Annotated in this window: 46 protein-coding genes and 1 pseudogene (1 of these 47 running past the window's edge); 26 read left to right on the top strand and 21 right to left on the bottom strand. The window is 62.7% G+C overall.

Annotated features, from left to right (window positions below; all coding sequences use genetic code 11):
* From G3N97_RS06030 to G3N97_RS06010, 5 genes are all read right to left on the bottom strand, one after another.
* Nucleotides 1–305: the start of an NAD(P)-dependent oxidoreductase gene (locus G3N97_RS06030; RefSeq protein WP_205992386.1), read on the bottom strand. 358 nt of this gene lie to the left of the window's left edge; 305 of the gene's 663 nt are visible here — the first part of the coding sequence; its start codon is at nt 303–305; the stop codon falls past the left edge of the window.
* Nucleotides 306–366: 61 nt separating this feature from the next.
* The gene (locus G3N97_RS06025; RefSeq protein WP_205992385.1) at nt 367–1,140 is read right to left on the bottom strand and encodes an enoyl-CoA hydratase-related protein; all 774 of its coding nucleotides are present in this window, start codon (nt 1,138–1,140) and stop codon (nt 367–369) included.
* A 38-nt stretch (nt 1,141–1,178) separates the two neighbouring features.
* Nucleotides 1,179–2,291, bottom strand: coding sequence for an alkene reductase (locus tag G3N97_RS06020; protein ID WP_205992384.1), 1,113 nt, complete (start codon nt 2,289–2,291; stop codon nt 1,179–1,181).
* 67 nt (nt 2,292–2,358) lie between these two features.
* Nucleotides 2,359–2,937 (bottom strand): TetR family transcriptional regulator C-terminal domain-containing protein, encoded by a 579-nt coding sequence (locus tag G3N97_RS06015; protein WP_205992383.1) that lies wholly within the window; start codon nt 2,935–2,937, stop codon nt 2,359–2,361.
* Nucleotides 2,938–3,061: 124 nt separating this feature from the next.
* Entirely contained in the window at nt 3,062–3,640 is a 579-nt protein-coding gene (locus tag G3N97_RS06010) for a cytochrome b (RefSeq protein WP_205992382.1), read from the bottom strand.
* 187 nt (nt 3,641–3,827) lie between these two features.
* Between G3N97_RS06010 and G3N97_RS06005 the strand changes: the two genes are divergently transcribed.
* Entirely contained in the window at nt 3,828–4,583 is a 756-nt protein-coding gene (locus G3N97_RS06005) for an SGNH/GDSL hydrolase family protein (RefSeq protein WP_241030414.1), read from the top strand.
* Nucleotides 4,584–4,633: 50 nt separating this feature from the next.
* On the opposite strand, the gene G3N97_RS06000 is transcribed toward G3N97_RS06005, so the two are convergent.
* The 5 genes and pseudogenes from G3N97_RS06000 to G3N97_RS05980 all read right to left on the bottom strand — a co-directional run bounded on the left by G3N97_RS06000 (nt 4,634) and on the right by G3N97_RS05980 (nt 8,311).
* Nucleotides 4,634–5,320, bottom strand: coding sequence for a chorismate mutase (locus tag G3N97_RS06000; RefSeq protein ID WP_205992381.1), 687 nt, complete (start codon nt 5,318–5,320; stop codon nt 4,634–4,636).
* 18 nt (nt 5,321–5,338) lie between these two features.
* Entirely contained in the window at nt 5,339–5,953 is a 615-nt protein-coding gene (locus G3N97_RS05995) for a hypothetical protein (protein WP_205992380.1), read from the bottom strand.
* 49 nt (nt 5,954–6,002) lie between these two features.
* Nucleotides 6,003–6,775 (bottom strand): annotated as a pseudogene (locus G3N97_RS05990) (molybdopterin-dependent oxidoreductase).
* A 2-nt stretch (nt 6,776–6,777) separates the two neighbouring features.
* Entirely contained in the window at nt 6,778–7,368 is a 591-nt protein-coding gene (locus G3N97_RS05985; RefSeq protein WP_205992379.1) for a cytochrome b/b6 domain-containing protein, read from the bottom strand.
* 166 nt (nt 7,369–7,534) lie between these two features.
* The gene (locus tag G3N97_RS05980; protein WP_205992378.1) at nt 7,535–8,311 is read right to left on the bottom strand and encodes an N-acyl homoserine lactonase family protein; all 777 of its coding nucleotides are present in this window, start codon (nt 8,309–8,311) and stop codon (nt 7,535–7,537) included.
* Nucleotides 8,312–8,508: 197 nt separating this feature from the next.
* On the opposite strand from G3N97_RS05980, the gene G3N97_RS05975 reads away from it, so the two are divergent.
* Nucleotides 8,509–10,002 carry an HD domain-containing phosphohydrolase gene (locus G3N97_RS05975; protein ID WP_205992377.1) on the top strand — a complete coding sequence of 498 codons (1,494 nt, stop codon included), beginning with the start codon at nt 8,509–8,511 and terminating at the stop codon, nt 10,000–10,002.
* A 30-nt stretch (nt 10,003–10,032) separates the two neighbouring features.
* On the opposite strand, the gene G3N97_RS05970 is transcribed toward G3N97_RS05975, so the two are convergent.
* Together G3N97_RS05970 and G3N97_RS05965 are read right to left on the bottom strand one after the other, a co-directional pair.
* Nucleotides 10,033–11,817, bottom strand: coding sequence for an FAD-dependent oxidoreductase (locus tag G3N97_RS05970; RefSeq protein WP_205992376.1), 1,785 nt, complete (start codon nt 11,815–11,817; stop codon nt 10,033–10,035).
* A gap of 132 nt (nt 11,818–11,949) precedes the next feature.
* Nucleotides 11,950–12,810, bottom strand: a complete 861-nt coding sequence (locus tag G3N97_RS05965) for a ThiF family adenylyltransferase (protein WP_205992375.1) — start codon at nt 12,808–12,810, stop codon at nt 11,950–11,952.
* Nucleotides 12,811–13,033: 223 nt separating this feature from the next.
* Here G3N97_RS05965 and G3N97_RS05960 point away from each other — a divergent pair, with 223 nt between their 5' ends.
* Nucleotides 13,034–14,086 (top strand): Gfo/Idh/MocA family oxidoreductase, encoded by a 1,053-nt coding sequence (locus G3N97_RS05960; protein WP_205992374.1) that lies wholly within the window; start codon nt 13,034–13,036, stop codon nt 14,084–14,086.
* 5 nt (nt 14,087–14,091) lie between these two features.
* On the opposite strand, the gene G3N97_RS05955 is transcribed toward G3N97_RS05960, so the two are convergent.
* Complete coding sequence (locus tag G3N97_RS05955; protein WP_205992373.1) at nt 14,092–15,006, bottom strand: NAD(P)-dependent oxidoreductase; 915 nt, start codon at nt 15,004–15,006, stop codon at nt 14,092–14,094.
* Between the two features lie 155 nt (nt 15,007–15,161).
* On the opposite strand from G3N97_RS05955, the gene G3N97_RS05950 reads away from it, so the two are divergent.
* From G3N97_RS05950 to G3N97_RS05930, 5 genes are all read left to right on the top strand, one after another.
* Complete coding sequence (locus G3N97_RS05950) at nt 15,162–16,934, top strand: FAD-dependent oxidoreductase (RefSeq protein WP_205992372.1); 1,773 nt, start codon at nt 15,162–15,164, stop codon at nt 16,932–16,934.
* Nucleotides 16,921–17,532, top strand: a complete 612-nt coding sequence (locus G3N97_RS05945) for an NIPSNAP family protein (RefSeq protein WP_205992371.1) — start codon at nt 16,921–16,923, stop codon at nt 17,530–17,532. Before G3N97_RS05950 ends, G3N97_RS05945 begins: the two co-directional genes overlap by 14 nt.
* A gap of 58 nt (nt 17,533–17,590) precedes the next feature.
* Nucleotides 17,591–18,424, top strand: coding sequence for a TIM barrel protein (locus G3N97_RS05940; protein ID WP_205992370.1), 834 nt, complete (start codon nt 17,591–17,593; stop codon nt 18,422–18,424).
* A gap of 105 nt (nt 18,425–18,529) precedes the next feature.
* Entirely contained in the window at nt 18,530–19,954 is a 1,425-nt protein-coding gene (locus G3N97_RS05935; protein WP_205992369.1) for an MFS transporter, read from the top strand.
* An 88-nt stretch (nt 19,955–20,042) separates the two neighbouring features.
* Nucleotides 20,043–20,897, top strand: a complete 855-nt coding sequence (locus tag G3N97_RS05930; protein WP_205992368.1) for an IclR family transcriptional regulator — start codon at nt 20,043–20,045, stop codon at nt 20,895–20,897.
* Between the two features lie 115 nt (nt 20,898–21,012).
* Here the strand turns inward: G3N97_RS05930 and G3N97_RS05925 are convergent, their stop codons facing one another.
* Nucleotides 21,013–22,395, bottom strand: coding sequence for a Do family serine endopeptidase (locus G3N97_RS05925; RefSeq protein WP_205992367.1), 1,383 nt, complete (start codon nt 22,393–22,395; stop codon nt 21,013–21,015).
* 383 nt (nt 22,396–22,778) lie between these two features.
* Nucleotides 22,779–23,687 carry a LysR family transcriptional regulator gene (locus G3N97_RS05920; protein WP_205992394.1) on the bottom strand — a complete coding sequence of 303 codons (909 nt, stop codon included), beginning with the start codon at nt 23,685–23,687 and terminating at the stop codon, nt 22,779–22,781.
* Nucleotides 23,688–24,589: 902 nt separating this feature from the next.
* On the opposite strand from G3N97_RS05920, the gene G3N97_RS05915 reads away from it, so the two are divergent.
* The 3 genes from G3N97_RS05915 (at nt 24,590) to G3N97_RS05905 (ending at nt 27,327) form a co-directional block, all read left to right on the top strand.
* Nucleotides 24,590–25,573: a DUF1852 domain-containing protein gene (locus tag G3N97_RS05915; RefSeq protein WP_205992366.1), complete on the top strand. Its 984-nt coding sequence runs from the start codon at nt 24,590–24,592 to the stop codon at nt 25,571–25,573.
* A gap of 26 nt (nt 25,574–25,599) precedes the next feature.
* Nucleotides 25,600–26,628 (top strand): methionine synthase, encoded by a 1,029-nt coding sequence (locus G3N97_RS05910; protein ID WP_205992365.1) that lies wholly within the window; start codon nt 25,600–25,602, stop codon nt 26,626–26,628.
* Nucleotides 26,629–26,817: 189 nt separating this feature from the next.
* Nucleotides 26,818–27,327 (top strand): flavin reductase family protein, encoded by a 510-nt coding sequence (locus G3N97_RS05905; RefSeq protein ID WP_205992364.1) that lies wholly within the window; start codon nt 26,818–26,820, stop codon nt 27,325–27,327.
* An 81-nt stretch (nt 27,328–27,408) separates the two neighbouring features.
* Here G3N97_RS05905 and G3N97_RS05900 read toward each other — a convergent pair whose 3' ends face one another.
* Nucleotides 27,409–27,834 carry a BBE domain-containing protein gene (locus G3N97_RS05900; RefSeq protein WP_205992363.1) on the bottom strand — a complete coding sequence of 142 codons (426 nt, stop codon included), beginning with the start codon at nt 27,832–27,834 and terminating at the stop codon, nt 27,409–27,411.
* An 83-nt stretch (nt 27,835–27,917) separates the two neighbouring features.
* On the opposite strand from G3N97_RS05900, the gene katG reads away from it, so the two are divergent.
* Nucleotides 27,918–30,104: a catalase/peroxidase HPI gene (gene katG / locus G3N97_RS05895; RefSeq protein ID WP_205992362.1), complete on the top strand. Its 2,187-nt coding sequence runs from the start codon at nt 27,918–27,920 to the stop codon at nt 30,102–30,104.
* 85 nt (nt 30,105–30,189) lie between these two features.
* On the opposite strand, the gene G3N97_RS05890 is transcribed toward katG, so the two are convergent.
* Nucleotides 30,190–33,093 carry a winged helix-turn-helix domain-containing protein gene (locus G3N97_RS05890; protein WP_205992361.1) on the bottom strand — a complete coding sequence of 968 codons (2,904 nt, stop codon included), beginning with the start codon at nt 33,091–33,093 and terminating at the stop codon, nt 30,190–30,192.
* A gap of 4 nt (nt 33,094–33,097) precedes the next feature.
* Nucleotides 33,098–34,633 carry a winged helix-turn-helix domain-containing protein gene (locus tag G3N97_RS05885; RefSeq protein WP_205992360.1) on the bottom strand — a complete coding sequence of 512 codons (1,536 nt, stop codon included), beginning with the start codon at nt 34,631–34,633 and terminating at the stop codon, nt 33,098–33,100.
* A gap of 449 nt (nt 34,634–35,082) precedes the next feature.
* Here G3N97_RS05885 and G3N97_RS05880 point away from each other — a divergent pair, with 449 nt between their 5' ends.
* The 4 genes from G3N97_RS05880 to G3N97_RS05865 are packed head-to-tail and all read left to right on the top strand — an operon-like array spanning nt 35,083 to nt 44,189.
* The gene (locus G3N97_RS05880; RefSeq protein WP_205992359.1) at nt 35,083–35,766 is read left to right on the top strand and encodes a response regulator transcription factor; all 684 of its coding nucleotides are present in this window, start codon (nt 35,083–35,085) and stop codon (nt 35,764–35,766) included.
* Nucleotides 35,763–40,754, top strand: a complete 4,992-nt coding sequence (locus G3N97_RS05875) for an AAA family ATPase (RefSeq protein WP_205992358.1) — start codon at nt 35,763–35,765, stop codon at nt 40,752–40,754. Before G3N97_RS05880 ends, G3N97_RS05875 begins: the two co-directional genes overlap by 4 nt.
* Nucleotides 40,738–43,008 carry a PAS domain S-box protein gene (locus G3N97_RS05870; protein ID WP_241030412.1) on the top strand — a complete coding sequence of 757 codons (2,271 nt, stop codon included), beginning with the start codon at nt 40,738–40,740 and terminating at the stop codon, nt 43,006–43,008. The genes G3N97_RS05875 and G3N97_RS05870 overlap by 17 nt, the downstream gene beginning before the upstream one ends.
* A gap of 5 nt (nt 43,009–43,013) precedes the next feature.
* Nucleotides 43,014–44,189, top strand: a complete 1,176-nt coding sequence (locus tag G3N97_RS05865) for a hybrid sensor histidine kinase/response regulator (protein ID WP_205992356.1) — start codon at nt 43,014–43,016, stop codon at nt 44,187–44,189.
* Nucleotides 44,190–44,236: 47 nt separating this feature from the next.
* On the opposite strand, the gene G3N97_RS05860 is transcribed toward G3N97_RS05865, so the two are convergent.
* A complete protein-coding gene (locus G3N97_RS05860) occupies nt 44,237–45,775 on the bottom strand; it encodes a UbiD family decarboxylase (RefSeq protein ID WP_205992355.1) in 1,539 nt (512 codons plus the stop codon).
* Between the two features lie 156 nt (nt 45,776–45,931).
* On the opposite strand from G3N97_RS05860, the gene G3N97_RS05855 reads away from it, so the two are divergent.
* The 6 genes from G3N97_RS05855 to G3N97_RS05830 all read left to right on the top strand — a co-directional run bounded on the left by G3N97_RS05855 (nt 45,932) and on the right by G3N97_RS05830 (nt 53,531).
* A complete protein-coding gene (locus G3N97_RS05855) occupies nt 45,932–46,819 on the top strand; it encodes a LysR substrate-binding domain-containing protein (protein WP_205992354.1) in 888 nt (295 codons plus the stop codon).
* Between the two features lie 96 nt (nt 46,820–46,915).
* On the top strand, nt 46,916–47,824 hold the full coding sequence (locus G3N97_RS05850; protein ID WP_205992353.1) for a LysR family transcriptional regulator: 909 nt from the start codon (nt 46,916–46,918) through the stop codon (nt 47,822–47,824).
* Nucleotides 47,825–48,031: 207 nt separating this feature from the next.
* On the top strand, nt 48,032–49,756 hold the full coding sequence (locus G3N97_RS05845) for an MFS transporter (RefSeq protein WP_346778020.1): 1,725 nt from the start codon (nt 48,032–48,034) through the stop codon (nt 49,754–49,756).
* Nucleotides 49,749–50,831 carry an HlyD family secretion protein gene (locus tag G3N97_RS05840; RefSeq protein WP_241030411.1) on the top strand — a complete coding sequence of 361 codons (1,083 nt, stop codon included), beginning with the start codon at nt 49,749–49,751 and terminating at the stop codon, nt 50,829–50,831. The genes G3N97_RS05845 and G3N97_RS05840 overlap by 8 nt, the downstream gene beginning before the upstream one ends.
* On the top strand, nt 50,828–52,315 hold the full coding sequence (locus G3N97_RS05835; RefSeq protein ID WP_241030410.1) for an efflux transporter outer membrane subunit: 1,488 nt from the start codon (nt 50,828–50,830) through the stop codon (nt 52,313–52,315). Before G3N97_RS05840 ends, G3N97_RS05835 begins: the two co-directional genes overlap by 4 nt.
* A gap of 277 nt (nt 52,316–52,592) precedes the next feature.
* A complete protein-coding gene (locus G3N97_RS05830; RefSeq protein ID WP_205992352.1) occupies nt 52,593–53,531 on the top strand; it encodes a hypothetical protein in 939 nt (312 codons plus the stop codon).
* A 52-nt stretch (nt 53,532–53,583) separates the two neighbouring features.
* On the opposite strand, the gene G3N97_RS05825 is transcribed toward G3N97_RS05830, so the two are convergent.
* A complete protein-coding gene (locus tag G3N97_RS05825) occupies nt 53,584–53,961 on the bottom strand; it encodes a heavy metal-responsive transcriptional regulator (RefSeq protein WP_205992351.1) in 378 nt (125 codons plus the stop codon).
* Between the two features lie 99 nt (nt 53,962–54,060).
* Here G3N97_RS05825 and G3N97_RS05820 point away from each other — a divergent pair, with 99 nt between their 5' ends.
* From G3N97_RS05820 to G3N97_RS05810, 3 genes are all read left to right on the top strand, one after another.
* Nucleotides 54,061–54,903, top strand: a complete 843-nt coding sequence (locus G3N97_RS05820) for an SDR family oxidoreductase (protein ID WP_205992350.1) — start codon at nt 54,061–54,063, stop codon at nt 54,901–54,903.
* 287 nt (nt 54,904–55,190) lie between these two features.
* A complete protein-coding gene (locus G3N97_RS05815) occupies nt 55,191–55,997 on the top strand; it encodes a hypothetical protein (RefSeq protein ID WP_205992349.1) in 807 nt (268 codons plus the stop codon).
* A 644-nt stretch (nt 55,998–56,641) separates the two neighbouring features.
* Entirely contained in the window at nt 56,642–57,031 is a 390-nt protein-coding gene (locus G3N97_RS05810) for a hypothetical protein (RefSeq protein WP_205992348.1), read from the top strand.
* Nucleotides 57,032–57,161: 130 nt separating this feature from the next.
* Here the strand turns inward: G3N97_RS05810 and G3N97_RS05805 are convergent, their stop codons facing one another.
* Complete coding sequence (locus tag G3N97_RS05805) at nt 57,162–57,449, bottom strand: hypothetical protein (RefSeq protein WP_205992347.1); 288 nt, start codon at nt 57,447–57,449, stop codon at nt 57,162–57,164.
* 33 nt (nt 57,450–57,482) lie between these two features.
* Here G3N97_RS05805 and G3N97_RS05800 point away from each other — a divergent pair.
* A partial coding sequence (locus G3N97_RS05800; protein WP_205992346.1) for a hypothetical protein occupies nt 57,483–57,671 on the top strand: 189 nt, incomplete at its 3' end.

Genomic DNA, 57,671 nt, shown 5'->3' with positions numbered 1-57,671 from the left:
ACGGCCGCAATGACCCGTTCGGTGACTTCAACCAGCTGATCGGTGTAGCTCGTGTCGGTCGTGAAGCGCGGATCGCTGGTCGCGGGACCAAACGCGCTGACGACGGCATCGACGCCCGTAATGATTTGCGCGAGACGCTCGGCATTGCCCAGATCATCGCGGACGATCTGCACGGTTTCCGGAAGCGGCTCAGGAAGCTTCGACGGATTGCGCGCGACGGCCACGACGCGATGGCCGCGCGCGACCAGCTCGGCCAGAATGGTGAGACCGGCTCGGCCGGTCGCGGCGAGAAGTACGATTTTCATGTTCGTTTCCAGATGGATCGGTTGAATGCGGGCGGCAATTGGGCCGCATGATCGTTACGCGTCAGCCCGAGATTTTCGTGAAGTCGGGCTTGCGCTTCTCGGCGAATGCCGCGAAGGCTTCTTTGGCTTCGGCGCTCTTGAGGCGCTTCCTGAAGATGAATCGCTCGCTATTGACTTGATCGGTGATCCGGGCGGCGTCGCGCATCAGGCGTTTCATCGCGGTGAGCGAACCGACCGGCTTCGAAGCGAATCGCTCCGCAACGTGTTGCGCTTGCGCGCGCAAGGTCGCGGCGGGCACCACGCGGTTCGCGATGCCCCATGACACCGCGGTGGCGGCGTCCACCGGATCGCCCAGCGCGAACATCTCGAACGCCTTGACGTGGCCGATCGTGAGCGGCAGAAGATAGCTCGACGCCGCTTCGGGAACGAGCGCGAGATTGACGAACGGCGTGATGAGCTGCGCATCGTCGGCGAGCAGCACGTGATCGCAATGGAGCAGCATCGTCGTGCCGATGCCGACCGCCTTGCCGTTCACCGCCGCGACGATCGTGACCGTCGAGTTGGCGAGCGCGCGCACGAAGCGAACGACCTGCAATTCTTCGGGCCCGTTTCCGGCGGATTGCTCGGCAAATTCCGCGAGGTCGTTGCCCGCCGTGAACATGTCGCCGTCCGCCTGAATGAGCACGACGCGAATGGCGTCGTCTTTTTCGGCTTGCGTCAGGGCGTCGGCGAGCGCGCCGTACATGTCGTTGGACAAGGCGTTCTTCTTGTCCGCGCGCGCGATGGTGAGCGTGAGAATGCCCTGCGAAAGTGCCTGCGTTACGTGTTCGACCAATTGCTGTCTCCGATTGCGATGGGCTTATGGAAGTGCGCTTAAAGCGCGGTTTCGGCGAATTCCGGATAGTCGGTGTAGCCGTGTTCGGCGCCGCCGTAGAACGTCTTTTGATCCGCTTCGTTCAGGATCGCGCCACGTTTCAGACGGTCCGGCAGATCGGGGTTCGCGATGAACGGCCGGCCAAACGCAATCAGATCCGCGTGGCCTTCCACGAGCGTGCGCTCCGCGCTTTCGCGCGTGAATCCGCCCGATGCGATCAACGGGCCCTTGAAATACGGGCGGAAAAGTGCGGCGATCGACTTCGGCGTTTCGCGCTGCGCGGTGCTCACGGATGCGGATGCCCAGCTTGTCTGCGACTCGATCAGGTGCAGATAGGTGATGCCGCGGGCGGACAGCTCGCCAATGACGTAGCGATAAAGCGTTTGCGGATCGCTGTCCGCAATGTCACCGACGTTGCAGTACGGGGACAGGCGAACCCCGATCCGATCGAGCGGCCACACTTCGGCAACGGCATCGATGACCTCGAACAGCAGACGCGCGCGATTCTCGATCGATCCGCCGTAGCGGTCCGTGCGGTGGTTGGTCTTGTCTTCGAGAAACTGTTGAAGGAGATAGCCGTTCGCGCCGTGAATCTCCACGCCGTCGAAACCCGCCGCTTTGGCGTTCTCCGCGGCCTTGCGGAAGTCCGCGACGATCGCCGCGATTTCGCTCACGTCGAGCGCATGGGGCGTTTCGTACGGCACGCGCGCAAACGTGCTCGTGAATGCGTTGCCCGCGGGCGGGATGGCGGACGGCGCGACGGGCGGCGCGCCATTGCGCTGGAACGACGAATGGGAAATGCGGCCGACGTGCCAAAGCTGGAGAAACATCACCGCGCCGCGTGCCTTCACGGCCTGCGTGACGCGCTGCCAGGCGACGACCTGATCGTCGGTGGCGATGCCGGGCGTCTGCGGATAGCCCTGGCCTTGCTGTGAAATCTGCGTGGCCTCGGCGATAACCAGACCGCCTTCGCTGGCCCGTTGGCCGTAGTAGGTCGCGGCCAACGGCGACGGGACGCCATTGGCGTCGGCCCGCATACGCGTGAGCGGCGGCATCACGACGCGATGCTTCAGAGGAAACGGACCCAACGCGAAGGGCGCAAACAGTTTCATGTCGAACTCCAATATGACCGGTCGTTTTAGATGGTCTGCAAAAAAAAGCCCGAAGGCTTTTTGCGAGTTATTTGAACAGGGTGGTGAAGATAACGCTGGCGAACACGTCGAGCGGACCGCGATCCTGCTGCACTTTGGCGCGGAGGACCGCGCCTTCCCACGAATTCAGCAGGAACGACGCGATTTCACGCGCGGAAAGTGCAGGCGGCGTGCGCTTGGCATCGATGGCGTCCTGCACGCAGGCTTCGATCGCACGGGTCCACGTTTCGTAGAGCGACGTGAGGCGGTTCCGTACCGCTTCATGGTGCGCGGCCAGCTCCGTGCTGAAATTGCCGATCAGGCAGCCGTAGCGAAAATCCTTGTCCGCGATGAAGTCGGCGAGGGCGGCGAAATAGTGGCGTAGACGCTCGACGGGGTCGATGCTGGCATCGGCGAGCACGGCGATCCGGTCCGCGCCGCGCTCCCAGTAGGCGTCCAGCGCGACGAGGGCCAGTGCGTCCTTGCTCTCGAAGTGGTTGTAGAACGAGCCTTTCGGCACGCCCGCCGCGCCCGTGATGTCGCCGACCGCCGATCCGTTGAATCCGTATAAATGAAGGGTCTGAAGACCGGCTTCAATGATTTCCTGCTTCATGCTCGGACGCGCCATCGATCGTTACTCCTGTGTTGCCTCCATAATATGACCGGTCGTCTTGAATTGTCAACAGGGAGAGAATCGGGCTGTCATGGCAGAGGAGTTGCCCGGTTGTCGGCGACGAAATTCGCGGCGCTTTTCAAGTGTGGTCACTCGTCCTGCCGGTCATGCGGCCCAGAACATTGACGTGCTGAATGAGCTGGTGATAGATCACGGCCAGCACATGGCCGGCTATCAGCAGATAGGACAGGTAGGCCAGCCAGTAGTGGATCGTCGCGCCGAGATGCACCAGCAGTTTGTCCTGCGGAATAAAGGAAGGCAGCGTGAAGAGCCAGAACCAGTTGACCAGATGACCGCCGCCGTACGACGTGAGATAGCCGCTGATTGGCATCGCAAAGAGGATCAGATACAGCAGGCCGTGGCCAATGCTCGCGAGCCGTTGCTCGAATGCGGGGATACGATCGGGCAGCGGCGGCGCGGACCGCGATAAACGCGTGACGACGCGAATCAGCGTGAGCAGCAGGATAGTCAGGCCGATCGATTTGTGCAGATTGACCCAGCCTCCGTGAGAGGGCGCGTGACGATCCATCGTCGTCATATACCAGGCAATCGGAATCACCACGAACATGCAGAGTGCCGTCAGCCAATGAAGGACGCGCAATGCCGCGCTGTAGACGAGGACGGTCGCGGGCGGCGTCGAGAGCGATGTTCGGGACATGGCGGGGATGTTTTAATGAGCGTGGCGCAAGCCTGCCATAAAACGTTGTGCCCGGACGTGTCGCGTTAAACGGTGTTTTATTATCCCGCGTTACAGTACGGCTGATAGCCGATCGTCAGATTGGCAAATAGTGATTGCAAGCGATCGGCAATCTGCGTATTCCGTGTCACCACTTCCTTAAACCACGATGATGAACGTCTGGATCGAGCGCATGGTCCTGATCGTATTGGCGCCCCTGCTTGTGATGCAAGGTCGCCACACGCGAAAGGTGACGCCGAAGTTGCCTGAGCCGTCCGGCGCGCGCGAGGGCAGCGAAGGGCGAAACGCGAATGGCGCCGTGCTCAAACTGTTGATCGCGGGAGATTCCGCAGCGGCAGGCGTGGGCGTGGCGCATCAGCAGGATGCGTTGGCCGGGCAACTCGTGGCGGCGTTATCTGCGTTGACGCCGGAATTCGACTGGCGCTGGAAACTGGTTGCGCAAACGGGCTATACAACGCACGATTTGCTGAAACGACTCGAGCATGAACCCGAGGAGATGTTCGACGTCGTGGTGCTTTCGCTCGGCGTGAATGACGTAACCGGTGCGGTCCGCACTGGCACGTGGCTCGCGCAGCAGCGAGCGTTGCTGTTGCTGCTGCAACGACGCTTCGGCGCGAAGCATGTGATCGTGAACTGCGTTCCGCCGATGGAGCGATTCACCGCGCTCGCGCAACCGTTGCGCGCGATTTTGGGAATGCGCGCGCGGCGCTTCAATACGCGCCTCGCCAGCGTGATCGATCAATGGTCCGGTTGCGAACTGGTGCGCCCCACGCTGCCGACCGGCAGTGAAGCGCTCGCCGACGACGGGTTTCATCCCGGACGATTGGCGTATCGCGACTGGGCGATCCACCTAGCGGAGAGGATCGCCAATTGGGCGCACGTCACCAGGAAACCATCGACGTAAAGACGGACGCGTCGATGAATGATCGCGCGCGCGAAGTCGAATTCCACTCGTCAACCTTGCGCACAGACGCGCGCGAGCGCGCGATCCAGCGCGACGGCATATAAGGGATCTTGATCGTGCGACTGGATATACGCTTGCGTCGCTTGCGCCAACTGGGCGCTGCAATCGGCACGCGCACGCCATGCTTTCATGTCGACCAGCGCGTTGATAAAGCCGCTCTGTATGCCGTCCAACATCGGGCGAATATCTTTTTTCAGGTCGAGGCGTTTGTCGTCGGGCGCTTGCGCCGCGCAATGCCATTGCGCCATCAAACCGTATTGCACGAGCTTGTTGGCTTCAATCTGATCCGCAAAAAACTGCCTGGCGAAATGCTCCGGCAGGCCAGCTGCCCGCGCTTCTTCACCGGCTGCCGCGATCACGTCCGCTTCGCGCGGCAGATCTTCCACCGGCTGATGTGAATCCCACTTCGAAAGCGCAACCTGGCGTGCGATATTCAGACGTGCAACCGTCATGTCGATCAGTGCAATCAACGGCGGGTTGTTTGCCTGTGCCGCTTCGGACGGAAAGGCCGAGAACTGAAGCGCAGCGGCAAGCGGTGTAATGAGAAAACGTGATCTATAAAAACAAAACTTCAGCATGGTTTGAAACCTGATGCAGAGTGATAAACGGTGAACATCGCGAATTGATCCACGGGTCTCAGCGCGGCCGTGATCGGCCGCCAGAATCACGGCGATCACAGCATATTGCGTGGCGTATTACATCGGCGGGGCGACGCCGTCCTTTTCGACCACGACATATTTGCCGTCAAAGGCGCCGGACGTCTTCGGAATCGCCACGACAAAGACCTTCTTACCCGCGAGCAATTCCGAGCGTGTCGCCGGGATCAGCGTAACGACCGGCACGTTGGCCGGCACGTTGATCGTGTTCGAACCGCCTTTGTATGAGAGCGTGAGATCGCGGCCGCTGGTGCTTTGCACGACGGTATCCACGTTGGCATTCGTCATGGTGCTGTTCGCACCGAGGTCCCACGCGTAGTGACCTTCGCCCGTACCGCGCGCGGCTTCGGGGAAGACCAGCACTTCCTTGGCCGTCAATTTGCCATCGGGTCCAGGCATCGCAGCCGCGCCGACATACGAACCAGGTTTGATATCGGCGAGCTGGATCGCCTTCACGGCGTTGACACCGGCCGACTCCGGTACATCGATGGTTACGGTGTCGCCGCTGCGCCGATGCACTTTGAGCGAGTTGCCGGAGAACGACACGATCTCGCCGCGAATGCGTTGGGGTTTATCGGCGGGCGATCCTGCGAATGCCGCACCGGCGAGCGTGAATGTGACCAAGGAAATGGCAAGTTTGAAATGAGTGGACATCATGGCTCCGAGAGCGGGTTGGGTTGAGAAGAAATCTGCGAATGGCGGTTCAGGATCCATCGAACCAGTTGTAGCCCTGGTTTTCCCAATAGCCACCGGGAAATTCGTTGCCGACGCTAATGGCGACGATGTGCTTCGGGTTTTTGTAGCCGAGCTTCGTGGGAATGCGAAGCTTCATGGGAAAGCCATACTTCGCGGGCAGCGTGTCGCCGTCGTAAGTCAGCGTGAGCAGCGTTTGAGAATGCAGCGCCGTCGGCATATCGATGCTGGTCCAATAGTTATCCGCACAATGCAGCGCGACATATTTCGCGGTCGTATCCGCGCCGGCGCGCAAGAGAAAATCGGAAAACCGCACGCCGCCCCATTTGCCTATCGCGCTCCAGCCTTCAAGCAGATATGCCGCGTAATCTGGCTCTGCTGCGGCATCGCATGCAATTCGTCGAGCGACCAGATGCGTTTGCCTTTCACGAGGCCGCTGAGTTCCAGCCGATAAGTCCGTCTGTCGACTTCCGGAACTTCGTCGATGTCATAGAAAGCATTGAACGGAAATGGCCGCGTAATCATCGATTCCGGATAAGTCGGGGCCAGTGTGTTCGGATCGAACAGGAGCGCCTGCGCGCGATCGTTGAATGAAGACATTCTGCGTAACATCGTATTGACCGATTCATCGGTCTTCAGATCGCAACCCGACAACAAGGCGAGTCCGCCCAAAGTCAGAATTCGTCTGCCAAACAGGCGTCGTGAAGACGATTGAAGTTCTTTTCTTGCGTCCTTGATGATCGATTCGCCATCGAGTCGCTGTATGGGTTTTGGCGAAGTCATGGTTAGCGTCCCCGGATCATGGTGAGCAGGGAACGCGGAACCAGCGCTACCATGGCGACATGGATCGCAAAGAAGCCGACCAGGATACTCATTGCGAGGAAATGGACGACGCGCGCACGATCGAAACCGCCCATCGTCGCGCACAGGAGCGGCAACTGCACCGGCTTCCAGACAGCCAGACCAGACAGCACCGCCAGCACGATGTCGGCAATCACGACGACATAAGCCAGCTTCTGCACGGCGTTGTATTGGCCAGGATCGCCATGACTGAGCTTGCCGCGGAGTGCCGCAACGAGGTCGGTGGCCACAGCACGAAGATTGAGCGGAAAGAATTTTTCACGCAGGCGGCCTGTGCCAAGACTCACGACGAGGTAAGCGCCGAAGTTCGTGACCAATATCCACATAAACGCGAAATGCCAAAGCAATGCGCCGCCCAGCCATCCACCCAGCGTGATGGCACTGGGAAATCGAATCGCGCTGAAAATGGGCGACGCCTCATACACTTGCCAGCCACTCAAACACATGACGATGATGGCGACAGCGTTGACCCAGTGGAAAATGCGGACCCACGCGGGATGTATTGGTGTATGCATCGAGACAACCTCGCTGTCGACGATAAGGAAAGTGGAACGTGCGCCTCGCGTTGGATCGACGGGATTCGGGCGTCCTGGTGCTGGCAAATATCGCATCGGGAGACGTAGAGCGTTATCGGTCAAATGACCGATAACGCAGCAAAGCGGCTGTACGGTGAGGGCGCTTTCAATAAAGCCACGCAGGTGCGTGCGGTAACGTTCCGCTTTGCATGGTGTCGTGATTGATCCAGATTGTGGCGCCTTCTTGACGGGCCAATTCCTCGATCTTGCGCATCGATTCGATCGCGGCGTCACGATCGTTGCTGAATGACGGGACTCGGCGATATTGGAGATCGCGGCAATTGTGCGCGACATCTCCACCAAGAATGATCGGACCCGTACGCGGCAGTCGAACGAATAGAGAGCAATGGCCTGGAGTCATGCCGGGCGTGTGGATCAGGCGCACGGCTCCGTCGTCGAAGAGATCGCAATCGCCTTGCAGGAGTTCGACCTCGTTATCGCGCATGGTCGAATAGAACTCCGGGAAATAGCCGAAGCTATGCGCTTGTGCGCCGAACATCGCCTCGTATTCGTGCTGCTGAACGAACCATTTGGCGTTTCTGAACAGCCTCGAATTGCCGACATGATCGTAGTGCGCATGCGAAAACATAATGATGTCGACGTCGTCAGGGGAGAGGCCGATCATGTCGAATTGTGCCGCGATCGTACGGACCACCATGGCGCGCACACCGTGCGTCATGATTTTTCCGCCAGGCTCGGCGTAGAACGCGTCGGGCGTGCCGCTGTCCCAGAGCAGCCATTTGTCTTTGTGACGAATCAGATAGGCGTTGCAACTCAGCGTTGTCGGCACACCGACGTTCACGCCTGGCGAATAGATCGATCCGTCCTCGACCCGAGTCAGCCCGCCGTCCAGGATGCAGATTTTTTCCACGCTTTCCTGCATGTTGATCGTTCCTTATCCCTCGATGCGAGCCCGCATCTGACATTGCTTCGACGCCAGCACAGTCGCGGAGGGCGTGACGGTGGGAAATCATCACGGCGAAGACGCGGCGACGGTATCGGTCGAATGACCGATACGCACAGCCAGATCTGTTGCGTATATAGTTATCAACATGCATTTATCAGCGTTTATTTTTCCCAATGACGATCGATGACCAGGAAAGCCAGGCGCCTATACGCGTATTCGATTCGGTAAAGGCGCTCGCTTTCATTGGCGATCTGAGCATGGGGCAGCCAACCGACCATTCGTCGCGTACCGGCTGGATTGCCGCGCGTCTCGCAGAGGCGGCCGGTCTGGAAGCGCGCGAAAGCGCAACGGTTCGCGAAGCTTCGCTGCTGCGATGGTCTGGTTGCACGGGTAACGCGGCGGGATTCGCCGAGGTGTTCGGCGACGACATCGCGATCCGCGCGAAGATGGTCGAAAACCAGCCGGGCTGGATCGAACCGCTCGTCGCGCTTGGCGGTCCCGCCGCTGTGCTCATGCCGCTCGCGCAAATTCATTGCGAGGTGTCGGGCGAAGTCGCGCGTTTGCTCGGGCTCGCCGGCCCGACCGAAGACACGCTGCGCCACATCTTCGAAGCGTGGGACGGCAGTGGCACGCCCGGTGCGCTCGCGCGTGATGCGGTGCCGACGCCGGTCTACGTGGTTGCGCTCGCCGGTGATGTGGAGGCGTTTGGCCGTGTGTACGGTGTCGAGCGCGCCATTGCACTGATCAAGCTGCGCGCCGACGTGCGTTATCCGGCTCGTCTTGTCGATATCGCCGTATCACATGCGCCTGCCTGGCTGCAGGAAATCGAGAGCTTGCGCGATGTCGATTTCGATCGCGCGTTGTCAACGCCTGCCATGTTGCAGGCGTCGTCGGCGGAATTGATTGCCGATGTCGTCGATCTGAAACTTCCGTGGATGACCGGCTTCTCGCGCCGTGTTGCGGCAACCGCGGCGGCGTGTTGCGCGCGGCTGACCGAGGACGACGCGGCGCAGGCGCGCGTCTATCGTGCTGGTTTGCTGCACGGCATCGGACGCGCCGCGGTGCCGAACAGCATCTGGAATCAGGACACGTCTTTGCCCGCGAGCGCGTGGGAAAAAGTGCGGCTGGTGCCGTACTGGACCGCGCGGGCTGGCAAGCAAACAGGCGCGCTCGCCCAGGCCGCCGAGCTTGCTTCATACGCGTATGAGCGGCTGGATGGTTCGGGCTATTTTCGTGGTCTGAGCGGCGCCGCGTTGACGCTCGAGGCGCGCGTGCTGGCGGCCTCGGTGGCGTGGGTCGCGTTGCGCTCGCGGCGTCCGTGGCGTGCCGAGTTCGCCGCCGATGAAGCCGCCCAACAATTGCGTGACGAGGCGGCCAACGGTCGGTTGTGCAGCGAAGCCGTCAATGCGTTGCTCGCCGAAGGCCAGGCCTTCGCAAGATTTTCGGCCAGCCCGGTGAAAGCCACGCAGCACAATGCGCATTTAACCGTGCGCGAAATCGAGGTTCTGCGCGCGATCTCTCTCGGTGCAAGCAATAAGGAAGCCGCGCGCGAGTTGACGTTGAGTCCGAGTACGGTGCGGACTCATGTGGAAAACATCTTCCGCAAACTCGAATGTTCGACGCGCGCGGCGGCCACGCTAAAAGCATCGGCGATGGGCCTGCTCTAATCGGAATGCGCATACTTCGCGAGTCGCGCTTCAGGCACACACCTGTACTGCGGCGGTTTCCCGAGCGTTGTCCAACGCAGCCTCGCGTGCAACGTATCGGGCAATGCGCCAGCCGAAAACAATCGCCGGACCAAGCGTTGTCCCCGGCCCCGGATACGTGCCGCGAAAAATCGACGCGAGATCGTTGCCACAGGCAAACAGGCCCGCAATAACGTGGCCCGCTTCGTCGAGCACTTCGCCATTCGCGTTGCCGCTTAAGCCCGCACTGCACGCAAGATCGGCGGGCTGCACCGTCACGGCGTAATACGGTCCGCGGCCCATCGGCCGGATGCAGGGATTCGGCTGTTGCTGTGCGTCGCCGTTAAAGCGGTTCATCGGACTCGTACCGCGGCCGAATGCCGGATCCTCGCCATTGGCGGCGTCACGGTTGAAACTGTCGACCGTGCGCGCGAGGCCCGCTGCATCGACGCCGAGTTTCGCCGCGAGTTCGGCCAGCGTGTTGCCCTTCACCAGATAACCTGCGCGCTCGAACGCGGCGATGCGGCTGGCGCTGCGGCCCGGCATCAGCAATCCAAGGCCGTATTCATGAATGAAGTCTGCGTCGACGATCAGATGCGCACGCGCCGTCGCGCTACCGCGTTGCTTTGCATCGCGCAGCATGCCCATCACGAAGTCGTGATAGGAATCCGCTTCGTTGACGAAGCGCTCACCATGATCGTTGACGGCAATGAGCCCCGGCTTCGCGCGGTCGAGGATGATGTGCGGCCATATGCGGTCGTCCTCGGGATTGCCGTTGCGTGCGCGCTGGATCGAGCAGGGCATCCACAGGCCGGGACTGTCGCCACCGTCTTCCACGCGCGCGCCGACGCGCTGGGCGCGGTCCACGCCATCGCCCGTATGCGTGAGCGGCGCGAGCGAGAGTCCGCGAGCAGCGGCTGGAAAGAGCTGCTTGCGCAGTGTCGGATGCCGCGTGATGCCGCCCGTCGCGAGCACCACGCCGCGCCGCGCGCCGATGCGTTTGCGGCTGCCGTCCGGTGTCGTTACGATTGCGCCGGTTACGCGGCCATTTTCACGGACGAGTTCGACTAGCGGCGTATCGAAGCGCACTTCGACGCCGCGTTTGCACAGGCTGTAGTAAAGCCGCGCGGCGAGTGCATTGCCCATGACGAGCTGCGTGCCGCGCGGATAACGCAGGCGGTCGAGCGCATAGCGGCCGACGACGGCCATCGTCCGCTTGAAGTTTGGCAGCGACGCAAATGGCGCGAGCAGGGCGCTCAGATCGCTGCGCGCGACCATCATGCCGCCGAGCCCCATGAATTCCTTGCGCGGCGGGCGCACGCGCGCGAAGGCGCGGCCGAGCACGCGCGCGTCGAACGGTGCGGGCACGAGCGCCCGTCCGCCAAACGCTGCGCCTGGACCGCTCACGTAGTCGGGATGAGCGGTGGCGGCGACGAACTGCACTTCGCTGATGCGGGCCAGTTCGTCGATGGCTTGCGGACCGCTCTGCAAAAAGGCTTCGCGCGCGGCATCGCCGCCGCGTGCGCCGACGACCGAAGCCAGGAAGCGCCGTGCATCGTCGACGCTATCGGGCACGCCGGCCTGAGCGCTCAGCGCGGTGCCGGGCACCCAGGTGGTGCCGCCCGACGTGGACGTGATGCCGCCCACCATGCCGGTTTTTTCGCAGAGCAGCACCTTCAGTTTTTCGTGGTCGGCGACGATCGCTGCCGTCATGCCTGCCGCGCCTGCGCCGAATATCAGCAGATCGACTTCCTCGTCCCAATCCTCATTCGAAGCCGCTTGTCTGGCCGCGCCCATGTTCGTGTCTCCTTCATTGTGTTTCGCCGCACCCGGCTGGTGACTGGCGCGGCGAGCGATGCTTTTAGTGCTTGTGCAATGGTGTTTCGTGAATCGATCCCGGCGTGCGCAGTGACGTCACGCCGCGTCACGTCACGCCGCGTCGTCGAGCAGGAACTCGACCATGCGATCGCACACGCGCGCGAACATCTGCGTACCCGTGACGGTTTTGCAGCCGCGCGCGCGCGCCGCTTCGATAAAGGGCGTGAGCGGAGGCGCGGTGACCACATCGCCGACGAAGGTCGTCGCGGGCAGACGCGAAACGTCGATCGGCAGCGGATCTTCGGGGCGCATGCCCATCGGCGAGGCGTTCACGACCACGTCGAACGCTTCCGCCTTCACGTCGCCGCTGGCGGCGCGAACGGTGCCTCGCCCAAGCGCCGCGAGCCGTCCGACGAGCGCGTCGACGCGCGCGCTGTCGTTGTCGCGGAGATCGAGCGAGGCGACGCCTGCATTCACGAGCGCCTGAGCGATGGCCGATCCCGCGCCGCCTGCACCCACCAGCAAGGCGCGCTTGCCGTTCAGATTGCAGCCTGCGTCGGCGAGCGCGGCGACGAAACCGGTGCCGTCGAACATGCCGCCGTGCCAGCCGCCGTCGGCGCTACGGCGCAGCGTGTTGGCCGCGCCGAGAAACGCAGCTTCTTCGGCCAGGCTCGCGCAGAATCCGGCGGCGCTGAACTTGTGCGGCACGGTGATGATCACGCCATCGACGTTACGCATCGGCGTGATGCCCGCGAAGAACGCCGCGAGATCGTCGGGTGCCACGTGCGCCGGCACGACCAGCGCGTCGCGACCCGCTGCGCGCAGTGCCGCCGTCACGCCTTTGGGCGAGCGCACCTGAGCGATCGGATCGCCGACGATGAAATAGATGCGCGTCGCGCCGCTCAGTCCCTCATCGAGCGAAACCGGTGTGTCCGCAACGATCTGCGCGGGCGTGATGGTGGTGGAAGTCATGCTGTCTTCATCTCCTGGTGTGTGCCGGCATCGTCGTGCAGGATGCCGGGCTGTTTTGTCTGCGCGAAGCCACTTGAACCGCCGCGCTGGAAAGTTTTAGTGAACTATAGTTCGAATTGGAATAGTATTCCACAATTAAAGAAAATTTCGACGTATCGGGGTAGTCACCCCCGGCCGTTCCGGAAGCGCGATTTTTCAACCGAAGCAAAGGAGGAGGCAGACGATGGCACGGAGACAACTGGCGGTGATCGGCGCAGGGGCGATCGGCAGAATGCATGTGGAGCGCGCGCGGTTGCATCCGCAGGTGCAGATCGCGGCGATTGCCGATCCGTCGCCCGCCGCGCAGCAATTCGCTCAGGCCGAAGGCCTGCGCTGGTTCGCCGGTTATGAGGCGATGCTCGACGAAATACGCCCCGAAGGTGTGATCGTCGCGACGCCCAATGCGACTCACGTCGAGGTCGGGCTGGCCTGCGTGGCGCGGGGCATCGCGGCCTTGATCGAAAAGCCGGTTGCCGACGATGTCGACGCGGCGCTGCAACTCGATCGCGCCGCACGCGCGGCAGACGTGCCGCTGCTGGTCGGCCATCACCGCCGACATAATCCGATCCTGCGCCGCGCGCGCGAGATCGTGCGCGCCGGTCGGCTGGGCAAGCCGGTGGCGGCCAATGCGCTCGCCATTTTCTACAAACCCGATGCGTATTTCGACGTGCAGTGGCGGCGCGAAGCGGGCGGCGGTCCTGTGCTCATCAACCTGATTCACGACATCGACATCATGCGGTTCCTGCTGGGCGAAGTCGTCGAGGTTCAGGCGCAGACGTCGAACAGCGTGCGCGGCTTCGCGGTGGAGGACACGGCGGCAGTGCTGTTGCGCTTCGAGAGCGGCGCGCTGGGCACACTGGTGGTTTCCGATACGGCAGCCGCGCCATGGAACTGGGATCTCGCGGCGGGCGAGGCGGTGCATTATCCGCGTCAGCAGGAGAACACGCATTTCCTGATCGGCACCGAGGCGTCGTTGACGCTGCCGCAGCTGGACATGTGGGAATACCGCAGCGGCAAGGGCTGGCACGAGCCGCTGACCGTGGAGCGCAGCACGCCGCACGCGGGCGATCCGTATCACGAGCAATTGCGCCACTTCGCAGCGGTCATTGCGCGCGAAGAAGCACCTGTTTGCTCCGCCGATGATGCCGCGCGTACGCTCGCCGCGACGCTGGCGGTGCATCGCGCGGCGTCGCTGCGTGGGCCGGTCGCGCCTTCGCTTCAGGCGCACGACCAGTAACATAATCAGGATGACTGAAGACTGTGGCGTGTCTGTCGATAGAACGCCACAGTCTCGCGCAAACCGTGTTCCAGCGAAGTGTGGGGCAGACCAGGCAGCAGACGCGCAAGCGCGGGATCGTGGGGGAACGCGGTCGCAATCGGCAGCGGCGGCCCGTTTGCATCGATCTGCGCGCCGGGCACAATCGCCGCGATCTGGTCGATCAGCGTGCCGACCGGCGTGATGTCGCCGGCCAGCGTGAAGGCGTGCGCGCCGTCGAATTCGCGGACGAGCGCGGCTTCGTAGGCTGCGGCGACATCGTCGGCGTAGACGAGGCCGGTCGCGCCGCTGAACGGAATCGTGTAGCGCTCGCCGCGCGCGGCCGAGCGGCACGCCAGGCTCGGGCCGGCGCTGGAACCCGATTCGCGGCCCGCGCCGTAGACCACGAGCGGCCGAAAGCCCACACTCGCGATTCCGTGATCGTGCCAATACGCGCGCGCCGAGCCTTCGCAGGCCAGCTTGAACGCGCCGTAATGCGTCTGCGGCAGCGGCGTCGCGCCGTCGTCGGGGCCGAACACGCCCGCGCTGCTCGCGTACAGCACGCGGCGCACGCCTGCCGCACGCGCCGCTTCGAATACGTTGAGCGTGCCGATCAGATTGATCTGCGCACCGCGTACCGGATTGGCGGCGCAGTCCGGCGTGAGGACGCCCGCGAGGTGAATGACGGCGTCGCAGCCGTCGAGCGCGCTGGCAGTGTCCGCCGCGCTGGCGATGTCGCCAGTGCGCCACTGCACGCGCGCCGCGTGAACGGCGCTAAGCGCTTCGATCAGGCGCGCGTTGGCGCGCAGGTCAAACGCCACGCATTCCATGCCGCGTGCGAGCAGCCGCTTCATGATCCACGCCCCCAGAAAACCGCTGCCGCCTGTGATCAGTACCCGCATCGTTTCGTCTCCATGTCGTTTTTGCCTGTCGTCCGTCAGGTCACAAAGTCTTTGCCAAACCTGATTTTGTGGAATAGTATTCCACAACGAAAAATAATTCCACAGAAGCGGCGCGAGGCGGTTTCTGGAGACACAGGAAGAAGGGCATAGCGAACATGAAGCGAGAACCGAAACTCGATTGCGACGTGCTGGTGCTGGGTTCCGGCGCGGGCGGGCTCTCGGCGGCGGTGACGGCGGCGGCGCAGGGCTTGCGGGTGATCGTCGCGGAAAAGGAGGCGGTGTTCGGCGGCACGACCGCGTGGTCGGGCGGCTGGTTGTGGATTCCGCGCAATCCGCTGGCGACGCGCGCCGGCATCCGCGAAGACATCGAGGCGCCGCGCACCTATCTGAAGAGCGAACTGGGCGGTCAGTACGATGCCGCCAAGGCCGACGCGCTGCTCGAACACGGCCCCGCGATGATCGACTTTTTCGAGCGCCATACGGCTGTGCGTTTTATCGACGGCAACCGCATTCCCGATTTTCATACCACGCCGGGCGCGGGCACCGGTGGCCGTTCGGTCTGTGCCGCGCCGTTCGACGGGCGCGAACTCGGCGCGCTGATCGACCGGCTGCGCAAGCCGCTTTCTGTCACGACGATCAAGGGCATGGCGCTGGGTTCGGGCCAGGATCTCGCGCACTTCTATCGCGCGACGCGCTCGTTGCGTTCGGCGTTTTATGCAGGCCGTCGTTTCGCGGCATTCGGCTGGCACATGCTGCGTTATGGGCGTTCGATGCATCTGGTGAACGGCAACGCGCTCGCGGCGCGGCTGCTGAAATCGGCGGCCGATCTCGACGTGGATTTGCGCACTCGCGCGAAAGCAATCGGTCTGCTGCGCGACGCGTCGCGTGTGATCGGCGCGCGCGTCGAGATCGACGGCGTCGTGCATGACGTGCGCGCGGCGCGCGGCGTCGTGCTCGCGTGCGGCGGTTATCCGCACGATATCGAACGTCGCGCGCAAACCTTCGCTTATACGCCGTCGGGCCGCGATCACTGGTCGGCTGCGCCGGGCTGCAATACCGGCGACGGCATTCGCCTCGGCGAATCGGTCGGCGCGCATTTCGATGGCGATCTCGAAGCGCCCGCAGCATGGGCGCCCGTATCGATCGTGCCCGAACACGAAGGCGTGAAAGACGTCGCGTTTCCGCATCTGATCGAGCGCGCGAAGCCAGGCGTGATCGCCGTCACGCGCTCGGGCCGTCGATTCGTGAACGAAGCGTCGTCGTATCACGATTTCATTGGCGCGTTGATCGATACGACGCCGCCCGGCGAGGCGGTATGCGCGTGGCTGATCTGCGATCACCGCTTTCAGCGCCGCTACGGGCTGGGTTTTTCGAAGCCGTTTCCGTTTCCGACCGGCCCTTATCGGCGCAGTGGCTATCTGCAATGCGCCGCGACGCTCGAACAACTGGCCGCGCAATGCGGCATCGATCCCGCGGCGCTGGCCGACACGGTCTCGACCTGCAACCAGTATGCAAAGGGCGGCTTCGATCCGCAGTTTCATAAAGGATCGACGCCCTATAACCGCGTGCAGGGCGATGCCGGACATCAACCGAACCCATGTCTCGCGCCCATCGAAAACGGCCCGTTTTACGCGGTGAAACTGCTGCCTGGCAGTCTCGGCACGTTCGCCGGTCTGGCGACAGATGCACAGGCGCGCGCGCTCGACCGCACGGGCCGCGTCATCGACGGCCTCTATGCGGTGGGCAACGACAGCGCCAGCATGATGGGCGGCTGTTATCCGAGCGGCGGCATCACGCTCGGGCCGGCCATGACCTTTGGCTATCTCGCGGGACGCGCTCTCGGCGCGACGCAAACAGGCGTCGCGCGCGCATCGGCGCCCGCATTCAACACTCTTCATCCTCAAGGACACTGCAATGACACTGTATGACCTCGTCACGCTCACCGTGAAAATCGGCACCAATGCGCAGGTTTTCGAAGGCATCAAGGCCAGCGGCGATCCGCAGGGCGGCAAGCTGCTCGGCTGCTGGTATTCGGATATCGGCACGCTCGGTCAGGTGCTGGTGCTGCGCGGATACGAATCGGAGGCCGCACTCGTGGCCGAGCGCAAGCGCCTGCTGCTCGAAGGCAATCCCTTCGGCGTGGGCGAATTCGTCAATGACGTGAAGACCGAAAGCTATGCGCTGTTCCCGTTCCTGCCGCCGATCGAGCCCGCCGCGCACGGCGGCATCTACGAGATGCGCGTGTACGGCACGAAGCTCGGCAGCCTGCAGCACACCATCGACGCATGGGAGCGCGCCGTGCCTGAGCGCGCGCAACGTTCGCCGCTGGTCGGCGCGATGTATTCGCTCGACGGCAATGTACCGCGTTTTCTGAACATCTGGCCGTATGCGAGTGTCGATGAACGCTCGCGCATTCGTGCCGAAGCGGTGAAAGACGGCATCTGGCCGCCGAAGGGCGGACCGGCGCATCTCACGACGATGGAATCGACCATCTGCGTTCCCGCGCCGTTCTCGCCGCTGCGCTGAATCAGACGCGAATGCGCGCACAGCATAACGTTGTGCGCGCAACAAAAAAGGAGACATCATGATTGAGCCACAACCGCGCGAGTTGTCGCTTTCTGCGCTGACCGTGCTCGAACTGAATCCGCCGCAGATGGTGCAGTGCGCCGCCGATGCGGGCTACGACTACGTTGGCCTGCGATTGTTGCCTGCGACGGATCACGAGGTGCGCCACGAGATCGTCGGCGATACGGCGCTCAAACGCGAAACGCTGGCCGTGCTCAAGGATACGGGCGTGCGCGTGCTCGACGTCGAGATTCTGCGTCTGAAGCCCGACACCGATGCGAACCGGTACAAGCCGATGCTCGAAACGGCGGCGGAACTTGGCGCGCGCTACGTGCTGGTGGCGGGCAACGATCCCGACGAAGCGCGCACCGTCGACCGCCTCGCGCAGCTTTGCGATCTCGCCGCGCCGCTCGGTCTTTCGCCTTCGCTGGAGCCGATGCCGTGGACCGACGTGAAGGACATTGGAGCGGGCGCGCGCATCGTGAAGGCGAGCAGGCGGCGCAACACCGGCCTCATCATCGACCCGATTCACTTCGATCGCGCGGCGTCGTCGCTCCACGACCTGCGTGCGCTCCCGCGCGAATATTTCGGCTATGTGCAGTTCTGCGATGCACCGGCGGCACGGCCGGCCGATCTCGACACCTTGCTGTTCCAGGCACGCTGCGAACGGATGATTCCCGGCGAGGGCGGCCTCGACCTCGTGGGACTGCTGCGTGCGTTGCCGGACGGTTTGCCCGTGAGCGTCGAAGTGCCGACGGAACAGTGGGCGAAGACAACGCGCGCCTTGGATCGCGCGCGGCGTTTGCGCGAGGCGACGCTTGCGGTGCTGAAGGAGGCGCGCGAGACAGTTTGAAGTGCAACAGGCGGCCCGGACAGGCATAAAGAATTGCGAAAAGCACACACCGTCCGGGCTCGCCATTCAATCGACACAAAAAGAAGAAATGACACGGAGACAACGATGCAATCTTCTCAAACGGCCGCGTCCACCGATGCAGCGGATTCAGCCGATGCAGCCTCGCGGCGTGCGGCGTTAGCGAACGCTCAGGTTCTCGACGTCCAGCAGTTTCTCGACGAGCAGCCAGTCGGGCGCTTCCAGTGGCTCGTCCTGCTGTTGTGCATGATGATCGTGATGCTCGATGGGCTCGATACGGTGATGATCGGATTTATCGCGCCGTCGCTGTCCAGTGCCTGGGCGATTCCGCGCGACGCCCTCGGTCCGGTGATGAGCGGCGGCCTGCTCGGGCTGGCATGTGGCGCGCTGGGTGCGGGGCCGCTTTCGGATCGATTCGGCCGCAAGACGGTGATGACCGTCGCCGTGCTGTTTTTCGGCGTGTGGAGCCTGGCGTCGGCGTTCGCGTTCAATGTGCCTTCGCTCGCCATCCTGCGCTTTCTCACGGGCATCGGCCTGGGCGCATCCATGCCCAATGCCGCGACGCTCATGGCCGAGTACGCGCCGCCGCGCCGTCGCGCGCTGATGGTGACAGCGGTGTTCTGCGGCTTCACGTTCGGCGCGGCGGGCGGCGGCTTCGTGAGCGCGTGGCTCATCACGCAATGGGGTTGGCCGTCGGTGTTGATGCTGGGCGGTGTGCTGCCCGTGCTGTTCGTGCCGGTGCTCATCAAATGGCTGCCCGAATCGGCGCGTTATCTGGCGCTCAAAACAAGCCGCCGCGCGCGCCTCGTGAGCGTGCTCAATCGTCTGAAGCCCGGTTCGGCGAATGCGGATACGCGCTTCGTCTCGCACGAGCCGGTGCAGACGCCGCGCAGCCCCGTGCGTGCGATCCTGTCGCGCGAATACGCCTTCGGCACCGTGATGCTGTGGATCTGCTATTTCGCGGGTCTGCTGACGGTGTATCTGCTCGGCAACTGGCTGCCGACGCTGATTCGCGGGCTGGGATTCTCGCTCGGCGAAGCGGCGGTGGTGGGCGCGCTGTTCCAGGCGGGCGGCACGGTGGGATCGGTCCTGATCGGCTGGCAGATGGATCGCTTCAATCCGCATCGGGCGCTCGGCGCGACCGTGCTCGCGGGCGGCATACTGGCCTGCTATATGGGCACGTCGGCGCATTCTTTGAGCATTATCTGCGTGCTCGCGTTCGGCATGGGTTACTGCATGAACGGCTCGAACACCGGCTTCTGCGCGCTCGCCGCCGGCTCGTACCCGACGGAAATGCGCGCGACGGGCACCAGCTGGATGCTCGGCGTGGGGCGCTTCGGCGGGATCGCCGGCGCGATGGTCGGCGCGGCCATGCTGCATGCGAACTGGAGCTTCGGCGCGGTTTTCACCGCGCTGGCGGTGCCCGCGACGGTGGGCGGGCTGGCCGTGTTGCTCAAGGGCGCGCGCCAGCGCGGCGCTTTCACGCCCGTAAGCGTGGGCGCGGGCCATTGACCGAGGGCACGCTCGCGTGAATCAGCTTGAATTCCAGTATGGAATTGTGTTCTCATTTCAAAATCGCGAATACAAATGAGAAATCGACATGGCTGGGAATCTTGAGCGTGCGCTCGGCGTACTCGAACTGTTGGCCCGGAACGGCGGCCGCATGACGCTGGCGACTATCGCGGATACGCTGGACATTCCCCGCAGCGGCACGCACCGCCTTCTGGCCATGCTGATCGAAGAGGGCTTCGTGCGCCAGGACGAGGAGCATGGCGAGTACATACTGGCCATGAAGCTGGTCTCGCTGGCGTTGATCTACCTGTCGACGAGCGGCGTGTTCGATATCTCGCAGCCGGTGCTCGACCGGCTCGCGGAAGCGTCGGGCGAACTGGCGCGTCTCGGGGTGGTCGAGGGCGATAACATCACGTTCGTCGGCAAAGCCCAGGGGGCGAAGTCGGGCCTGCGCTACGACCCGGACATGGGCAGCAACCCGCCGCTGCACTGCACCGCGAGCGGCCAGGCCTGGCTTGCCACGCTGACCGACGAACGTGCGATCGAACTGGTGTCGAAGCAGGGTGGCCTCGGGCCGAAAGCGCAGAACGCGCCGCGCGCGCCGAAAACCATCCAGCAGTTTTTGAAGGACCTCAACGGTGCGCGTCAGCGAGGTTATGGCGTTGCGATCGAAACCTACGAGACCGGTATGACGTCGATTGCGGCGGCGGTGCGTAATCCGGTGACGAATGAAGTGGTCGGGATCGTCAGTCTGGCTGGTCCGAGCAGTCGTATGCCGGAGGCGCGGCTCAAGGAACTCGCGCCTTTCTTGCTGGAGGCGGCTTCGGATATGGGCGCGGCGACGCTGAGCTCGCAGTATTTCAAGCCTAAGGCTGTGGCGGCTGTTGAAGTCGAGCCGGCGCGGGGTGGTGGAAAAGGGCGTGGGCGAGTGGCTGCGAAGTGAGTGGACGGGAGTGGCGGCGATAGATAATCGCTGCACGATTGCCCAACAGATCATCCGCTCGCTGCGGTCCAATCGAAGCCGCACACTACGCTGGCGAGCCGCTGCCTCCTGTTAATCAGCCCAGCGGCACCTCGACCGACGCCTGTTCGCCGTCGCGCACCACCGTAACAGAAACGCTGCCGTCGGCCTGAGCGATCATGTCGCGCAGTTGCTCGACGCTACGGACCAGTTCGCCGTCCACCGCGACGATGATGTCGCCGGCTCGAATGCCGGCTTCAGCGGCCGGCCCGCTCGCCTGCTGCACCATCACTCCGCCCGGCAACTCCGCTTGCTGCCGCTCGTCGTCGCTCAGCGGTCTGACGGCAACGCCCAGACGAGGGTGGTTCTGCTGCTGGGACTGCTCGCTCGGCGCAGTCTCCGCGCGCTCCGTCGGTTGCTGAGCGCCGATAGTCACCGGCAACGCGCGCTCGGCACCGCTGCGCCAGACGCCGATCGTCGCGTTGCTGCCCGGCGAAAGCTGCGCGATCTGGCTGATCAATTCCGTCGGGCTGCCAATGTGCTTGCCGTTGACGCTGACGATCACGTCGCCTGTACGCAGGCCGGCTGCCTGGGCAGGCCCGTTGGGATCGACCGAGCCCACCAGCGCGCCGCCATTCGAATCGAGCCCAAGAGCCTTCGCCTTATCCGCGCCGAGCGGTTGCACGCCCACGCCGATACGGCCGCGCGTGACGTGGCCGGTGCTGACGAGTTGGTCTTTCACATGCATGGCGGCGTCGATCGGAATCGCGAACGACAGGCCCTGGAAGCCGCCCGTGCGCGAGTAGATCATCGAGTTGATGCCGATGACTTCGCCGTTCAGATTGAACAGCGGGCCGCCCGAGTTGCCGGGATTCACTGGCACGTCGGTTTGGATAAATGGAATTGGGCTGTCGTCGGAGAACGAGCGTGATTTCGCGCTGATGATGCCCGAGGTCACCGTGCTGTCGAAGCCATACGGCGAGCCGATCGCCACGACCCATTCGCCGACCTTGCTGTTGTCCGGGTTTCCGATCTTCACCGTCGGCAGATTCGTCGCGTCGATTTTGACAACGGCAACGTCCGTGGTTTTGTCCTTGCCGATTACGCGCGCGGGGAATTCGCGGCCGTCGGTCAGCTTGACGCTGACGCTGCTCGCACCGTCGACCACGTGGTTGTTGGTGAGTATGTAGCCATCCTGACTAATGATGAAGCCGGATCCGAGCGCTTCGCCACCGCTTTTGCTCTGGCCGTTCTCGTCGATCGACGCGGCTTCCTTGACGCCGATATGCACCACCGCCGGGCCGTAGCGCGAAACGATGGAAGAAAAATCAGGCGCCGCCGAGCTGGAAGCGCTGACTTTCGAGGCGTGCACGTCACTGACGACTGCGTCGGCATTGTGATGAAAAATGGCGTACGCGCCGCCGAGCGCGAGGACGACACAGATCGCAACGCTGTTGCGCTGTTGTTTACTGAGAATCATGGGCAGGGAGTGTTGCTGAGGATGACTGGATCGACGCGTAATGTAGTGGCGTCTACTTAAAGGCAGCTTAAAGATCGCGTGAGATTGCGCGAATTCGAGCAGTGGGGGATTGTGTATGCAACTGCGCGTTGGTGGTGCTGATAGTTCGAAGCTTTTTGCGCGAGGGAATTGAGTGAATCAGCTCACGCTAGCGATTCAAAATGAAGCGATGTTTGTGCGTCGATATCGGTTGTGTTTGCAACCTATTTAATATCGGGCAGCCGATGTCAACCGGCGGCGTAGCTATCGCGGAACTTCCCCAATGCTGTCATTGGGGAAAGTAAATTAGGGACGTACGCTCTTTTGATGGCAAACGAATGGCGTGTCTTTATCCGGACGGACATTCATCGCCGAACGCGTGGCGCCTGCCAGTTCGATTCACGCGCGAATTCCACGAACGAACTCAGATAATCCACCACGGCATCGCCGTCGCGCGTGCCCAGGAAAATCTGCTTGGCGATGCCGCTTTTGCCGAGCTTCACGATCGCGAGCGGCATGCGGTCCGCGTATTCTTCCGCGAGCCATTTGGGGAGCGCTGCAACGCCACGGTGGCTCGCGACCATCTGCAGCATGATGTCCGTCGTCTCGATCGTTTTGTGCCGCCGCGGAATGATGCCGGCGGGGCGCAGAAACTGGTTATAGATGTCGAGCCGGTCGGTTTCCACGGGATACGTAATGAGCGTTTCGTCGATCAGCTGTTCCGGCTTGACGTAGCGCTCGCCAGCCAACCGATGATTTTCCGCGACCACCAGCACCTGCTCGTAGTCGAACACCGGCTCGAAACGCAGACCGGGGCGGTTGAGCGGGTCGGGCGTCACCAGCACGTCGATGTCGTAACCGATCAGCGCACCGATGCCGCCAAACTGGAAGCGCTGCTTCACATCCACATCCACGTCGGGAAAGCGCGCCAGATATGGCGAGACGACCTTGAGCAGCCACTGGTAGCACGGCGCGCATTCCATGCCGATGCGCAAAGTGCCGCGCTCGCCCGCCGCGTACTGCTTCATGCGCGCCTCGGCGAGTTCGAACTGGGGCAGAAGCCGTTCGGCGAGCGAAAGCAGATACTGGCCGGCCTGCGTCGGGCGCAGACTGCGCCCCTCGCGGTGCCAGATCGGAGTGCCGAGTTGCTGCTCGATCTTTTTGACCGTGTGGCTCAACGCCGATTGCGTGAGAAACAGCGATTCCGCGGCGGCGGTGAGTGAGCCCTGACGGGCCACTTCGCGGACGATGACGAGATGAACGCGCTCGAGCATGGAAATGGATAAGCCGGAAAGAATGAAGAAAACTAATGGACAGATGAAATAATGCCATTTTTCTTCATTGACGATAAGCCTTATTATCGCTGCCACTTCTGAACTGTTCACTGGATGGCGGCGCACAGGCTCGCGAAAGCCGCGCGTGTGCCTGAATGGCGCGCTTTCCGTGGCCTTTATACACAGAGCAGCAAAATGACGACAGGCGATACGGGCGAAATCGGGCGGCTCATGAATGTGCTGGAGTCGGACGCGGAAGAATGCTGGCCGCTTTACGAAGAGATTGGCCGACTCGTCGTCGCTTATCTGCTTGAGCATGACCGGCCGGCGGTGTCCGGCATTGTTGAAGCGTGGGCCGCAAGTTCCCGCGCACACGGTGTGCTCGCCGATACATGGCCGGATTCGCCGCGACACGCGCCAATACAGGCCGAAGCATGCGATGCGGACGCGGCGCTTTTTGCGCGCATCCGGAAAGCGATACTTCCTCAGGCACGATAGCGGACGATGCGTCGGGAGCGCATCCAACTGATATAAAGTCCTACGGCGACGACGATTCCGTTTGTCGCTCTCTCTCCCTGCCTGCTTCTCGTATTTCCTCTCCTGGCAATTTCACCGTTGGATTCGGTCCGGCGCGAGCCAAGCTATCCCTGGTTCGGTGACTTCGCCGCCGCGCTTTTTGCGCGGCCGAGCGCCGACGTCGTCCCATTCTGGAAGCAGAGAACGCCCTTGTTAGAGAAGGCGGAGAAGGTCTTGGCCCGGCTCGCCGCACGCGTGTCATCCATGAAAACGGCTAATGGTTGTATGAAATAAATTCACTTTTATTCATCAATCGCCTAGCATAAAATTTCGAAAATGCAAGCAGTAAGCGCAGGCTTTTATCAGAATCTAGGGCGGCAGATCAAATGAGTAAAGATTTCACATTTGCTATTAAAAGCATTTGTTTCGACGAAGACTATCACCCTGCGGACAATACGCGAATCACGACCAATTTTGCCAACCTCGCTAGAGGTACGAGCCGCCAGAAAAATCTGCGCAATACCTTCCGAATGATCGACAATCGTTTCAATGCGCTGGCGCATTGGGACAACCCTAATGGCGATCGCTATACCGTCAAGCTCGAAATCATTTCGGTCGAAATGAATATCAATGGCGAAGGCAACGGTAATGCGCTTCCTTTGATCGAAATTTTGAAGACGAATATTGTCGATCAAAAGACTGGTGAGCGCATTGAGGGCATTGCGGGGAATAACTTCTCGTCGTACGTGCGGGACTACGACTTTAGCGTCCTCCTGCTGGAGCATAACAAGGATCAGCCCCAATTCAGCACGCCGGATAATTTTGGCGACCTGCATGGGAAGCTGTTTAAGTGCTTCGTGAATTCAAGCACTTACAAGCAGAACTTCAAGAAGCAGCCCGTCATCTGCCTCAGTGTTTCGAGCAGCAAGACCTATCGTCGGACGGAAAATCAGCATCCTGTATTGGGCGTTGAATACGAACAGGATGAATATTCGCTGACTGACGACTATTTCAAAAAGATGGGGCTGAAGGTTCGCTATTTCATGCCGCCGAACAGCGCTGCGCCTCTGGCGTTTTATTTCTCCGGCGATCTGCTCGGCGATTACACCAATCTGGAGCTGATCGCGACCATCAGCACGATGGACACCTTTCAGAAGATTTACCGCCCGGAGATTTACAACGCGAATTCAGCGGCTGGAAAATCGTATCAGCCGAGCCTGAAGCACGAAGATTTTTCGTTGACGCGCATTGTCTACGACCGGGAAGAACGTAGCCGGCTGGCTATTGAGCAGGGAAGGTTTGTTGAAGAGCAGTTTATCAAACCCTATCAGGCTGTTCTTGAGCAGTGGTCTGCTAACTACGCTCTTTGACTAACCCAAACGCCAGGTCATCTATTGTGAAAAAATTGCTTCCCACTTCTACTGCCGGCAGCTTGCCGAAACCCTCCTGGCTCGCCGAACCGGAGAAGCTCTGGTCGCCGTGGAAATTGCAGGATGCGGGACTGATCGAGGGCAAGCAGGATGCGCTGCTTCTGTCGCTGCAAGAGCAACAGCACGCAGGTATCGATATCGTCAGCGACGGCGAACAAACGCGTCAGCATTTCGTCACCACGTTTATCGAACATCTGGACGGCGTCGACTTCGAGAACCGCAAGACGGTCAGAATTCGTGATCGCTATGACGCAAGCGTGCCGACGGTCGTCGATGCGGTTGCTCGTAAAAAGCCGGTCTTTGTCGAAGATGCGAAGTTCTTGCGTCAGCAAACGAAGCAGCCCATCAAATGGGCGCTTCCCGGCCCGATGACGATGATCGATACGCTCTATGACGATCACTATAAAAGCCGTGAAAAGCTGGCTTGGGAATTTGCCAAAATCCTGAATCAGGAAGCGAGGGAACTGGAAGCGGCCGGGGTCGATATCATTCAGTTCGACGAGCCCGCATTCAACGTGTTCTTTGATGAGGTGAACGAGTGGGGTGTGGCCACGCTGGAACGCGCCATCGAAGGGCTGAAGTGCGAAACGGCCGTCCATATCTGCTACGGCTATGGCATCAAAGCCAATACGGACTGGAAGAAGACGCTGGGTTCGGAGTGGCGGCAGTATGAAGAGGCGTTTCCGAAGCTGCAAAAGTCCAGCATCGGCATGGTTTCGCTGGAATGCCACAACTCTCACGTTCCGATGGAACTGATCGAGCTGATTCGCGGCAAGAAAGTAATGGTGGGCGCGATTGACGTGGCGAGCAATACCGTTGAAACGCCCGAAGAAGTTGCGAATACCCTGCGAAAAGCGCTCAAGTTTGTTGATGCCGACAAGCTCTATCCTTGCACCAATTGCGGCATGGCTCCGTTGTCTCGTGCAATTGCGAAGGGCAAGCTGGAAGCTTTGAGTGCGGGCGCGGAAATCGTCCGAGCAGAACTCGCGGGCTGATTTCGCGGCAGAATTGGCCGTCGTGACTTGCTCGCGGCAGCCAAACGCCAGGCATTGAGTGGGCGATCAGATCGGTTTTGGCCGACTGGTCGCTTTCAACATCGGCAAGGCCGATGTCAGCCGGCATGATCGACCTGCTTTATCCCTTCCTTGACGTTTTCGAACTGCATCCAGTTCCCCAAACCTACTATGTCATTCCCTGGTAATGCGATCGAGCCTTTGCACTTTCGCGAAGCGCTCGGGCACTACGCATCCGGTATCACGGTGATTACCTCGCATATCGACGACGAGCCGATTGGCTTCACGTGCCAGTCGTTCTATAGCGTGTCGATGAGCCCGCCGCTGGTGTCATTCAGCGTCATGTCCAGTTCGGCCAGCTTCCCGAAAATCCGCCAGGCAGGCCGGTTCGCAGTCAATATCCTGTCCGACGAGCAAGTCGCGATTTCGAATCAGTTTGCTCGACGCGGCACGGACAAGTGGCACGGAGTCGAATGGCAGGAATCGCCGCTGGGTAATCCGATTATTGCCGGCAGTCTTCATTGGCTCGATTGCGAGATTTACGCCGAACACGCCGCGGGGGATCACCTGATCGTCATTGGTGAAGTAAAAGCGCTAAACCTGCAGCAAGGTGCTACGACGCAGCCATTGCTGTATTTCAAAGGTCAATATCGCAACATTGCCGCGCATAGTGCGGTTTGAGCGCGCGTCTGCAACATCAATCGTTTTCGTCACTTCGAACGACGCGCGCCCAATACTCGCAATGCGCAGACATCGCGAACATCACGATCGCACTGGCGTGAAGCCGTCCTCGCTCCAGTCCTCGCTGCCGACTCCGTGATGGACGAAAAAGAATCCCTCAGGGTCGTACCGGTTCTTGATGGCTTTCAGTCGGGCATAATTCGCTCCCCAGAAAGCTTCGCGCCAATCGCCACGAAAGAAGTCAGTTTCCGAAACATAGGCACCGCTCTCTGGCGACAATGCCTTTAGCACTGACGCCGCTTTCGCCACGATCATTAACGCAAAAGCGTCGGCAATGTTGGGGTTCATGGCGCACCAACGCGCCTGCTCGTTCACATCGAAAAGCGCACCCGCGAGTCCTTTGTTGACAGGCAACTCCGCAGCCTGAAAGCAAGCCGCCTCGATGAGCGCTTCGACGCGACGAGTCGACCGCGTTGCGCAGGTTCGAGTAGCATTGCGGGCAGCCATTGCGCACCGATCTCACGCTTACCGACACGTTTGATTATGAAGGGCTATATTGATGTCCTTTTTCTCACGTTATTGGAGTCTCCATGAGCTCGCCAGTCGAAACACCTACGCCCGACGATGCCAAATGTCCGTTTCATGCTGCGGCAAAGCCTCCCGTCGCCGCAGGCACCACGAGCCTCGACTGGTGGCCCAATCAGTTGCGCGTCGATCTGCTCAATCAGCATTCCAGCCGCTCGAATCCGCTCGGCGAGAAGTTCGATTACCGTGCTGAGTTCAAGAAGCTCGATTACCGCGCGCTGAAGGCCGATCTGCGCCAGTTGCTGACCGATTCGCAGTCGTGGTGGCCCGCCGACTGGGGCAGCTATGCGGGTCTCTTTATCCGCATGGCGTGGCATAGCGCGGGCACGTATCGCATGGAGGATGGCCGCGGCGGTGCTGGCCGTGGCCAGCAGCGTTTCGCGCCGCTCAATTCCTGGCCCGATAACGTCAGCCTCGACAAGGCGCGCCGTCTGCTGTGGCCGGTCAAGCAGAAGTATGGTCAGAAGATTTCGTGGGCCGACCTGATCGTGCTCGCGGGCAATGTGGCGCTGGAAAACGCGGGCTTTCGCACCTTCGGTTTCGCCGCGGGCCGCGAAGACGTGTGGGAGCCGGACATGGATGTGAACTGGGGCACGGAGAAAAAGTGGCTCACGCATCGCGATCCGGAAACGCTCGCGAAGAACCCGCTTTCGGCGACGGAAATGGGCCTGATCTACGTGAACCCCGAAGGCCCGAATGCGAGCGGCGACCCGGCGTCGGCAGCGCCCGCGATTCGCGCGACGTTTGGCAACATGGCGATGGACGACGAGGAAATCGTCGCGCTGATCGCTGGTGGCCACACGCTCGGCAAGACGCACGGTGCCGGTTCGGCGGAGAACGTGGGCACGGACCCGGAAGCGTCGCCGCTCGAAGCGCAGGGTCTGGGTTGGCACAGCGCTTACGGATCGGGCGCGGGCGCGGACGCCATCACGTCAGGTATCGAGGTCATCTGGACGCAGACGCCCACGCAGTGGAGCAATCACTTCTTCGAAAACCTCTTCAAGTACGAATGGGGGCAGACGCGCAGCCCCGCGGGCGCGATTCAGTTCGAAGCCAAGGACGCGCCGGAGATCATTCCCGATCCGTTCGATCCGTCGAAAAAGCGCAAGCCGACCATGCTGGTCACCGACCTGACGCTGCGTTTCGATCCGGAATTCGAAAAGATTTCGCGTCGTTTCCTCGACGATCCGCAGGCCTTCAGCGAAGCGTTCGCGCGCGCGTGGTTCAAGCTGACGCATCGCGACATGGGTCCGAAGGCGCGCTATCTCGGGCCGGAAGTGCCCGGCGAAGATCTGCTGTGGCAGGATCCGCTGCCCGCACCGGTGCATCATCCGAGCACCGCCGATATCGCCGATCTGAAGACGAAGATCGCGGCGTCGGGTTTGTCGGTGAGCGAGCTGGTGTCGGTTGCGTGGGCGTCGGCATCGACGTTCCGTGGCGGCGACAAGCGCGGCGGCGCCAACGGCGCGCGCATTGCGCTCGCGCCGCAAAAGGACTGGGACGTCAACAAGGCCGCCGTTGCGGTGCTGCCGAAGCTGCAGGCCATTCAACAGGCCTCGGGCAAGGCCTCGCTCGCCGATGTGATCGTGCTGGCGGGCGTCGTCGGCATCGAGCAGGCGGCCGAGGCGGCAGGCGTGAAAGTCGCGGTGCCGTTCGCGGCGGGCCGCGTGGATGCGCGCCAGGATCAGACCGACGTGGCATCGGTCGACGTGCTCGAACCGCAGGCCGACGGCTTCCGCAACTATCGCCGAGTTCAGGACGGCCGCGCGACGGAGGCGATGCTGATCGACAAGGCGCAGCAGCTCACGCTGACCGCGCCGGAACTCACCGTGCTGATCGGCGGCCTGCGCGTGCTGGGCGCGAACGCCGACGGCAGCCACGACGGCGTGCTGACCGACAAGCCGGGCGTGCTGAGCAACGACTTCTTCGTCAACCTGCTCGATATGGGCACGGCGTGGAAAGCGATCGATGCATCGCAGGAACGCTTCGAAGGGCGCGACCGCAAGAGCGGCGAGGTGAAGTTCGCGGCGACGCGCGCCGATCTGGTGTTCGGTTCGAACGCCGTGCTGCGCGCGCTCGCGGAAGTCTATGCGAGCGCCGACGCGAAGGAGAAGTTCGTCAAGGACTTCGTGGCCGCGTGGACGAAGGTGATGAATCTCGATCGCTTCGATCTGGCTGACCAGGCCGCTTAAGCAGAACTGAGCGGAACTCGGTCAATCGGTGGGCAAGGGCGTCGCCCGGCCCACCGATTGACCGCAGCCATCCGTTCGCACGCAATCAGGTGAATGCCGGCGATGGCCTGGCACTGGCGAGCAGCGCGAACATCTTGCGCACTTCCGGCACCGCGCTAGACACATCGAATCGATTCGCAAGCGCCAACAAGGCGCTTCGTGCCTCGCTGGCTTCCTCATTGCCAAGCGGCAATTCCAGCAGATCCAGCGTCGCGCGCAATTCCCACATGCGCGCGCCCTGCGTCCGTGCCATTGCAATCGCCTTCGCAAAACACGCCTTCGCACGCGTCAGCGCGCGCGTATCGTACGGGCAGTCGACATCGGGCATGCGGGACATTGCATGCGCGCACAAACCCTGGCCGCGCAGGATTTCAGGCATAAAGTAAAAAGAGCCGTTGATCTCGCAGAATGCTTGTGCATCGTGGAGGCGATCGAGCGCGTCCGTGGTTCGGCCCACGCTGATGAGCGCCTGCGCGCATTCGACGATCAGCGGCGACGTCAAGCGCCGGAATCCGCGCGCCAGAAGCGAATCGAGCGTGCGTTCCATCCTGGACAGTCCTCTGACCACGTCCCCATCGTGAATGAGGAGAATGGCCGCGAGGCATTCGCCAAACTCGCGCCAGATAGTCAGGCGGTGCAGCGTCGTTTGCGACTGCATGATCGACAGATAGTGGCGCGCACGCTCGCGATCTCCCGAGATCAGCGCGAGCGGCGCCGCGACCACGCCGAGGACATGCGTAAACCACGGCTCCATGGTCTCGGCGGGAATCAGATCCAGCGAGCGACTCGCGAGGCGCGCGGCCTCGCCGACGTCTCCTTCGAGCCAACGGATGCGGGCGAGCCCCGCATAGCAGATCGCGAGCGGGTCCACCGCGAACTGCCGGATCGCAGCGGCATCGTCGGGATGGGCGTGAACATGTTGCACGACGGCTTCGAGCGTCGCGGCGGCGCCATGATGATCGCCGGCGCAATGCGCCGCGGTGGCGGCGAGCGTCGTCGCGAAGATGTGCTGCCAGCGGCAATGCTTCCGACGCGCGAATTGTTCGAATTGCTCTGCATACAGGCGCGCGTCGCTGACTTTGCCGGAAGAAAGCATCGCATTCCACAATCCCCAGTAGCTTCGCGCGCGCAGACCGTCATCGTCGATTTGCAGCGCATGCTCGTGCACTTCGCGCCAGAGTTCGCACGCCCGCTCGACCGGTCCTTCCAGATTCGGCAGCACCGCGGCGAGTGCAATCTTGAGGCGGATCGCAGCGATCGGAGTCATGGCGCGCTCGGGCAGCGCTTGAAGCGCCTGTAACGCCTGGGCGGCGCGGCGGCCGCATTCGTCGAGCTTTGCGCGGGCCAGCAGCGCGCTCACCAGTGTCGACGAAAGCTCCACGCCTGTGCGCACATCGCCATCGGGAGAAAAGGCCCAATCCACCGCGTTGCGCGTGTCGTCGAGCATGTGGCCGGGATCGTCGCCGCCTGCGAGCGCAGGCCCGCTTCCGGCGGCTTCCTGGTCGCGGAAGCGCGAAGCCAGATCGCGTGCATGGCGCGCCGATACGTCCTTGACTTCGCCCGCCGTGAGGAGATGTTCGAGGGCATAGGCGCGCGTCGACTCCGACAAGCGATAGTGCGCGATCGGGCCGTCGAACGACACCTTGACGAGCGACTTCGCCAGAAGCTCGCCAATTCCGTCGATGACGGTGCTCACCGGCAGTGTCGCGTCGCAAGCGACCGCACACAGCGATTCGATCGAGAAGTGGCTGGTAAACAGCGCGAGGCGTCGCAGCAGCGTGCGGCTTCGCGAGTCGAGCAGGGCGAAGCTCCAGTCCAGCGTTGCACGGAGCGTGCGATGGCGCGGCATCGCCGTGCGAAAACCCCGTGAAAGCAGTGTCAATTGATCGGCGAGACCGCGATGGACGCCTTCAACGCCCAATGTCGGCACCCGCGCGGCGGCCAGTTCGATCGCGAGCGGCAAGCCGTCGAGTCGGCGGCAGATTTCGCCGATCAAGCCGATTTCCGCAGCGTCTCCGTGAAGAGGACGACCCGTTGCTTCGACGCGCTTCATGAAAAGCTGCACGGCGGATTGGCGGCGGACGGTCTGCTCGTCGGCCTCGCGTTCGGGGACGGCGAGCGGCTCAACCGGCATGAGCGTTTCGCGGTCGATCGCCAGCGCTTCACGGCTTGTCACGAGCACGTGCAAGGCAGGGTAGTCGTCGAGCACGCGATGAACGATGTCGGCGACCGCGGCGATCATGTGCTCGGCGTTGTCGAGCAGAAGCAAGGAGCCGAACGTGCCGCTCGTACCGCTTGCGCCAATCGCCGACAATCGTCCTTCGACGGCGCGCGTGACTTCGTCGGCCGTCGCCATTGCCGCGAGTTCGATCACCATGACGTGGCCGTTGCGTTCCGCTTCGAAGCGCTGCGCGACCGCCATCGACAGCGTGGTCTTACCGATGCCGCCCGATCCGATGAGCGTCAACGCGCGCCCGCACGTTAGCGCGCCGAGCGCCGACGAAATGGCGTGATCCCGGCCAATCGGCGGCGGAAGATTCGGCAGTCGCGCGGCGGGTGGCGTCGGGTAATCCTCGGTGCACGGCGCATTGCGTGGGCCGTTCGCGACTTCACTGCGTGAACGCTCGTTCGCACGCGCAGCCAAAAGCCGATAGCCGCGCCCCGATTCGGTGACGATACAGGCGCGGTCATCGCCCAGCGCGCGGCGCAGCTTCGACAACTGCACCTGCAGATTGTTTTCCTCGACGACAACGCCGGGCCACGCGCGCGCCAGGAGTTCGTGCTTCGTGACGAGGCCGCCGTCCGCTTCGATCAGCGCTTCGAGAATGGCATAGGCGCGTGCGCCCATCTGGACCGGCTCGCCGTTTCGCAGCAGGACACGCTCGCGGAGATCGACGCACGAGTGGCCAAGCTGGAAAGTCGTCGACGGCGGCTCGGAAAGCGAAGGCATGCGGTCAGGACCGGAAGGAGAAGGGTGACACAAGCGCTTGCTGTCCCGATGCACAACGCGCGGCGTTTCGCACGTAATCCGCGCGACGTTCGACCATCGTTGCGAGTGTGCCCGCTTCGGCGAGCCGCTTCCTTCCGAACGACCTGGACGGCGTGAGCAGGCGGTACGTCACCGCCGCGCCGTCGAAATGGATTTCGAGCAGCGAGTGATCGACCAGCTCGGAAACACACTCCATCACCGCCGCGGGCGAGATCCCGTCATCGCTCGCGACCGCGCTCGCGGCCTCGGCGTCGAACGCGCCATCGAACACGGAAAGCCGCTGAAACACGGCCTGTTCGCTCGACTCGAGCATGTCGAAGCTCCACTTGATCGACGCGAGCAAACTCTTGTGTCGCGCGCTCGCGGTGCGATAACCGCCGTCGAGATAGGGCAGCGGATCGGCGAGATTGCTCAGGACAGGCTCCAGCCCGAGTATGGCTGCGCGCGATGCCGCCAGTTCGATGGCGAGCGGTATGCCGTCGAGGCAGCGGCAGATCTCGGCGGCTTGCGTCATGAGTTGCTCGTCGATGATCCGGTGCCGGCCGTCGTGCGATAAACGGCGCAGAAACAATGCGATTGCGGGCGATAGGCTGCCGTTCGCGTCATTAGACTCGGGCGCTTCGCCCGACACGGCGAGCGGCATCACGCGATAAACCGTTTCGGCTGGGATGCGCAGCGGCTGGCGGCTCGTGACGAGAAAGCGCGGAGGATTCCCGGAATGGCACGTCCGTTCGAGCAATTGCGCGACCGCATCGGCGACATGTTCGGCATTGTCGATCACGATCAGGCCGCGAATACGCGTGAGCATGGCGGCGGTAACGTCGAGATCGGGCTCGCCGTTTTTGCGCGCAACGGGGCCGATTTCGCCGAAGGCCAGCAGGACTTCGTCCAGCGCGTGTTGATCGGACAAATCGACGAAGTGGACGCCGTCTTCGTTGCTGCCTGATGTGCGATGCGCGATTTCCAGCGCGATCGACGTCTTGCCGATGCCGCCCGATCCCGCGAGCGTGAGCACGCGCGTGTCCTGCATCATCGCGCAAATCGCGTCGATCGCCGTCTCGCGGCCCAGCAGCGCGGCCCGCATCGGCATCGTCGCGGTGCGCGATGTACGGTGGTTGTCGTCCCTGAAATTAGCGGCGGCCAGCGGCGTGGACGGCGACGCAATCAACTGGTAGCCGCGTCGGGGGACCGTTACAATAAGCTTGCTATCTTGCCCGAGCACTTTGCGTATCGTGGAAAGATGCACATGTAGTGCATTTTCGTCCACGATCGTATCGGGCCAGACACTATCTATCAGCTCATCCTTGGGTACGACGCGCCCGCTCGCCCGTGCAAGCGTCGCGAGCAGGTCGAATGCGCGCGAGCCGAGTTCCAGTACGCGGCTACCCTGGCGGAGCACGCGCATGCCGATGTCGAGTTCCGTTTCGCCGAATCGTATGAACCGGGAGCCGAATTCATGCGCCGACGCGAACGTGTAAAGCTGAGAGGTCGCTGACGTCATGGTGGTTGCGTCCGTGTCGATCCGGGTGGCCCGGCGGGTTGGCAGACGGCGGGAAACAGGTGGTGCATGGCTCCGCGACGATCCTGCTCGCGGAGAATTGATGTCGGCTGAAGCATAGCCAGATTGTATTTTGCTGTCATTAACCGCGGATTAAATTTGGTTAATGTTCGGATTTAATTGCGGGCTGTGAGGGTTGGATAAGACCCGAATCGAATTCAGCGGATTCCAGTGCGGTTTTCCGGACGGATTATTCTGAAATCCCGAAGCCTGTCTGCTTCGGCGGCGAAATGAAACGCGCGACCGGACATTAACGAAATTTAATGTGCGGCACAAAGACAGTCATTCGGATCGCGACCGATAATTCACCTTTCGGAAGCCTGAAGCCGCAAACCCCGGGTCATCGAAGCGCCTGCGCGTGTCGAATCGGCCGGACACCATGAATGGGCCAGATGAAGATCTTGTTAGTCGAAGACAACGTACAGGTGGCCGGATTCCTGAAGAAGGGTTTGACGGAAGCCGGGCATGGCGTCGACTCCGCCGACAACGGCCGCGACGGCATGTTGCTGGCGCTGAGCGGCGTCGCCTATGACGCGGTGGTGCTCGACCGCATGCTGCCCGGCGGCGTGGACGGACTCAGCATCGTTGCCGCCATGCGCGCCACCGGCAGCAAGGTGCCGGTCCTGATCCTGAGCGCGCTCGACGCCGTGGACGAGCGTATTCGCGGGCTGAAGGCGGGCGGCGACGACTATGTCGTCAAGCCGTTCGCGTTCGGCGAAGTGCTCGCGCGGCTCGAAGTCCTGCAGCGCCGCACGCAGACCGATCCCGTGACGTCCTCGCTGCGTTGCGGCGACCTGTGTGTCGACGTGATGTCACGCAAGGTCTCGCGCGGCGGCAAACCCATCATCCTCAAGCCGCGCGAATTCAAGCTGCTCGAATATCTGATGCGTCATGCCGATAAAGTCGTCACGCGCACCATGCTGCTCGAAAATATCTGGGATTATCATTTCGACCCGCAAACCAATGTGGTCGACGTGCACGTGAGCAAGCTGCGGCAAAAGATCGACGCGGGTTTCGACACTTCGCTGCTGCGCACCGTGCGCAACGCCGGCTACATGCTCACGGCCGAAGCATGACGCCCGGCCGGGAAGATGCGATGCGTCTCGGCGACGACGGCCTGTTCGTGCTCGCGCGCGTCACCGCAGCGTCGGCTGCGAATCCGCACGCGCCCGCGCGTCTCGTCGTGTTTCCCACATCGCCGCAGCCTTCAGCGCACACGCTCGCGATGCTGGAAAACGCGTGGGCATGGCGCGCGCGTCTCGACAGCCCGCGTTTGACCCAGCCGCTCGATTTCGTTCGCGAGGGCATGACGGCCACGCTCGCGCTGCTGGATCCGGGCGGCGTGCCGCTGTCCACGCTCGATCTGCGCGCGTTCACGCATGCGCAGATCATGACGATCGCCGCCAACATCGCGCAGGCGCTCGACGCGTTGCATCGACGGGAACTCGTGCATAACGACCTGCGTCCGGAACACGTGCTGGTCGATCCGGCCACGCTTGCTGTCGCGTTGACCGGCTTCGGCCTGACTGCGAGTCCCACGCCCGCCGGCAAGGTCGCCGCGCCGCCCGTGATGGTGGCGCAGGCGCTGCCGTTTCTCGCGCCCGAGCGCACCGGTCTCGTCAACCGTCAGGTCGACGCGCGCGCCGATCTCTACGCACTCGGCATCGTGACCGGCTGGATGCTCACCGGGCGCTTTCCGTACTCCGCGGCGTCGCCCGGCGAGTGGCTGTATTGCCATACCGCGAGCGTGCCGGTGCCGCTGCGCGACTGGCTGCCCGCGCTGCCGGAAACGTTCGATCGGCTGGTCGCGCGTCTGCTCGCGAAGGCCGCCGAGGATCGCTACCAGACCGCTCGCGGTGTCGAGCACGATCTGCGCGAATGCGCCGACCGTTTGCGCGGCAGCGTTGCGTTCGCGCCGTTCAGGCTCGGCAGCGCCGATACCGACGATCGCCTGCTCATCCCCGACCGCCTCTATGGCCGCGCCGCCGAACTCGATGCGCTCACGCAGGCGTTCGAGCGCGTCGCCCGCGACGGCACGACCGAATGCGTATTCATCTCCGGCTATTCGGGCATCGGCAAATCGTCGCTGGTCGAGGACTTTCACCGCAGCATGACGCGCGGCCGTTTCGCATCGGGCAAATTCGATCAACACCGCCGCAACGTGCCGTACGCGACGATCGCGCAATGTCTGGAGCAATTGCTGCAGCGAATCCTGCGCGACGAGCCGCGCGAGCAGGCGCGTTGGCGCAAACGCATCCAGCAGGCGCTCGGGCCGCATGGACGCCTGCTCGTCGATCTGCTGCCGTCGCTGGAACAACTCGTCGGGCCGCAATCGGCCGTTGCCGAAGCGCCGCCGCACGAAGCACTGACGCGCTTCGTCGCCGTGCTGACACGCTGCATCGCGGCGTTCGCCGGCGCGGGCCAGCCGCTCGTGTTGTTTCTCGACGATCTGCAATGGCTCGACGCCGGCACGCAGTCGATTCTTGAAGCGCTCGGCCGTGGCGCGGGCAACGATGCGTTGCTGATCGTCGGCGCGTATCGCGAGAACGAAGTCGGCGCGGCGCATCCGCTCGCGCATGTGATCGCCGATCTGCGCGCGCGCGGCGCACGCGTGAGCGACCTGTTGCTCGCGCCGCTCACGGTGGCCGACATCGAGCGCCTCGTGCGCGACGCCACGCGCAGCGATACGGCGGCCAGCGGCCAGCTCGCGCGGCTGATGTTCGAGCGCACGGGGGGCAATCCGTTCTTCGCGGTGCAATACCTGCACGCGCTCGCCGACGACGGCTATTTGCGTTTCGACGATGCGGCGCGCCACTGGGTCTGGAGCGTCGAGCAGATTGCGCAGCGCGCGTTTCCTGAAAGCGTCGTCGATCTGATGATCGGAAAGATCGAGCGTCTTTCGGCGCCGACGCAGCGGCTGCTGACCGATTTCGCCTGTGTGGGCGCGACGGCGTCGCGCGCGGTGCTCGCGAGCGTGCACGGCCAGTCCGCGGCACAGATCGACGCCACGCTTGCGGAAGCCGTCGAGCAGGGGCTGGTCTATCGCCGGGCGCATGCCTACGCGTTCGTGCACGACCGCGTGCAGGAAGCGGCCTATGCACTGCTCGGGCCGCACGAGCGGGTTGCCGCGCATGGGCGAATTGGCCGGCGGCTCGATCTCGACGATGCCGATCCGGAACTCGATCGCACGATCTTCGATATCGTCAATCAATATAACCGCGCCCTGAGCGCCATCGACGACGCAGCGCTGCGCCTGCGTGTCGGCCTGCTGAATCTGCGGGCGGGACAGCGCGCCCGCGCGGCGTCCGCTTACGCCACGGCGCTCAACTATCTGGTCACCGGCAGCGAGATTCTCGACGAAACGGCGTGGCAAACGCACTATCGCGAGAAGTTCTCGCTCGAACTGCTGCTCGCCGAATGCACGTTCCTCGCCGGTAATCCGGGCGATGCGGAGAGCCGTTTGCGCGCGCTCGCGGCGCTGGCGCGCAGCATTCCCGAAAAGGCGGCCGTTGCGTTTTTGCGCATCACGCTGCATACGGCGCTCGACGAAATGAGCGTGGCCGTCGACATCTGCCTGCGCTATCTGCGCGAGGTGGGCATCGACTGGAGCGCGCATCCCGAGCGCGCGGCGGCGCACGACGAATACGCGAAAGTGGCCGCGCGCGTGCAGGAACGCTCGATCATGGCGATGCTCGACAATCCCACGCTCGCCGACGAAACGCTCGAGGCGACGCTCAACGTCTTCACGGCGGTTTTGCCGCCCGCGTTTTTCACCGATGAAAATCTCGTTTGCCTCGTGCTCGCGCGCATGGCGAACCTGAGCATGGAGCACGGCAACGCGGGCGCGTCGTCGCTCGGCTTCGCCTATCTGGGCATGGTCGCGGGGCCGGTATTCGGCGACTATCCGGGCGGTTACGAGTTCGGCAAGCTCGGGATGGCGCTCGTCGACGAGAAGGGCCTCGATCAGTTTCGCGCCCGCGTCTACATGTGTTTCTCGTACCACGTCATGCCGTGGACGCAACCGATCGGGCACAGCCTGCCGATTCTGCAGCGCGCCTTCGAGGTCGCCACGGAAAGCGGCGATCTCACCTACATCGGCTTCAGCAGTTGCTGTCTCGTCACGACGTTGCTCGCTGCATCGACGCCGCTCGCGGAAGTGGAAGCGCGCGCGCTCGAACGACTTCACGTCGTGCGCGAGGCCGGTTTTGGTCTGATCGTCGATATCATCAACGCGCAGCTCGCCTTGATTCGCGATTTGCGTGGCACGTCGCCGTGGTTCGGTTCGCCTGACGCCGATTACGTCGACACGGTCGCGCTGGAAAGTCATTTCGAGCACAATCGCGCGCTCGATATCGCCGCGTGCTGGTACTGGATTCGTCAGCAGCAAGCGCGCTATTTCGCGGGCGATATCGAAGGCGCACTCGCGGCGGGCGCGCGTGCCGCGCCGCTCGTGTGGACGTCGTCGGGCCACTTCGAACTCGCCGAATATCACTTCTTTTCGGCGCTCGCGGGCTTGCGTTCGGCGCAAACCGTGGACGCGGCGCTCGAAGCACACGTGAGCAAGGTGCAGGCGTGGGCCGCGAGTTGTCCCGCCAATTTCGAAGCGCGTGCGGCTTTGCTCGAAGCCGAGCTTGCGTGCGTGCGCGGCGCGGAAATGGAGGCGATGCGGCTCTATGAACGCGCGATCGACAGCGCACGCGCGAACCGTCTGCTGCACGTCGAGGCGCTGGCGGCGGAGCGTGCGGGCCACTTCTATCTCGCGCGCGGCTTCACGGCGATTGCGCCCGTGTATCTTCGCCGCGCGCGCGAGGCTTACGCAAGCTGGGGCGCGAATGCGCGTGTCGCGGCGCTCGACGCGGCGCATCCGCAACTCGCCTCCGACGCGCCGCGCGCCGTCACGCCGGACGCCGCCGCGAATCTGCTCGACGTGGAGTCGGTCGTGCGCGCGTCGCAGGCGATTTCGAGCGAACGCGTGCTGGACCGGCTCATGCACACGCTCATGACGATCGTGCTGGAGCACACGGGTGCGCGGCGTGCGCTGCTGGTTCTTCCGCACGACGAGCGATTGCATGTCGAGGCCGAAGCGCGCGAGGGCGGCGAGGTGCGCGTCGAGCGGCAAACCGGCACGCCGCGCACCTTGCCGCTGACCATGCTGAACGCGTGCTTGCGCACGCACGACGCGCTGCTCGTCGACGACGCGCTCGCTCACAATCCGTTCGCCGCTGACGAATACTTTCAGGACCGCAGCGCGCGTTCGGTGTTGTGCCTGCCGCTCGTCAAGCAGACACGCGTTATCGGCGCGCTGTATCTGGAGAACGAACTCGCGCCGGGCGCGTTCACGCCGCCGCGCATGACGGTGCTGCGCCTGCTCGCGTCGCAAGCCGCGATCTCGCTTGAAAACGCCAGTCTCGAACAGGTCGAGGCCTTGCTCGAAGAGAAGGATGCGTTGCTTCACGAGGTGCACCATCGCGTGAAAAACAACCTGCAATTGATCAGCAGCCTGCTCAATCTGCAGGGCGCGCGCGTGCCGGATCGCGCGGTCGCCGAACTGTTCCAGGAAAGCCGGAATCGGGTTCGATCGATGGCGATGGTGCACGAAAACCTCTATCGTGCAGGCAATTTCGCGCGCATCGACATGGCGCCGCACATACGCAATCTGTGCGCGCATCTCGCGCGCGTCTACGAAATGAGCCAGTCGGGCGTGGTCCTCGATGTCAAGGTGGACGACGTTCAACTCGATATGAATCGCGCGATTGCGTGCGGCATGATCGTCAACGAGCTGGTGTCGAACGCGCTCAAGCACGCGTTTCCGCAGGGGCGGCGCGGGAGTCTGCGCGTGGCGTTGAGCCTCGATGACTCGGTGGAGCATGTGCCGCGTCATGCGGATACCGCGCCGCGCTGCATCCTGAGCGTCGCCGACGACGGCGTGGGTCTGCCTGTCGCGTTTGCGATTGAAGAGGTCGACTCGCTCGGGCTGCAACTCGTTCACGATCTGAGCCGCCAGTTGCGCGGCGTCATCGACATTTCCCGTCATGGAGGGACGTGCTTTGCGATCCAGTTCTGAGCCGGATTCGCGCGCGGCGTCCGCGACGCCTCCCGCGCGCATCCTGATCGTGGAAGACGATTGGGTGGTGGCGCGCGATATCGCCCAGCAGATGCAGCGCTGCGGACATAACGTGATCGGCCAGGTCGCGACCGGAGAGGACGCGCTGGCGCTGGCCGCGCGCGACAAGCCGAGTCTGGTGCTCATGGACATCCGGCTCGAAGGCGCGCTCGACGGTATCGACGCGGCGCGGCAGCTGCGCGCGGCGCACGACGTGCCCGTCGTGTTCCTGACCGCCTACGCCGACGAGGACACGGTTCGCCGCGCGACGCTCACCGAGCCGTTCGGCTATGTGCTGAAACCGTTCGACGATCTGCAACTGCGTACCGTCGTCGAAATGGCGCTCTACAAGCACGACGCCGAGCGCCGCCTGCGCGAGAGCGAGCAGCGTTATGCCGTGACGCTTGCGAGCATTGGCGATGGCGTCATCGCGACCGACACCGATGGCCGCATCACGCTGATGAATCCCGTCGCCGAGCGGCTGACCGGATGGCGCGGCGATGCGGCGGCGGGACGTCCGCTCGCCGATGTGCTCGCGCTGGTCGACGAGGACACGAATGCGCCGATCGCGGTCAGCGTGGCCTTCGCGCTGCTGGCGGGCGGCAACGTGCCGTATCCGGCGCGCACGCGGCTGGTGGAACGGAGCGGACGGACGCTGCCTGTCGAGATCCGCAGTTCGCCGATCGTGAGCGACGCGGGATCGGTTTGCGGCATGGTCTTCGCCATCCGCGATGCGACGGAGTCGAGACACGCGTCGCAAGCCGCCATCCTGCGCGAAACCAACGAACGCCTTGGCGTGGCGATGCGCGGCTCGAAAGTCGGCGTGTGGGACGTGGAGATTCCGCGCACCCGTGTGCGTGCGCCGCGTCTTCAGTGCTGGAATATTTCCGCGTGGCTCGGCTATGCGGAGCGCGACGCCGAGCTGGACTCCATCCGCGTGCTGGAGCTGGTCCACGAGGACGACCGCGCGCTTCTGCGCCGCGCCTTTGCACGTTGCGCGGCGCGACCGGGAAGCGGCTTCGAGATCGAGCATCGCGTGCGCAAACGTGACGGCAGCTATCGCTGGGTGCTCACGCGCGGCACGTCGACGGCGCTCGCGGGCCAGGGCGGCACGCGCGTGTCCGGCACGGCGGCGGATATCACGGAGCGCAAGGCGCTGGAGGAAACGGTGCGGGTCGCGCGCGACGACGCGGAAACCGCGAATCGCGCCAAGGACCAGTTTCTCGCCAATATCAGCCATGAACTGAGAACGCCGCTGAACTGCATACTCGGTTATTCGCAGATTCTGCGTCACGATGCGTCGCTGGCCGAGCGCGCCAAATCGCACATCGCGTTGATCGAGCAGAGCGGTTCGCATCTGCTGACCTTGATTAACGACCTGCTCGATTTCGCGCGCGTCGGCGCCGGGCGCGTGCCGCTCGATATCGGCGACGTGCTGCTCGCGCCGTTTGTCGAAACGCTCTCGGATATGGTGTATCTGCGAGCGCGCGAGAAGGGCCTGGAGCAGACCTGTGCGCTTGCACCCGACGCGCCGCGCGTGATTCGCGCCGACGAGAAACGCCTGCGTCAGGTGCTGCTCAATCTGCTGTCGAATGCCGTCAAATTCACCGATCTCGGCAGCGTCCATTTCTCGGTGAATCTGGTGGATCGTCATGTGTTGCGATTCGAGGTGCGCGACACGGGCGTCGGCATTCACGCGGACCAGCTCGAACGTGTGTTCCAGCCGTTCGAACAGGCTGGCGACAGCGAACGTCAGCGCGCCGGACTCGGGCTCGGTTTGTCGATCAGCCAGCATCTCGCGAAGCGCATGAGCAGCGCGATCGAAGTCGAGAGCGTGCCGGGACGGGGCAGCCGTTTCTGGCTGGATTTCGCGGTCGAATCGGGCGCGGAACGCGCAGAGGGAGCGCCTGCGCACGAACCCGCCGATGACGGCTGGCGCAGCGCGGCGGACGTGCAATCCAGCAGCGCCGCGCCAGGCAATTCGCCCGCGCCATTCGTGTCATTCGCGCTGCCGTCGCGTGCCGACATGGAAGCGCTGCACGCGCTCGCGCTGCGCGGTTCGATGAGCGACGTGGTGCGTCATGTGCAGGGCTGGTGTGAAAGCCCCAACGATCACCGCTATCGCGTGTTCGCGGAACAGGTCCGCACGCTCGCGCAGAATTTCGAATCGCGCCAGTTGCTCGCGCTGATCGAAAAGCACTTGAACGAAACTTGATGCCTATGTCCGAAGAATTTCAAATCAGGCCGCCCGTCGTGCTGGTGGTGGACGACACGGCGTCGAATCTGGGCATTGTCGTGGATTTTCTGGAGGCGAGCGGCCTGCAGGTTTCGATCGCGCGCGATGGCGAAGAGGGCTTGAGCCGCGCCGCGCTCGTGCGCCCGGATCTGATTCTGCTCGATGTCATGATGCCGGGACTCGATGGTTTCGAGGTATGCCGCCGGCTCAAGGCGCAGCCCGAGACCTGCGATATCCCGGTGATTTTCATGACGTCGCTGTCGCGTATCGACGACAAACATATCGGCTTTCAGGTGGGCGCCGTCGATTATGTGACCAAGCCGCTGCAAATGGAGGAGTTGCTCGCGCGCGTGCAAACCCACATCAAATTGCGGCGGCTTCAGCAGGCATTGCAAGAGCGCAACGCGCGATTGCATGACGAGGTGGAGCGCCGCCAGGTTGCGCAGGAAGCGCTGGTCGAGATGATCAACAACGTGCGCAATACGTCGAATGCCATCGCTCATGATTTGCGCACGCCGCTCTCCGAGCTTCGCGCGCGCATGGAAGTGATGATTTTCGACCTGAGCAAGCAGGTGGACACCGATACGCTCGAACGTCTGGAAGGCGCGCTCGGCGATATCGATCGCGTAATCGGCATTTTCAATGCGCTGTTGCGTCTCGCTGAAATCGATGCGGGTGTCAGGCGATCGGGATTTGTCGCGAGCAACGTGGCGGATATCGTTTCGGAAGCCGTGGACTTTTATCAGCCTTTGGGCGACGTGCGCGGCATTGCGTTGTCGCTGACGTGTCCGGTGGAACTCAACGCGATCGTCGACCCGCTGCTGATCGCGCAGGCGATTGGCAATCTGATCGATAACGGACTCAAATACGCCCACACGCGCGTGCATGTGAGCGTCAATGAGCATGAAGGCCTGATTGAAATTGAAGTCGCCGACGACGGTCCCGGCATTCCTCCGAACGAACGCGAGAAGGTGACGGAGCGCTTTTATCGCGGCGATGCGAGTCGCGGGACGCCGGGCGTCGGGCTCGGCCTCGCGCTCGTGAAGAGCGTCGCGACCTTGCATCGCGGCACGCTCAAACTCGCGGATAACAACGGCGGCCTTGCGGTGAAGCTGGCGGTTTCGAGTCGGCCGGTTTATCAGCCGCAAGGCGCGCGTTGAGGTTACGTTTGCGCGTGGTTGCTTTTTAGGGCTGCACGACTACGCGTTCAGGCATCGCTGTCCGCGTCCGCGAACAGCTCGGGCGCGAACGGACGCGGATCGACATCCATGAACTTCGCGCGTTCGAACTCGCCGCGCAGGTGGAACGGCGCGGTGCAGTCGAACACCGTCTTGCAGGTCACGCCGCGAGCGGGCAGCGCCGGGTTGAACTCGGGCGTCTGCGACGGATCGAGCACGTGGCCGTTCACCTTCGGCAGGAACATCGTCGACATGTCGCCCTGGAAGCGCGTGGTCATGGCCCACATGACGTCTTCGGTGTCGAAGGGATCGACGTCGGTGTCGACCAGAATCACGTGTTTCAGTTCGGAATACACGCCGAGCGCGATGATCGCGGCCTGGCGCGCGCGGCCGTCGTCGAAGGCCGAATGCTTTTCCACCTGCAACACGGCAAGCAGTTTGCCGCCGCCCGCCGTGTGGGCGTAGACCTGTTTGACGAAGCCCGGCATCGCCGCCTCGACGGCGTTGTAGATGCTCGCCTCGGTCGGAATGCCGGCGAGGCTCGTATGTTCTTCGCCGGGGCCCACGAGCGTCTGCATGATCGCGCCGTGGCGCATCGTCACGGCCTTGACCTTGATGACGGGCAGCGACGGATTGGCCGGGCCGTTATAGCCCGGAAATTCCGGCATCGCGTGGCCCGTGTTGGTGTTCTGGTCCTCCACGATGCGCACGTTCGGCAGAATCTCGCCCTCGATGACGATCTCGGCGCGCGCGATGGACTTCTGCGCGACGCTCACGCAATCGACCAGTTCGACCGGCTTGCCGCGCAGGCCGCCCGCGATCGAGAGTTCGTCGAAACCGAGCGGCGTGGTCGGCGCCTCGAAGCACGCCCCGATGTGGATCGCCGGGTCGAGGCCCATGTTGATCGAGACGGGCAGCGCTTCGCCGCGTGCTTCGGCCTTTTGACGGAACGTGTCGATGTGGCGGCCCGGTGCGAAGAAGATCGAGAGTTCGTCGCGGCCCTGCACGCAGAGGCGATGGATCGTCACGTCGGCGTGACCGGTGTCGGGATCGCTGCCGAGCACGAGGCCGAGACACAGGAACGGACCCGCATCGCTTTCGGTGTTGGTCGGCGCGGGGATCAGCTTGCGCAGGTCGAAACCGGCGTCGCTCGCGAGATGAACGACTTCCTGACACGGCGCCTGTTCGCGCGCCACGGTGGTCGGCGCGATGGCGTGATGCACGGCATCGGCCATGCGCTGCGTGAGGCGGCGCGGCTCGGCGTCGAGCAGCAGACCGACGCGCTTGCGGCTCGCCATCAGCCCCACCAGCACGCGGCTGTGCGGATAACCCTTGACCGTGTTGAAGATCATCGCGGGGCCGAGGCGCGTCGGACGTTCGACGGTGCCGCCCGCGCCGATGCGCTTGTACACGCCGGCCAGTTGCGCGTGCGGATCGACTTCGCGATCGGTTTCGAGCAGCTGGCCCGGCGTCGCCGCGAGGCGTGCAAGCGCGGAGCGCAGATCCTCGACGGGCGCGTCGGCGGTGGTGTCGGCTTTCAGTTGGCGGGATTCGATTCGTTGATTCATGGCGTGCCTCTCATAGAACGACTGACCCGATGACGCTGTGACGGTGAGCGCGTCATCGTTTGGACAGGCTCTATTTGACCCCTCCAGGTGGATTGAATCAATCAATCAAAACCGGCGATTTTGATAAGATAATCTTATTTTTAAACCGGGGCGGTCATGGACTTCCGTAACTTCCGCACCTTTGTGATCGCGGCTGAGGAGCTGCATTTCGGGCGCACCGCCGAGCGTCTGGGCATTGCGCAGCCCGCTGTCACGCAGCAGATGAAGGTGCTCGAAACGCAGCTGGGTTTCAAGGTGTTCCAGCGTGTGCGGCGCGGCATCGAGCTCACGTCGGCGGGCGCGGTGTTTCTCGACTACGCGCGTCAGGCGCTCGCGCAGGCGGAAACCGCCGTGCTGGCGGGGCGGCGCGCGAGCCGCGGCGAACTGGGCAAGCTCTGCATCGCGTACGCGAACTCGGTGGCGCTGGAGCCGGAGTTGCCCGCGTTGCTCCGTCGCTTTGCGCAGGCGCGGCCCGACGTCGAACTCGAACTGCGCGGCATCCCCGTTCAGGCGCAGATGACCGCGCTCGCCGACGAGCGTATCGACGTGGCTTTCCTGCGCTCTCCGCCGGGCGCGCTGCCGACGTCGATCCGTATCACGCCGTTTTCGCGCACGCCGCTCGACGTCGTGCTCGCGCACGATCATCGCTGTGCGAAACGGCGGCGCATGGCGCTGCGCGATATCGGCGACGACCGCCTCATCGTGGTCGACGACCCGCCCGGCGTGGGCGTCGGGCATCGGGTGCAGGAGTTGTGTCTGGAGGCCGGCTTCGTGGCGAAGAACGTGCTGCGCACGACCGATTCGCTCGGCGTGGTGAGCTTCGCCGCGGCCGGGCTGGGTGTCGGCGTGGTGCCGCGCACGCTCGCGCGTTTCCAGGTGGAAGGCGCGGTGTTCAAGCCGCTCGACATGGCCAACGGCTACAGCGAAGTGGTGATCGCGACGCGCGCCTACGATCGCTCGGCGGGCACACGCGCGCTGCTCGATATGGTGGCGGCGCGGCAGTGAGGGGCGAGCGGCGTGTTGCGAAGCGCAAGTTCGTTCCACAGCAAACCCCGCCAACCTGATGCACACTGCACGCTTTAACCCCAATCATTGCGTGCGATGCAGCTACCCGACCTCAACCTCCTTATCGCCCTCGATGCCTTGCTCGACGAAGGCTCCGTCGTCGGCGCCGCGCAACGCATGCACCTGAGCGCTCCCGCAATGAGCCGCACGCTCGCCAGGATCCGCGATACGCTCGGCGATCCGGTGCTGGTCAAGATCGGCCGCCGTATGGTGCCGACACCCCGCGCGCTCGCCTTGCGCGAGCAGGTGCGTGCATCGGTCGAAGGCGCGGTGAAACTGCTACAACCCCAGCGAGCGCTCGACCTCGCCACGCTGGATCGGCACTTCAATCTTCACGCCAATGACACGTTCACCAGTTCGTTTGGAGCCGACCTGCTGGATCGAATGAAAAAGGAGGCGCCGCGCGCGGTGCTTCGTTTCCAGCCGGAAAGCGACACCGAACCGTCCGTCGTGCTCGAAGGCAAGACCGACCTTTACATCAGCGCGATGCGTCCGCTGGGGCCGGACGTCCACGTTCAGTCGCTGTTCACGACGACCTTCGTGGGCCTGGCGCGTGACGATCACCCGATCTTCGACGAAGACATCACGCCCGAGCGATACGCGTCCTGCGACCATGTGAGCGTGTCGCGCCGGGGCCGCACCGCCGGTCCGATCGACGATGCGCTCGACGCGCTCGGCTTGCGGCGCACCGTCTCGCTGGTCGTGCCGTCATTTCAATCGGGCGTGTTTGCGCTGGGCAGCTCGAACCTGATTCTGTCGCTGCCCGAGCACGTCGTCGCGGCGGCGAAAGGGCTGGGCATGCGGGTGCGCTCATTCGCTATCCCGATTCCGCTGGAAACCATCGTTCTGATTCAGGCATGGCATCCCCGCTTTCAGAGCGATCCCGCGCATCAGTGGCTACGACGCGTCGTGCGCGACGTCTGCGGCGCGGCTGCGCAAGCCTGATCACCAGAAACAAGCAGTGCGTCTAGCACACGGCTGGATTGCGAACGTTGCAATTTTCGGCATGCAACGTTTTTCTTAGACTGGCTCCATCGAAATCAAGTCGTTCGGAGCCTTCATGAAGTTCTTATCCGCAGCGGACGTATGCGCCGATGCCACCCGGCGCGTTGTGCGCCATTTCCTCGCGCCACGCCATGACAGGCGGCCAGCGTGAGCGGATCCGCGGTGCGCGTGAGCGAGCACGCGACCCAGGCCGCATCCGGCTCGCCAAAACCCGCAGTTTCCCAGGCTGCCGCCGGTCCCGCCTTTACCGCGCGCGTGATTGTCGGCCTTGTCGGCGTGCTGATTGCGGTCGTGATCGCGCAGCTTAACGACCACGTAATCGAAGTCGCGATGCCCGATATTCGCGGCGCGCTCGGTCTCAGCGTCGACCACGGTTCCTGGTTGAGCACGGCTTATCAGGTCACGCAGGTTGCGGCGATGATGTTCGCGCCGTGGTGCTCGGCAACGTTCTCGTTGCGGCGCTTCACGATCGGCGCCGTCGCGGCGTTCGCACTGCTCGGAATTGCGTTTCCGTTCGCTGCGTCGTTCGCTTCATCGTTCGCGTCGTTCGACATATTGCTGACGCTGCGTGCGCTGCAAGGTCTCGCGGGCGGTTGTCTGCCGCCGATGCTCATGACCGTCGCGCTGCGTTTCCTGCCGCCCGCCATCAAGCTGTACGGGCTCGGCGCGTACGCACTGACGGCGACATTCGCGCCGAATCTGGGCACGCCGCTGGCGGCCTTGTGGACCGAGTACGTCGGCTGGCCCTTCCTGTTCTGGCAGATCGTGCCGCTCGCCGCGTTGTCGATCGGCATGGTCGCCTGGGGGCTGCCGCAAGATCCGTTGCGGCTCGAACGGTTTCGCCAGTTCGATTGGCGCGGCGTGCTGCTCGGCTTTCCGGCCATCGGCATGCTGGTGGTCGCGCTGGAGCAGGGCACGCGGCTCGGCTGGACCGATTCGCCGCTGATCTGTCTGCTGGCCGCAGGCGGCATTGCGTCGATGGCGCTCTTTCTCGTCAACGAATGGTTTCATCCGCTGCCGTTCTTCAAGATCCAGTTGCTCGCGCGACGCAACCTCTCGTTCGCGCTCATCACACTCGGCGGCATGCTGCTGATCCTCGTCGCGGTGCCCGGCGTGCCGGCCGCGTATCTGGCCGAGGTGCAGGGTTATCGGCCCTTGCAGAGCGCGCCGCTCGCGTTGTGGGTCGCGCTGCCGCAACTGGTCGCGTTGCCCGCCGTGGCAGCGTTGTGCAACAACCGCCGGGTCGATTGCCGCTGGGTGCTGGCGGGCGGACTCGGGCTCACCGCGTTGACGTGTTTCGTGGGCAGTTCGATGACCAGCGACTGGACGCGCGGCAACTTCTACGCGCTGCAACTCATGCAGATCGCCGCGCAGCCGATGGCGGTGATTCCGCTGCTCATGCTCGCAACCAACGGCATGACGCCGATGGAAGGCCCGTTTGCGTCGGCCTGGTTCAATACGGTGAAGGGATTTGCAGTCGTGGTCGGCGCGGGCGTGGCAGAAGGGCTGACGACGATGCGCGAACACGTTCATTCGAACGTGCTGATCGATCAGACCGGCAACCGCACGCAAGCCCTGATGCTCGCGCAGCACGATCTCGCTGCGCGTCTGAATCTCGGTGCGGATGCAATGCGCGGCCTGTTTGCCCAACGGATTCACGATCAGGCGCTCGTGCTTGCGTCGGCGGATGTGTTTCGCCTGATGGGCTGGCTCGCGCTTGGACTGATCGTGCTGATTCCGCTCATGCCCACGCGCGTTTTTCCGCCGCGTCCCGCACCTGCCGCTGTCCCCGCGCCTCAACCGGAACAGAGCATCGCGTCGGCCATGACGGCCGCACACTCCAACACAGCAAAACTTCCGACACATGTCTGAATCGAAATCGACAACTCAACGTTACTTCGTCATCGCGGCGGCCGTTTTAGTGGCCGGACTCTGTGCGGCGTGCGCCTATCGTGTGATGCATGCCTCCGCGCAAAGCACCGACGACGCATTCGTCAGCGCGGATTTCACCGTGGTCGCGCCGCGCGTCGCCGGCCAGATCAGCACGCTCAGCGTCGACGACAACCAGGTGGTGCACAAAGGCCAGTTGCTCGCGCAGATCGACGATCGCGATTACGCGGCGGCCGTCGCGGCGGCGCAGGCGAACGTTGCGGCCGCACAGGCGAATATCGACAACGTGTCGGCGAGTATCGCCCAGCAGCAGTCGCTGATCGACCAGGCCGCCGCCGCATTGACGGCCGCGCGTGCCGGCGCGGTGTTCGCCAACGCGGATTACGCGCGCTACAGCGATCTCGCGCAGCATGGCGCGGGCAGCCAGCAGAACGCGCAACAGGCGCGCTCCCGCAGCGATACGGCGCGCGCGGACGTCTCGCGTAGCGACGCCGGGCTGAAGGCGGCGAGGCAGCAGGTTGGCGTGCTGACGGCTCAGCGTGAACGCGCCAACGCGGCGCTTCAGCAGGCGCAAGCCGCGCTCGACACCGCGCGACTGAATCTGTCGTGGACGCGTATCGTCGCGCCGATCGACGGCGTGGTGGGGCAACGCGCGGTTCGCGTCGGTGCCTATGTGACGCCCGGCACGCCGATGCTCGCGGTCGTGCCGCTGCAACAGGCCTATGTGGTGGCGAATTTCCAGGAGACGCAGCTGACCGACGTTCATCCTGGCCAGCGCGTGGAAGTTCGCGTCGATACCTGGCCCGGCGTCGTGCTGGCGGGCATCGTCGAAAGTTTCGCGCCTGCGACCGGCGTGACGTTCGCCGCCATCGCGCCCGATAACGCGACCGGCAACTTCACGAAAGTCGTGCAGCGGATTCCCGTCAAGATCGTGTTGCACGCTGGCCAGGCAACGCTGGAAAAACTGCGCGTGGGCATGTCGGTCGAAGCCACGATTCAAACCGACAGCACGCCCGAGGCGCACGCAGACAAAGTTGGCGAGGTCGCTGCACGATGAATACGCCGATGTTGCGCATCCTCTCGGGCGCGTGTGTGCTCCTGGTACTGGAGCTGAGCCTGGCGGCATGCACGCTGGGCCCCGATTTTCATCGACCGGTGGCGGCATTGCCCGAGCAATGGCATGGCGCTGGCTCGATCGCGACGGAAAACGCCAAGGCAGCCAGCGGAACCCCCACGTCGCAAATCGTCGACGGCGCGCTCGATCCGCAATGGTGGGACGCGTTTCACGATGCCGAACTGTCGTCGCTGATCGCGCGCGTGGCGTCGTCGAGTCTCGATGTGAAGGCGGCCAGTGCGCGGCTGATGCAGGCTCGCGCCGCGCGTCGCATCACCGGCGCCGATGCCGGGCCGTCGGTGAATGGCACCGCGTCGTACCAGCACGCCCGATCGAGTCAGAACGGCCTTCTCGACATTTCCGGGCTCGATGGGAAGCACGACTACAACGTGTGGCAACCCGGTCTCGATGCGTCGTGGGAGCTGGATCTGTGGGGGCGCGTGCGGCGCGAGAACGAAGCCGCCGATGCGTCCGTCGAGGCGAGCGCCGATCTGCGTCGGGATGTCTTGCTGGCAGCGCTCGCCGAAACGGCCAGCGACTACCTGCAACTGCGCGGCGTGCAGACGCAGCAGCGTATTGTCGAACAAAACCTCGATATCGCGCGGCATAGTCTCGAACTGACGCGCATTCGTTTTGCCGATGGCGTGGCTTCACATCTGGAGATGGCGGAAGCGGCGGGGCAGGTCGCGACGATCGAAGCGCAATTGCCGCTGCTCGATAATCAGCGTGTTCATCTCGTCAATGCATTGAGCCTGCTGATGGCCGCGCCGCCGCGCGCGCTCGAAGACGAATTGTTCGCCGACGCCGTCATTGCGCCGCTGCCTCCGCGGGTGCCGGCCGGCGTGCCGTCGGAACTCGCCGAGCGTCGTTCCGACATTCGCGCGGCCGAGGCGCGCTTGCATGCGGCCACGGCGGGCATCGGTGTGGCGATCGGCGACTTCTATCCGCGTATCACCTTGTCGGCGAACCTGAGTTTGCAGGCGATGCATTTCGGCGATCTCGATACGTGGAGTTCGCGTATGTTCGGCTTCGGCCCGGCATTGAGCGTGCCGCTTTTCGACGGCGGTCGATTGAAGGGGCAACTGGCGCTGCGCGAGGCGCAACAACAGGAAGCGGCGATCGATTTTCAGCGCGTAGTGCTTAGTGCATGGCACGAGGTCGACAATGCAATGAGCGATTACAGCACACGTCAAATGCAGCGAGACCGGCTTGCCGAAGCCGTCGAACAGAACCGGATCGCATTCGATAACGCGCAACGCCAGTACGTTGCCGGCGCGACGGATTTCCTGAATGTGCTGACCATGCAGAAAGCGTTGCTGCACACACAACAGGCGTACGCGGCGAGTTCGACGGAGTTGGCGGTGTCGCTGGTCACGCTGTTCAAGGCGCTGGGCGGCGGTTGGGAAACGACGTTTCCGGCTGGATAGACGCTTATTGTCGCGCTGAGTAAATCAAATGGAGTGGAAACGATTCGTTCGTCTGCGTGTGTGCTTTAAGGTGCGTCCGAAAGCGAGCATACGTCATACAATGACTCCGAATTCACGAATGGGTTCGCCAGCGAGACGTGGAAAAGGTAGAGAAGCGTGCAATGGGATATCGCGTAACTACAATATCTACCGGGGTGCGTTACCGCGCGCGATTGGAACGATCGCGCTCGGCGATGCCGTGAGCGGCGCATGAAGTGCATTGAATCGAGACAGGCCGATGAGCGATTGGGACGACGAAGACGAAGAGGAACAAGAGCCGCCGCCGCTGGTTGGGCCGGAGCGGCCTTCACGGCGTTCTGTCAATTTTTGGCCTGAAGGATCTCGCGGTCTCGATCGCATGGACCGGCAGGCGGCAGAGGCACGTGCGCAAGTGCTCTTCGGCGCGGCATTGGTAAAGGATCCCCTGGAGAAGGACAAAATAGTCGGAATCCCCTTCGCTCAGGATGTTGTGAAGCGTGTGCCAGACGGTCCCGTTTCGTCGACATTCAAGCTGGTGCCGTCCGAGTTTCTTCGACATGCGCAAAAAATGCGACCGGAAAAACCGGAAGCGACGGTTTCCGCATTCTCACAGTGGATTTATTCGCTCTACGGCAAAGCGTTTGGCGACGATGAAGATCGCGAGCGCGGCAAGGCAATGGAGCCGGAGATTCTCGAGAGGCGAACAAAGGCAGCCTGTTGCGTCAACAACGGATTTCTGCGCAGTATTGATTCGGAATGGCGTCTGATTCACAACGGCTTGCATGTGCGCGATCGCGATCATGTGGATTACTTCACCATCGATAGTTTGAAGGTCAATGGCGAGCCACTGCGAGCGTCTCCGGATCTGGTCTACCGCAACGCACGGTTCTCGGAAGTCATCATTGTCGAGATCAAGCATTCGAGGATGCAGATTCCGGCAAACCTTTGGCCCAACATCTGGGGGCAGCTTTGGTGTTATGCACAGATCGATATCGCACGGAACGCGAATAGCCTGACTGCCGTTGGTGAGGTGTGGGGCGAGAGTTGGACCAGGGGTTTGGGAAGAGGGCGAAATTACACGCCAGGTGTGCCACTGGTGAGCTTGCGTGCATCGGTGCGTCGTGACCCGCGATCGGCCGCCTATGACCGGTTCTTTCGGGCGCTCTTCGAGATTTATTGTGGGCGTAGCGGGGCTTGATATGGCGACGCATCGTGCTCGATGCGAGCCAGATAGCGCCGCTCGCCGAACTTCACTCCGCTATTTCAACGTCAATGCACTCACCGCCAACTTTATCCAGGGCGTTAAGCAACCCTGTGCGTAGTGCGTGCAACGCAGCGCTCTTTTCGTCAAGCTCTTCGAGTTTGGCCTGAAGACAGGCAACTTTCTGCGCGGTATCGAAACTCGGACTATCCCAAACGCCGACGACATCGCGAATTTCCGCCAGTGTGAAACCCAGCGCCTTGGCGTGGACAATCAAGCGAATCCGCTGCAATGAAAGCGCGGAATAACGTCGGTACGTATTCGTCGCGTGCGGTTGCGTTGGTTTGTCCAGTAGCCCCATTCTCTCGTAGTAGCGAACCGTGTCGCGAGAAACGCCCGCCTGTTTGCAGAGTTCGCCAATAAGCATGCTGCCTCCATCCGAATTCGTGAACCCACATTAGGGCTTGACCGTGGCCTATAGTCAACGGTTTACAGTCGTTTCCTTCTTCCACTCACGCAGTACGCCATGACTAGCCGCTATGACTTTCGCGGAAAAACCGCACTCATCACCGGTGCATCGTCCGGCATCGGACGGGCGTTTGCATTCGCCTTCGCCAGAGAGGGCGCCAAACTTCTGCTGGTGGCGCGCTCCCACGACGCTCTGCGCGATCTCACCGAGGAATTACGACGCGATTATGCGTGCGACGCAGACTTTTTGACCGCCGATTTGAGCACTTCCGGTGCCGTAGACGCAATCGCGGACCACCTCAATGAGTCAGGAAAGACCGTCGATGTACTGGTCAATAATGCGGGTTTTGCGGCATATGGGCGCTTTGAAGCCATCCCCCTGTCGCGTCAACGTGATGAAGTGCTGGTGAACTGCATGGCCGCGGTTGCGCTGACGCACCTCGTATTGCCAGGGATGCTGATCAAATCCGATGGTGTCGTCATCAACGTCGCATCGACGGCAGCACTTCAGCCCGATCCTTACATGGCTGTCTACGGTGCCACAAAGGCATTTTTGCTTTCATTTTCAGAGGCGTTGTGGGCGGAGAACCGGCATCGAGGCGTGCGGGTTGTCGCATTGTGTCCGGGCGCGACGCAAACCGGCTTCTTTGATGTCGTTGGCGCTCAAGAGGCCGCTGTCGGGACGCCGATGCCCGTTGAGGCCGTCATCAAGGAGGCATTTTGGGCTCTCGATCGCAACAGGAGTCACCGGGTTGTCGGCGTGAAAAACCGGTTGCTGGCCAATTTGCCGAGGCTCTTGAGCCGTCAAGGCGCTGCTCGACTCGTTGCTAAAATCCTCAGACCTCGGGGAGACAGAGCGCTTGCAGCAGCTCGTCCGGCCGGCCAGATTCCCCTTCCTTAAGTGATCGATAAAGGCGCGCTTTCGGGAAATTGCTTACCGAAGACTGAAACCGGTGGGCATGGGACGGGCGTGCCTCGCCATTTTTTCTTGGCAGCGACTCATGGTTTCGTCGTTAAGGCCGCGTAAGAATGTTCAGCAATGGAGCGGTCTATTTCGAATGATCATGTAGTCGCGCCGCTCTCGCCTTGTCATGTCAGCTTCGAGGTATTCAACGGGACAAAAGATTAAAGACTACCCGTAGATTGCCGTTAACACATAGCTGTGCCCAAGGAATGAAAGGACGGGGAGTGGATTACAACAGGAAAAGAACGGGAATCAACGCGGTAGCGGTGATCATGGGGTGCTCGCTGGTGGCTCAGGTCGCCTATGCGAACACGGGGACCAAGGTCAATCGCGGCGCTGAAGCCCATCACGTTGAGGCGCACCACGCCCAGCAATCCCGTCATCCGATGAACACGGCGCGGTCACACGAATACCGGAAGTCTGAGCACGCGCGGCATATTGGGCGCTCCAAACACGGGGAACGCGCTGAGCACGAGGAACGCGTGAAACACCCACGAGTGGTGTCGGGCCACGTGGCCGGGCGTAGATATTTTCATCGTGTGCGGTTTCACAAGCACGCTGTGCGCCACGGCGAGGCTCGCCATGCTCAAAGGGCGTCGATGGTGCAAGAGCAGTGGGCCACGCAAACCAGAACTGCTCCCACGTGGGTCCTGCCTCCGGTCTGCGATCAGGTGTTGAACTACACTGGCGCGTGCCAACCTGCGGTCCTGGCGAGTTTGCGAGTGCTCGGAATCCAGGTGCCGAATGTGGAAGACCGCGAGCAGATGGCGAAGCATCTTCAGTCGATTCTGGATCGGCAGGGGTTGGAGCAGGTGCAGGCTCAATGCCAATCTCTGTTGCTTGAAGATCAGCGAAAGATCAACGGGCTTCAAACGTTGTTGGCTCGAGCGCATGTCGTCCCCTCGGATGACTGTTCGCAGGAGATTCAGAATTTGGCGGCCCAAGCCGGTGCTGCGCAAGCTGCGTCAGCGTCTGTCGCGACGGGTGCGTCTGGCGTGGCTCAAGCACCCGTGGCAGCTTCTGGGCAATAGCGAAGCAGTTGTGGAATGGCGAACATCTTTCGCCTTCGGAACCAGGCGGCAATGACGGGCTTGAGCGCGGACTTCAACACAAATCGGGTTGCGGATTCGCGTGACCGTCGGCCGAAGTGAGCGACTCGAGCAGCAGCGGCGACTCGCAGCGGTTGCACGGCGCGGGCACGAAAGGCGCGATCACGCAGCAGCAACGATTGCAGTGGGCCGGCATCTTGCAGCCGCTCACTCACGTGTGACCGCTGAAGCCCAGGTTGTCGCCGTCCTCCTGGCCGCGCACGTTTGGGACGAGAGGCCATCTCTTCCGGCGCTGGGGGCGTTGGTCAAATTGCAGGCGCGGCGATGAAGGCCGACTTCCTCTTTCCGATGCAGCGGGACTGATTTCAGCCGCCGCAGATCAGGATTCGTTTGCTATCGCTGACCGAGATGGCGAGTCAGCAGGTCTTGGCGTCATCGAACGTGCAGCAGCGCTGCTGCGTTTAGCCCTGATCTGGGGGCGGCCACGGGCGCGGGCGAGGCGAGAGGCAGAGAGCGACCCGTTTCGGACCTTCGACTTTCCCCAAAGCGGCCGTTCAACGTGCGCGGCTAACCGCGCTGGTAGGATAACGTTCATGCTCCATACGCCTCGACCAGCGCATCGGCCAATGAAATTCGAGATTGAGGGAAAGGTAGGTATTTCAGCTCCCACGACGGCCCAGATTGGCCGTGCAGTAAAGGCATTGCGCAGCTATGGGCCGTCTTCGTACGCATCTCTTACGGATGCGCACGGAAGTTACGTTCAGATTGCAGGCGGCGGCGTCACTTGCATGGTCGAACATTTTGATGCCACCACGAGGACGCGTTCAAGAGCCTTCCACGACAAGCCTAATCCAGTGTTCCCGGACGGAACCATATTGGCGTTTCGGGCGGGGAACATTTCGATGCGTTCCGATGAATGGTTTATGTCGACGCAGGTCATCGACATATTTTCCGCGTTCTTGAATAACGCTTCATTCCCGGCGTATGTTCACTGGCGACCTGCGCCGGGCTTCTGAGCTGAGTGCACTTCGAACCGCCCGAAAAGCATCTAGACATCATTGACCGTAACCAATGCCTGTGATTGCCGACGATCCATGCGATCCCGTTGAACGCCCCATGTTGGCCGAAGTCAGCTGGAATGATCAGTCACGTCACAAGGCGAGACCACAGCATTTCGAACGCTTTTATCGTCGTTTCCTGTGCTTCGAACTGCAGGTCGGCGTTTATCTCGGTCAATGAGGGCACCGGCAGCAATCCGAGTTGTGTCCCCAACGCCGATCGCATTTCGTCTGCAAATCCAACTCGCCCGTCGCGAAAGAATTCAAGTTTACAAATCTCATAGCGATTCCGGTCGAGGACGGACACGAGACGGACTGGCTCCGCGTCGAAGTCGTGCTTCCACGCGACGTCGATTGCTATCAACCCATCTTCCATTCGCTTTCTCCGCCCTTGTCGAGGGAATTTCTAGTGGTGCTCCGTCGTCGGATTGTCGACGTTGCCGGCATTGAGTGCCAGTGTCTGCTCATGGTCGATTCTGTTGAAAAACTCGCCCGCCGCTGGGATTGTTCGCTATCCTGGAAGACATCGATCGACGGGGGATACGTCATGATGGGTCATCAGGGTGGCGTGCAGAACCAGCTCTTCTATTCGTTCAAC

It is taken from the genome of Paraburkholderia sp. Ac-20347 (genome assembly GCF_017104805.1).
In the GTDB taxonomy this organism is placed as follows: Bacteria; Pseudomonadota; Gammaproteobacteria; order Burkholderiales; family Burkholderiaceae; genus Paraburkholderia; species Paraburkholderia tropica.
This window is presented reverse-complemented; position numbering and strand designations above follow the sequence as displayed.

Bases quoted from the DNA above. Each gene is read 5' to 3' on its own strand.
- G3N97_RS05980 (WP_205992378.1), bottom strand. From the start codon at position 8,311: ATGCAGGAAAGCGTGGAAAAAATCTGCATCCTGGACGGCGGGCTGACT.
- G3N97_RS05920 (WP_205992394.1), bottom strand. From the start codon at position 23,687: ATGCTCGAGCGCGTTCATCTCGTCATCGTCCGCGAAGTGGCCCGTCAG.
- G3N97_RS05995 (WP_205992380.1), bottom strand. From the start codon at position 5,953: ATGTCCACTCATTTCAAACTTGCCATTTCCTTGGTCACATTCACGCTC.
- G3N97_RS05915 (WP_205992366.1), top strand. From the start codon at position 24,590: ATGAGTAAAGATTTCACATTTGCTATTAAAAGCATTTGTTTCGACGAA.
- G3N97_RS06015 (WP_205992383.1), bottom strand. From the start codon at position 2,937: ATGGCGCGTCCGAGCATGAAGCAGGAAATCATTGAAGCCGGTCTTCAG.
- G3N97_RS05885 (WP_205992360.1), bottom strand. From the start codon at position 34,633: ATGACGTCAGCGACCTCTCAGCTTTACACGTTCGCGTCGGCGCATGAA.
- G3N97_RS05970 (WP_205992376.1), bottom strand. From the start codon at position 11,817: ATGGGCGCGGCCAGACAAGCGGCTTCGAATGAGGATTGGGACGAGGAA.
- G3N97_RS05890 (WP_205992361.1), bottom strand. From the start codon at position 33,093: ATGCCTTCGCTTTCCGAGCCGCCGTCGACGACTTTCCAGCTTGGCCAC.
- G3N97_RS05975 (WP_205992377.1), top strand. From the start codon at position 8,509: ATGACGATCGATGACCAGGAAAGCCAGGCGCCTATACGCGTATTCGAT.
- G3N97_RS06005 (WP_241030414.1), top strand. From the start codon at position 3,828: ATGATGAACGTCTGGATCGAGCGCATGGTCCTGATCGTATTGGCGCCC.
- G3N97_RS05830 (WP_205992352.1), top strand. From the start codon at position 52,593: ATGAGCGATTGGGACGACGAAGACGAAGAGGAACAAGAGCCGCCGCCG.
- G3N97_RS05880 (WP_205992359.1), top strand. From the start codon at position 35,083: ATGAAGATCTTGTTAGTCGAAGACAACGTACAGGTGGCCGGATTCCTG.
- G3N97_RS05810 (WP_205992348.1), top strand. From the start codon at position 56,642: ATGAAATTCGAGATTGAGGGAAAGGTAGGTATTTCAGCTCCCACGACG.
- G3N97_RS05820 (WP_205992350.1), top strand. From the start codon at position 54,061: ATGACTAGCCGCTATGACTTTCGCGGAAAAACCGCACTCATCACCGGT.
- G3N97_RS05950 (WP_205992372.1), top strand. From the start codon at position 15,162: ATGAAGCGAGAACCGAAACTCGATTGCGACGTGCTGGTGCTGGGTTCC.
- G3N97_RS05960 (WP_205992374.1), top strand. From the start codon at position 13,034: ATGGCACGGAGACAACTGGCGGTGATCGGCGCAGGGGCGATCGGCAGA.
- G3N97_RS05865 (WP_205992356.1), top strand. From the start codon at position 43,014: ATGTCCGAAGAATTTCAAATCAGGCCGCCCGTCGTGCTGGTGGTGGAC.
- G3N97_RS05900 (WP_205992363.1), bottom strand. From the start codon at position 27,834: ATGGCTGCCCGCAATGCTACTCGAACCTGCGCAACGCGGTCGACTCGT.
- G3N97_RS05860 (WP_205992355.1), bottom strand. From the start codon at position 45,775: ATGAATCAACGAATCGAATCCCGCCAACTGAAAGCCGACACCACCGCC.
- G3N97_RS05940 (WP_205992370.1), top strand. From the start codon at position 17,591: ATGATTGAGCCACAACCGCGCGAGTTGTCGCTTTCTGCGCTGACCGTG.
- G3N97_RS05935 (WP_205992369.1), top strand. From the start codon at position 18,530: ATGCAATCTTCTCAAACGGCCGCGTCCACCGATGCAGCGGATTCAGCC.
- G3N97_RS06020 (WP_205992384.1), bottom strand. From the start codon at position 2,291: ATGAAACTGTTTGCGCCCTTCGCGTTGGGTCCGTTTCCTCTGAAGCAT.
- G3N97_RS05855 (WP_205992354.1), top strand. From the start codon at position 45,932: ATGGACTTCCGTAACTTCCGCACCTTTGTGATCGCGGCTGAGGAGCTG.
- G3N97_RS05840 (WP_241030411.1), top strand. From the start codon at position 49,749: ATGTCTGAATCGAAATCGACAACTCAACGTTACTTCGTCATCGCGGCG.
- G3N97_RS05805 (WP_205992347.1), bottom strand. From the start codon at position 57,449: ATGGAAGATGGGTTGATAGCAATCGACGTCGCGTGGAAGCACGACTTC.
- G3N97_RS05945 (WP_205992371.1), top strand. From the start codon at position 16,921: ATGACACTGTATGACCTCGTCACGCTCACCGTGAAAATCGGCACCAAT.
- G3N97_RS05985 (WP_205992379.1), bottom strand. From the start codon at position 7,368: ATGCATACACCAATACATCCCGCGTGGGTCCGCATTTTCCACTGGGTC.
- G3N97_RS05825 (WP_205992351.1), bottom strand. From the start codon at position 53,961: ATGCTTATTGGCGAACTCTGCAAACAGGCGGGCGTTTCTCGCGACACG.
- G3N97_RS05965 (WP_205992375.1), bottom strand. From the start codon at position 12,810: ATGACTTCCACCACCATCACGCCCGCGCAGATCGTTGCGGACACACCG.
- G3N97_RS05850 (WP_205992353.1), top strand. From the start codon at position 46,916: ATGCAGCTACCCGACCTCAACCTCCTTATCGCCCTCGATGCCTTGCTC.
- G3N97_RS05925 (WP_205992367.1), bottom strand. From the start codon at position 22,395: ATGATTCTCAGTAAACAACAGCGCAACAGCGTTGCGATCTGTGTCGTC.
- G3N97_RS06010 (WP_205992382.1), bottom strand. From the start codon at position 3,640: ATGTCCCGAACATCGCTCTCGACGCCGCCCGCGACCGTCCTCGTCTAC.
- G3N97_RS05875 (WP_205992358.1), top strand. From the start codon at position 35,763: ATGACGCCCGGCCGGGAAGATGCGATGCGTCTCGGCGACGACGGCCTG.
- G3N97_RS05835 (WP_241030410.1), top strand. From the start codon at position 50,828: ATGAATACGCCGATGTTGCGCATCCTCTCGGGCGCGTGTGTGCTCCTG.
- G3N97_RS05905 (WP_205992364.1), top strand. From the start codon at position 26,818: ATGTCATTCCCTGGTAATGCGATCGAGCCTTTGCACTTTCGCGAAGCG.
- G3N97_RS05955 (WP_205992373.1), bottom strand. From the start codon at position 15,006: ATGCGGGTACTGATCACAGGCGGCAGCGGTTTTCTGGGGGCGTGGATC.
- katG (WP_205992362.1), top strand. From the start codon at position 27,918: ATGAGCTCGCCAGTCGAAACACCTACGCCCGACGATGCCAAATGTCCG.
- G3N97_RS05930 (WP_205992368.1), top strand. From the start codon at position 20,043: ATGGCTGGGAATCTTGAGCGTGCGCTCGGCGTACTCGAACTGTTGGCC.